54 protein-coding genes and 2 pseudogenes (1 of these 56 cut by a window edge) are annotated in these 55,937 nt (G+C 65.6%); 24 read left to right on the top strand and 32 right to left on the bottom strand.

The features are described 5' to 3' along the window. Window positions 1-74: 74 nt before the first annotated feature. Both ACLMAJ_RS12515 and ACLMAJ_RS12510 read left to right on the top strand, forming a co-directional pair. A complete protein-coding gene (locus tag ACLMAJ_RS12515) occupies window positions 75-1,355 on the top strand; it encodes an MFS transporter (protein WP_412013789.1) in 1,281 nt (426 codons plus the stop codon). After that, complete coding sequence (locus ACLMAJ_RS12510) at window positions 1,352-2,506, top strand: hypothetical protein (RefSeq protein ID WP_412013788.1); 1,155 nt, start codon at window positions 1,352-1,354, stop codon at window positions 2,504-2,506. Before ACLMAJ_RS12515 ends, ACLMAJ_RS12510 begins: the two co-directional genes overlap by 4 nt. Window positions 2,507-2,711: 205 nt before the next feature. Here ACLMAJ_RS12510 and ACLMAJ_RS12505 read toward each other — a convergent pair whose 3' ends face one another. Further along, a complete protein-coding gene (locus tag ACLMAJ_RS12505; protein ID WP_412013787.1) occupies window positions 2,712-3,380 on the bottom strand; it encodes a DUF8020 domain-containing protein in 669 nt (222 codons plus the stop codon). 205 nt (window positions 3,381-3,585) lie between these two features. Further along, complete coding sequence (locus ACLMAJ_RS12500) at window positions 3,586-4,782, bottom strand: acyl-CoA dehydrogenase family protein (RefSeq protein ID WP_412013786.1); 1,197 nt, start codon at window positions 4,780-4,782, stop codon at window positions 3,586-3,588. Window positions 4,783-4,908: 126 nt separating this feature from the next. Between ACLMAJ_RS12500 and ACLMAJ_RS12495 the strand changes: the two genes are divergently transcribed. Both ACLMAJ_RS12495 and ACLMAJ_RS12490 read left to right on the top strand, forming a co-directional pair. Further along, window positions 4,909-6,705: a CoA transferase gene (locus tag ACLMAJ_RS12495; RefSeq protein WP_412013785.1), complete on the top strand. Its 1,797-nt coding sequence runs from the start codon at window positions 4,909-4,911 to the stop codon at window positions 6,703-6,705. Next, window positions 6,702-8,339 carry a class I adenylate-forming enzyme family protein gene (locus tag ACLMAJ_RS12490; protein WP_412013784.1) on the top strand — a complete coding sequence of 546 codons (1,638 nt, stop codon included), beginning with the start codon at window positions 6,702-6,704 and terminating at the stop codon, window positions 8,337-8,339. The genes ACLMAJ_RS12495 and ACLMAJ_RS12490 overlap by 4 nt, the downstream gene beginning before the upstream one ends. 149 nt (window positions 8,340-8,488) lie before the next feature. Here ACLMAJ_RS12490 and ACLMAJ_RS12485 read toward each other — a convergent pair whose 3' ends face one another. The 9 genes and pseudogenes from ACLMAJ_RS12485 to ACLMAJ_RS12445 form a co-directional block, all read right to left on the bottom strand. Beyond that, window positions 8,489-9,283 (bottom strand): metal ABC transporter solute-binding protein, Zn/Mn family, encoded by a 795-nt coding sequence (locus ACLMAJ_RS12485; RefSeq protein WP_412013783.1) that lies wholly within the window; start codon window positions 9,281-9,283, stop codon window positions 8,489-8,491. Further along, on the bottom strand, window positions 9,262-10,104 hold the full coding sequence (locus ACLMAJ_RS12480; RefSeq protein ID WP_412013782.1) for a metal ABC transporter permease: 843 nt from the start codon (window positions 10,102-10,104) through the stop codon (window positions 9,262-9,264). Before ACLMAJ_RS12480 ends, ACLMAJ_RS12485 begins: the two co-directional genes overlap by 22 nt. Further along, complete coding sequence (locus ACLMAJ_RS12475; protein ID WP_412013781.1) at window positions 10,101-10,736, bottom strand: ABC transporter ATP-binding protein; 636 nt, start codon at window positions 10,734-10,736, stop codon at window positions 10,101-10,103. The genes ACLMAJ_RS12480 and ACLMAJ_RS12475 overlap by 4 nt, the downstream gene beginning before the upstream one ends. Next, window positions 10,736-11,401 carry a sigma-70 family RNA polymerase sigma factor gene (locus ACLMAJ_RS12470; RefSeq protein ID WP_412013780.1) on the bottom strand — a complete coding sequence of 222 codons (666 nt, stop codon included), beginning with the start codon at window positions 11,399-11,401 and terminating at the stop codon, window positions 10,736-10,738. The genes ACLMAJ_RS12475 and ACLMAJ_RS12470 overlap by 1 nt, the downstream gene beginning before the upstream one ends. 395 nt (window positions 11,402-11,796) lie before the next feature. Beyond that, window positions 11,797-12,381, bottom strand: a complete 585-nt coding sequence (locus ACLMAJ_RS12465) for a hypothetical protein (protein ID WP_412013779.1) — start codon at window positions 12,379-12,381, stop codon at window positions 11,797-11,799. A gap of 321 nt (window positions 12,382-12,702) precedes the next feature. Then, a complete protein-coding gene (locus ACLMAJ_RS12460; RefSeq protein WP_412013778.1) occupies window positions 12,703-12,906 on the bottom strand; it encodes a hypothetical protein in 204 nt (67 codons plus the stop codon). 45 nt (window positions 12,907-12,951) lie between these two features. After that, window positions 12,952-13,005: pseudogene (locus tag ACLMAJ_RS12455) on the bottom strand (hypothetical protein); the annotation flags it as partial. Window positions 13,006-13,110: 105 nt separating this feature from the next. After that, window positions 13,111-13,803, bottom strand: coding sequence for an ABC transporter permease subunit (locus ACLMAJ_RS12450; protein WP_412013777.1), 693 nt, complete (start codon window positions 13,801-13,803; stop codon window positions 13,111-13,113). 101 nt (window positions 13,804-13,904) lie between these two features. Next, window positions 13,905-14,105, bottom strand: coding sequence for a zinc transporter Slc39a7 (locus ACLMAJ_RS12445; protein ID WP_412013776.1), 201 nt, complete (start codon window positions 14,103-14,105; stop codon window positions 13,905-13,907). Between the two features lie 330 nt (window positions 14,106-14,435). Between ACLMAJ_RS12445 and ACLMAJ_RS12440 the strand changes: the two genes are divergently transcribed. The 4 genes from ACLMAJ_RS12440 to ACLMAJ_RS12425 all read left to right on the top strand — a co-directional run bounded on the left by ACLMAJ_RS12440 (window position 14,436) and on the right by ACLMAJ_RS12425 (window position 17,692). Beyond that, entirely contained in the window at window positions 14,436-14,819 is a 384-nt protein-coding gene (locus ACLMAJ_RS12440) for a Fur family transcriptional regulator (protein WP_412013775.1), read from the top strand. Between the two features lie 27 nt (window positions 14,820-14,846). After that, window positions 14,847-15,119 carry a terpene synthase family protein gene (locus tag ACLMAJ_RS12435; RefSeq protein WP_412013774.1) on the top strand — a complete coding sequence of 91 codons (273 nt, stop codon included), beginning with the start codon at window positions 14,847-14,849 and terminating at the stop codon, window positions 15,117-15,119. 400 nt (window positions 15,120-15,519) lie between these two features. After that, window positions 15,520-17,004: an alpha/beta fold hydrolase gene (locus tag ACLMAJ_RS12430; protein ID WP_412013773.1), complete on the top strand. Its 1,485-nt coding sequence runs from the start codon at window positions 15,520-15,522 to the stop codon at window positions 17,002-17,004. A 148-nt stretch (window positions 17,005-17,152) separates the two neighbouring features. Beyond that, entirely contained in the window at window positions 17,153-17,692 is a 540-nt protein-coding gene (locus ACLMAJ_RS12425; protein WP_412013772.1) for a MarR family winged helix-turn-helix transcriptional regulator, read from the top strand. A gap of 48 nt (window positions 17,693-17,740) precedes the next feature. On the opposite strand, the pseudogene ACLMAJ_RS12420 reads toward ACLMAJ_RS12425, so the two are convergent. Then, a pseudogene (locus ACLMAJ_RS12420) lies at window positions 17,741-17,854 on the bottom strand (phosphoribosyltransferase); the annotation flags it as partial. Further along, a complete protein-coding gene (locus ACLMAJ_RS12415; protein WP_412013771.1) occupies window positions 17,836-18,201 on the bottom strand; it encodes a hypothetical protein in 366 nt (121 codons plus the stop codon). The pseudogene ACLMAJ_RS12420 and the gene ACLMAJ_RS12415, both read right to left, overlap by 19 nt. A gap of 39 nt (window positions 18,202-18,240) precedes the next feature. Between ACLMAJ_RS12415 and ACLMAJ_RS12410 the strand changes: the two genes are divergently transcribed. After that, window positions 18,241-19,017 (top strand): SDR family NAD(P)-dependent oxidoreductase, encoded by a 777-nt coding sequence (locus ACLMAJ_RS12410; RefSeq protein WP_412014068.1) that lies wholly within the window; start codon window positions 18,241-18,243, stop codon window positions 19,015-19,017. Between the two features lie 391 nt (window positions 19,018-19,408). Here ACLMAJ_RS12410 and ACLMAJ_RS12405 read toward each other — a convergent pair whose 3' ends face one another. Continuing rightward, a complete protein-coding gene (locus tag ACLMAJ_RS12405) occupies window positions 19,409-20,341 on the bottom strand; it encodes a zinc-binding dehydrogenase (RefSeq protein ID WP_412013770.1) in 933 nt (310 codons plus the stop codon). A 93-nt stretch (window positions 20,342-20,434) separates the two neighbouring features. Here ACLMAJ_RS12405 and ACLMAJ_RS12400 point away from each other — a divergent pair, with 93 nt between their 5' ends. Further along, a complete protein-coding gene (locus ACLMAJ_RS12400) occupies window positions 20,435-21,127 on the top strand; it encodes a TetR family transcriptional regulator (RefSeq protein ID WP_479725031.1) in 693 nt (230 codons plus the stop codon). A gap of 50 nt (window positions 21,128-21,177) precedes the next feature. Next, complete coding sequence (locus tag ACLMAJ_RS12395; RefSeq protein ID WP_412013769.1) at window positions 21,178-21,846, top strand: class I SAM-dependent methyltransferase; 669 nt, start codon at window positions 21,178-21,180, stop codon at window positions 21,844-21,846. Between the two features lie 1,153 nt (window positions 21,847-22,999). On the opposite strand, the gene ACLMAJ_RS12390 is transcribed toward ACLMAJ_RS12395, so the two are convergent. Next, window positions 23,000-23,155: a DUF6131 family protein gene (locus tag ACLMAJ_RS12390; RefSeq protein WP_412013768.1), complete on the bottom strand. Its 156-nt coding sequence runs from the start codon at window positions 23,153-23,155 to the stop codon at window positions 23,000-23,002. 477 nt (window positions 23,156-23,632) lie between these two features. Between ACLMAJ_RS12390 and ACLMAJ_RS12385 the strand changes: the two genes are divergently transcribed. Next, entirely contained in the window at window positions 23,633-24,841 is a 1,209-nt protein-coding gene (locus ACLMAJ_RS12385) for an AI-2E family transporter (RefSeq protein WP_412013767.1), read from the top strand. Window positions 24,842-25,056: 215 nt separating this feature from the next. Here ACLMAJ_RS12385 and ACLMAJ_RS12380 read toward each other — a convergent pair whose 3' ends face one another. From ACLMAJ_RS12380 to ACLMAJ_RS38070, 4 genes are all read right to left on the bottom strand, one after another. Then, window positions 25,057-25,623 (bottom strand): cytochrome b, encoded by a 567-nt coding sequence (locus ACLMAJ_RS12380; RefSeq protein WP_412013766.1) that lies wholly within the window; start codon window positions 25,621-25,623, stop codon window positions 25,057-25,059. Next, entirely contained in the window at window positions 25,613-26,647 is a 1,035-nt protein-coding gene (locus ACLMAJ_RS12375) for a catalase family peroxidase (RefSeq protein WP_412014067.1), read from the bottom strand. The genes ACLMAJ_RS12380 and ACLMAJ_RS12375 overlap by 11 nt, the downstream gene beginning before the upstream one ends. A 246-nt stretch (window positions 26,648-26,893) precedes the next feature. Further along, window positions 26,894-28,366, bottom strand: a complete 1,473-nt coding sequence (locus ACLMAJ_RS12370; RefSeq protein ID WP_412013765.1) for a catalase — start codon at window positions 28,364-28,366, stop codon at window positions 26,894-26,896. A gap of 423 nt (window positions 28,367-28,789) precedes the next feature. Next, entirely contained in the window at window positions 28,790-29,062 is a 273-nt protein-coding gene (locus ACLMAJ_RS38070; protein WP_479725030.1) for a hypothetical protein, read from the bottom strand. Window positions 29,063-29,210: 148 nt separating this feature from the next. Between ACLMAJ_RS38070 and ACLMAJ_RS12360 the strand changes: the two genes are divergently transcribed. Next, window positions 29,211-29,789, top strand: coding sequence for an NAD(P)H-binding protein (locus ACLMAJ_RS12360; RefSeq protein ID WP_412013764.1), 579 nt, complete (start codon window positions 29,211-29,213; stop codon window positions 29,787-29,789). Window position 29,790: 1 nt separating this feature from the next. Here ACLMAJ_RS12360 and ACLMAJ_RS12355 read toward each other — a convergent pair whose 3' ends face one another. Further along, window positions 29,791-30,597, bottom strand: coding sequence for an LLM class flavin-dependent oxidoreductase (locus ACLMAJ_RS12355; protein ID WP_412013763.1), 807 nt, complete (start codon window positions 30,595-30,597; stop codon window positions 29,791-29,793). A 213-nt stretch (window positions 30,598-30,810) separates the two neighbouring features. Here ACLMAJ_RS12355 and ACLMAJ_RS12350 point away from each other — a divergent pair, with 213 nt between their 5' ends. Continuing rightward, the gene (locus tag ACLMAJ_RS12350; RefSeq protein WP_412013762.1) at window positions 30,811-31,164 is read left to right on the top strand and encodes a hypothetical protein; all 354 of its coding nucleotides are present in this window, start codon (window positions 30,811-30,813) and stop codon (window positions 31,162-31,164) included. 6 nt (window positions 31,165-31,170) lie between these two features. Here ACLMAJ_RS12350 and ACLMAJ_RS12345 read toward each other — a convergent pair whose 3' ends face one another. Further along, on the bottom strand, window positions 31,171-32,526 hold the full coding sequence (locus tag ACLMAJ_RS12345) for a cytochrome P450 (RefSeq protein ID WP_412013761.1): 1,356 nt from the start codon (window positions 32,524-32,526) through the stop codon (window positions 31,171-31,173). Window positions 32,527-32,621: 95 nt separating this feature from the next. Between ACLMAJ_RS12345 and ACLMAJ_RS12340 the strand changes: the two genes are divergently transcribed. After that, window positions 32,622-33,263, top strand: coding sequence for a TetR/AcrR family transcriptional regulator (locus tag ACLMAJ_RS12340; protein WP_412013760.1), 642 nt, complete (start codon window positions 32,622-32,624; stop codon window positions 33,261-33,263). A gap of 83 nt (window positions 33,264-33,346) precedes the next feature. Here the strand turns inward: ACLMAJ_RS12340 and ACLMAJ_RS12335 are convergent, their stop codons facing one another. The 6 genes from ACLMAJ_RS12335 to ACLMAJ_RS12310 form a co-directional block, all read right to left on the bottom strand. Then, window positions 33,347-36,055 (bottom strand): fumarate reductase/succinate dehydrogenase flavoprotein subunit, encoded by a 2,709-nt coding sequence (locus ACLMAJ_RS12335; protein WP_412013759.1) that lies wholly within the window; start codon window positions 36,053-36,055, stop codon window positions 33,347-33,349. After that, the gene (locus tag ACLMAJ_RS12330; protein ID WP_412014065.1) at window positions 36,052-36,765 is read right to left on the bottom strand and encodes an ABC transporter ATP-binding protein; all 714 of its coding nucleotides are present in this window, start codon (window positions 36,763-36,765) and stop codon (window positions 36,052-36,054) included. The genes ACLMAJ_RS12335 and ACLMAJ_RS12330 overlap by 4 nt, the downstream gene beginning before the upstream one ends. Before the next feature lie 155 nt (window positions 36,766-36,920). Further along, a complete protein-coding gene (locus ACLMAJ_RS12325) occupies window positions 36,921-37,763 on the bottom strand; it encodes an ABC transporter permease (RefSeq protein WP_412013758.1) in 843 nt (280 codons plus the stop codon). A gap of 46 nt (window positions 37,764-37,809) precedes the next feature. Further along, window positions 37,810-39,237: an ABC transporter substrate-binding protein gene (locus ACLMAJ_RS12320; RefSeq protein ID WP_412013757.1), complete on the bottom strand. Its 1,428-nt coding sequence runs from the start codon at window positions 39,235-39,237 to the stop codon at window positions 37,810-37,812. Between the two features lie 30 nt (window positions 39,238-39,267). After that, window positions 39,268-39,495 carry a 4Fe-4S dicluster domain-containing protein gene (locus ACLMAJ_RS12315; protein WP_040689749.1) on the bottom strand — a complete coding sequence of 76 codons (228 nt, stop codon included), beginning with the start codon at window positions 39,493-39,495 and terminating at the stop codon, window positions 39,268-39,270. Next, window positions 39,495-40,280 carry a GntR family transcriptional regulator gene (locus tag ACLMAJ_RS12310; RefSeq protein WP_412013756.1) on the bottom strand — a complete coding sequence of 262 codons (786 nt, stop codon included), beginning with the start codon at window positions 40,278-40,280 and terminating at the stop codon, window positions 39,495-39,497. Before ACLMAJ_RS12310 ends, ACLMAJ_RS12315 begins: the two co-directional genes overlap by 1 nt. 249 nt (window positions 40,281-40,529) lie before the next feature. On the opposite strand from ACLMAJ_RS12310, the gene ACLMAJ_RS12305 reads away from it, so the two are divergent. The 4 genes from ACLMAJ_RS12305 (at window position 40,530) to ACLMAJ_RS12290 (ending at window position 43,347) form a co-directional block, all read left to right on the top strand. Continuing rightward, on the top strand, window positions 40,530-40,988 hold the full coding sequence (locus tag ACLMAJ_RS12305) for an SRPBCC family protein (protein ID WP_412013755.1): 459 nt from the start codon (window positions 40,530-40,532) through the stop codon (window positions 40,986-40,988). Window positions 40,989-41,111: 123 nt separating this feature from the next. Then, window positions 41,112-41,594 (top strand): adenosine-specific kinase, encoded by a 483-nt coding sequence (locus tag ACLMAJ_RS12300; protein WP_412013754.1) that lies wholly within the window; start codon window positions 41,112-41,114, stop codon window positions 41,592-41,594. A 107-nt stretch (window positions 41,595-41,701) separates the two neighbouring features. Further along, window positions 41,702-42,325: a hypothetical protein gene (locus ACLMAJ_RS12295; RefSeq protein ID WP_412013752.1), complete on the top strand. Its 624-nt coding sequence runs from the start codon at window positions 41,702-41,704 to the stop codon at window positions 42,323-42,325. 314 nt (window positions 42,326-42,639) lie between these two features. Next, window positions 42,640-43,347 carry a 2'-5' RNA ligase family protein gene (locus ACLMAJ_RS12290; RefSeq protein WP_412013751.1) on the top strand — a complete coding sequence of 236 codons (708 nt, stop codon included), beginning with the start codon at window positions 42,640-42,642 and terminating at the stop codon, window positions 43,345-43,347. A gap of 108 nt (window positions 43,348-43,455) precedes the next feature. Here the strand turns inward: ACLMAJ_RS12290 and ACLMAJ_RS12285 are convergent, their stop codons facing one another. Further along, the gene (locus tag ACLMAJ_RS12285) at window positions 43,456-44,613 is read right to left on the bottom strand and encodes a helix-turn-helix domain-containing protein (RefSeq protein WP_412013750.1); all 1,158 of its coding nucleotides are present in this window, start codon (window positions 44,611-44,613) and stop codon (window positions 43,456-43,458) included. 274 nt (window positions 44,614-44,887) lie between these two features. Here ACLMAJ_RS12285 and ACLMAJ_RS12280 point away from each other — a divergent pair, with 274 nt between their 5' ends. After that, window positions 44,888-45,220, top strand: coding sequence for a hypothetical protein (locus tag ACLMAJ_RS12280; protein WP_412013749.1), 333 nt, complete (start codon window positions 44,888-44,890; stop codon window positions 45,218-45,220). Between the two features lie 232 nt (window positions 45,221-45,452). Next, complete coding sequence (locus tag ACLMAJ_RS12275; RefSeq protein ID WP_412013748.1) at window positions 45,453-45,755, top strand: hypothetical protein; 303 nt, start codon at window positions 45,453-45,455, stop codon at window positions 45,753-45,755. A 191-nt stretch (window positions 45,756-45,946) separates the two neighbouring features. On the opposite strand, the gene ACLMAJ_RS12270 is transcribed toward ACLMAJ_RS12275, so the two are convergent. Next, window positions 45,947-47,743 carry an acyl-CoA dehydrogenase gene (locus ACLMAJ_RS12270; protein WP_412013747.1) on the bottom strand — a complete coding sequence of 599 codons (1,797 nt, stop codon included), beginning with the start codon at window positions 47,741-47,743 and terminating at the stop codon, window positions 45,947-45,949. Window positions 47,744-47,853: 110 nt separating this feature from the next. Here ACLMAJ_RS12270 and ACLMAJ_RS12265 point away from each other — a divergent pair, with 110 nt between their 5' ends. Then, the gene (locus ACLMAJ_RS12265) at window positions 47,854-48,456 is read left to right on the top strand and encodes a TetR/AcrR family transcriptional regulator (protein WP_412013746.1); all 603 of its coding nucleotides are present in this window, start codon (window positions 47,854-47,856) and stop codon (window positions 48,454-48,456) included. Here ACLMAJ_RS12265 and ACLMAJ_RS12260 read toward each other — a convergent pair. Together ACLMAJ_RS12260 and ACLMAJ_RS12255 are read right to left on the bottom strand one after the other, a co-directional pair. Continuing rightward, complete coding sequence (locus ACLMAJ_RS12260; protein ID WP_412013745.1) at window positions 48,347-49,483, bottom strand: 1-aminocyclopropane-1-carboxylate deaminase/D-cysteine desulfhydrase; 1,137 nt, start codon at window positions 49,481-49,483, stop codon at window positions 48,347-48,349. The two genes, ACLMAJ_RS12265 and ACLMAJ_RS12260, sit on opposite strands and share 110 nt — an antisense overlap. Window positions 49,484-49,698: 215 nt before the next feature. Next, window positions 49,699-52,536 (bottom strand): ATP-binding protein, encoded by a 2,838-nt coding sequence (locus ACLMAJ_RS12255; RefSeq protein WP_412013744.1) that lies wholly within the window; start codon window positions 52,534-52,536, stop codon window positions 49,699-49,701. 150 nt (window positions 52,537-52,686) lie between these two features. Between ACLMAJ_RS12255 and ACLMAJ_RS12250 the strand changes: the two genes are divergently transcribed. Together ACLMAJ_RS12250 and ACLMAJ_RS12245 are read left to right on the top strand one after the other, a co-directional pair. Further along, window positions 52,687-53,847 carry an epoxide hydrolase family protein gene (locus tag ACLMAJ_RS12250; RefSeq protein WP_412013743.1) on the top strand — a complete coding sequence of 387 codons (1,161 nt, stop codon included), beginning with the start codon at window positions 52,687-52,689 and terminating at the stop codon, window positions 53,845-53,847. Between the two features lie 199 nt (window positions 53,848-54,046). Then, on the top strand, window positions 54,047-55,597 hold the full coding sequence (locus tag ACLMAJ_RS12245; RefSeq protein ID WP_412013742.1) for an amino acid permease: 1,551 nt from the start codon (window positions 54,047-54,049) through the stop codon (window positions 55,595-55,597). 81 nt (window positions 55,598-55,678) lie between these two features. On the opposite strand, the gene cysC is transcribed toward ACLMAJ_RS12245, so the two are convergent. Further along, window positions 55,679-55,937 carry the 3' portion of an adenylyl-sulfate kinase gene (gene cysC / locus ACLMAJ_RS12240; protein WP_412013741.1) on the bottom strand. It continues 1,580 nt past the right edge of the window, so 259 of the gene's 1,839 nt are visible here — the last part of the coding sequence; its start codon lies beyond the right edge, outside the window; its stop codon occupies window positions 55,679-55,681.

The following is a 55,937-nucleotide window of genomic DNA, read 5'->3' as shown; positions in this document are numbered from 1 at the left end:
ACTGAAGCTACCTCACATCCGACCAATGGGGTTCGGGGTCGTCGATGGGGCGGCGCGCGCGGGAGGAGAACGTAGTGCGGATACACCCGCAGGTCGGTGCCGACAACGCGGCGGTGGCGTCGGTGACCGCTGCGCTGACCGCGGTCATGGCGTTTTCCATGCTGCAGTTGTTCCTGCTCGGTGCGCTGGGACCGAGGATTGTGCCGGATTTGGGGATGTCACCGGCGATGCTCGGGTTTACGACGACGGTTGGGTTCGGGACCGCCGCGGTGTTGTCGCCGGCAGCGGGGTGGGTGGTGGATGTGCTGGGGCCACGGCGGTGTCTGGTCGGGTCGCTGTCGCTGGTCGGGTGCGTGCTTGCCGTGATCGCGGTTGCGCCGGGGTATGTGGTGTTGATGGTTGCCGTCGGTCTCGGCGGTGCGCCGCAGGCGTTGGCCAATCCGGCGACCAATAAGGCGATCTTGGCGGCCGTGCCGACGATGCGGCGTGCGGGGGTGACGGGCACGAAACAGTCCGGCGTGCAGCTGGGTGCGATCGCCGCCGGACTACCGTTGACGGCCCTGGCGGCTGTTGCCGGTTGGCGGGGCTCGGTGGGGGTGGCGGCGGGGATCGCCGTGTTGGCCGCGTTCTGGGTCTGGCGGGCATTGCCTGCCGATCCGGACCGAAACGACCAGGGTGGCAACGGTATCGGCGTCACCACTGAGCGTTCGATTGTGGTGGGCTGGCTTGCCGTTTACTCGTTGTTTCTCGGTGCGGGGATGGCCTCGATCAACACCTATCTTGCGTTGTTCGCAGAGCGGCGGCTCGAGTTCGGTGCGGCCACTGCGGGGATGCTGGTCGCGGTGCTGGGTGTGGCGGGGATCGCGGGCCGGATCGGTTGGGCGAAGGTGGCGGGTAGACCGCGTGTGGCGGTGGTGTTGCCTGCGGGTTTGGCGTGCGGGTCGGCGATCGCGGCGTTGCTGCTGGCCGCTGCTGAGCTAGTGGATGGGCTGGTGTGGGTGGCGGTGATCGCGGTCGGTGCGTTCGGGATGGCGGGCAATGCCGTGTCGATGGTGTTGGTGATTCAGCGGGCCGCGCCTGGCCGGGCGGGGCGGGATTCGGCGCTGGTGTCGGCTGGTTTCTTCGCGGGGTTCGCAGTGGGCCCACCGTTTTTCGGTGCTCGGCTACCCGCGATCGGATATAGCAACGGGTGGTTGATGGTCGCCGCGGAATTCACGACCGCCGCGGCGGTGGCCGCGGTGTGGGTCCTGCGCGATCGCGCGTTGCGCCATCCGACAGGGGGAGCAGCGAGCGAATCAGGTGCCCACGCGCATCGCCGCATGCCGGGGCCGAACGTCGGCCAGGAGCAGGCGTGAGCAAGCGCAGCGAGCGAACAATGAACACGGCCGAGACCACATCCGATCCGTTGGACCGCGCGGCGAAATCCGGCTCCGCTGGTACCCGCAGTGCGGCAACGTCGCCCGATTGGGCCGAGGTGGCCCTAGGTGCGGTGTTGGATCGCGCGGCGGTCACCTATGCGGCGGTCGGCGAACGGTTTCCGCTCTACGCGGACGGTCCGTCGGGCGTGTGGACGACGACATCGAAAGGATCCTGGACCGGCGGCTTCTGGGCAGGTCTTCTATGGTTGCGGGCCGGGTATACCGGTTCGGCGGCGGACCGCTCGGCCGCAGCGGCGGTGACCGGCCGGTTGGCGTGCTGGGTCGAGGCCGACACCTCGACGCGTGGGTTGATTCTTTGGTACGGCACAGCCGTGGCGGCAGCCAGTGGCGAGGTCGGCGCGACGCGACTGCGGGGCGAGGCCGCGCGAGCCTGCCTGGCGGGGTTCGACCACGAATTAGGTGTGCTGCCATGGGGTTCGGTATTCGGCGGCGAACGACTATCGGCTCGCGTGGATGGAGTCCCCGGTGTAGTGCCGCTGTTGGGATCGATGGCCGACGCGGGCCGGGTGGCGGCTCGCAGCCATATGGACACCCAGTTGCGGCTGTGGCAGACCGAGCCCGTGGGTGCTCCAGCGTGGAGGCGGGCGAATGGCGAATGGACGCCAGGGCTCTCGCCTCGGGCGGGCTGGAGCCGGGGCCGGGCCTGGTTGTTACTGGCGCTGGCCGACGCGGCATGGCACCTCGACATGGGCTATGCGGCGGTCGCCGAGCAAATGGTGGACACCGGGTTGCCGTTGGTTCCGAGTGCCGAAGCCGTGCCGGGATGTGGGGCGTTGGATACCTCGGCGGCGGCGATCGAGGCGGTGGCATTGTTCAAGCTCGCTGCTGTGCAAGAGTTTCCAGAGCATGCGGCCTGTCTGCGAGGCAGGGCTGTCGAAATCGTACGGTGTTTGGTGGAGACGTATTTGAGCGGCCCTGGTGGTGCCCGTCCGCCGGGCATGTTGCTGAATGGTTGTTACGACCTCGATCGCGGACTGGCCACCAGCCACGAACTCATCTGGGGTAACTACTTTCTCACGCTCGCCCTGGCTATCCACACCGGCTCGGTCGCGCCGTTCGACACCTGATCGAACAATGGGCCGAGTACGTCGCGATTCCGGTCGAGTCGGCTCACCGCTCGCCTACGAACCGCCTGGTGGCAGCCGCGCCGTGCAGCTGTGCGGAGCAGGGTGGCCAGCGCGGTGCCGGGCGCTGGACGGGTGCGAGTCGTGCTCGCAATGTCGTGGCGCGGGCCAAGAGTCCAGGCCACGACTCTGCGGTCCTATCGAGTGCTCAGTGAGTGTCGTTCCAAAATTGGGTCCCCGCCGCGATCAGCGCGGGTACACCGACGATGACCGTGCCGGCGACAGCCCCGATGCCGGCCAGTGCAGCGCCGGTGATGAGGCAGCCGCCGATGGCGGCCGGAATCGCGAGCAGGCCGATCGACACCACGCCACCGGTGGCTCCACCGACGATTCCGCCTGCGACACAGCCGATGCCACCACCGATCGCGCTACCCAGCAGGCTGCCGACGGTCGCGGCCGCCATCATCGACATGCTGAAGTTGCCGAGGGCCGCGTTGTAATTCGGGTGTGAGAGTGCGTCGATCTCCTGGGCGGTCGACGCGCTGATGGTGCGTGCATCGGCGGGATCGGTGCTCGGGGTCAGGGTGACGGTGTCGCCGGCGAGTCGCGCTGCGATTGGCATCGCCGCGCCATCGCGGACGTAGGCCAGCGGCAGGGTCGCGACGGACACACCGCTGCGGTCGATGAATCGCAGGTGCCCGTCACCGACCGCCAGAGTCCCGGCGTCCATGGTGAGGACAACCGATTGGTCGATCGCTTCAGCCTGAAAATGAATATCCGGAGTCTGCTGGCCAGGCTCCGCCGCAGCAGTTCCCGCCGAGATACCCAAAGCCGAAATAGCCATGGCGGCTACTGCGGCACCCTTACGGAACATCATTGTTGTCTCACTTCCGATTTCGTTGCGGCAACGTGGACTCGTTGCCGCCAACATGTCGGTGGGCCGTTCGAATAAGTTCCCAAATCCTTTGTGACACAGGACACGCCAATTCCGTGTGGGGGTCCGCTGGAACTGAACGAAGACCATTGTCGGCAACTGGAGCGCTGCAGCGGCGCGAGGAGGACGTCGGCCCGGCGCAGTCAACTCACCGTCGTCGGCGCAGTACCCGTCGGGCGACTGCTTCGATGTGCAGCTCGTCGGGTCCGTCCAGAATGCGTGCCAACCGGCCGGTGCGCAGTAGTGCGGGTAGGGCGGTGTCGGGGCCGAGTCCGGCGGCGCCATAGATCTGGATCGCGGCGTCGGCGACCTGCTGCAGGGTGCGAGCCGCGGCGACCTTGGCGAGGCCGGCTTCCACGGCGGCGTCATGGCCCGCGTCGATCAGTGCCGCGGCCTTGTGGACGAGCGGCCTAGTGCTGCGAATCGCCAGCAGTGACTCGAAGACGTGCTGCTGCACGAGTTGGCGTTCGGCCAGCGGGCCGCGCGATTGGCTCCGGGTGCGGGCACGGTCACACATCAGCGCAAACGCTCGTTCGGCTTGCCCGAGCCAGCGCAGACAGCGCAGGGTGCGCCCGAGTTGCAGCCGTTCACCGGCAATTGCCAGGGCCCGGCCAGGTTCGCCGATCAGATGGTCACCGGGGACGTGTACTCGGTCCAGGGCGATCTCCCATTGGCCGCCGACACCGAGTACCGGTAGTTCCCGGATGATTCGCACACCGAGGGTGTCCGTGGGTACCAGCAGCAAGGACAGACCGTCGCGGCTCGGCTCGGTGCCGTGGGTACGGGCAAGCACGGTGATGAGGTCGGCGTCGGCGGCCCCGCTGACGAACCATTTGCGGCCGGTCACCACCCAGGAGCCGTCCGGTTCGGCCTCGGCTCGGCTGGCAGTCATGGAGGGGTCTGTGCCGGGGCCGCCGGGTTCGGTCATCGCGTACGCGGCGCGCAGTTCCCCCGATACCAGCTGTTCGAGGTAACTGTCACGGACGGCCTGGGACGAGTGGCGTTGCAGCATGCGCACATCCAGCAGCGACGCGGATCCGAGGACTGCGGGCCCGTGATCGCTGGCCCCCTCGGCTTCGGCCAACCGCACATAGTCGGCGAAGGGCAGACCATGCCCACCCAGTTCAACCGGCAGCGGCAGAGCCCACAGTCCTGAATCGCGTGCGGTCGACTGTAGGTCTCTCAACACGGCCGACGCCGCCGATCCACCCGCGTCGAGTCGGGTTTCGTTCGGCACGACGTGTTCATCGATGAATGCCGCGACTCGGTCACGCAACAGCGCAACGCCATTGGTCGGCGGTGCGTCGACTATCGGTGTCGCGCTCTGGGGTGGGAACGGGGTCATGAACTGCTCCTGCGTGGTGAACGGGAACTGGAAGGCTCGCTGCTGCGACTGCTGTGTGACGAGAACTGGTCGGTGGCGGGCGTCGCCGAGTTCCCGTGCAGGCGTAACCCCTTCAAAAGGAGAGCCATGACATCCGGCACCGTGCGGATATCCAGCACCGGCAATCGATCGCTACCGCTGCAGGGCATGCGGTTGCGCACCGCAGGTCCGCCGGGTCCGGTCGCCACGGCCGTCGAGCATGTGCGATTGCTCGGTGCTGATCTGGTGCCCGGTGACAGCAACGGTCTGGCGCTCACCGGCGCCGACGGCATGTCGGTCGAGGCCGGGGTGTCCTGGGCAGCGCCGGGCAGCGAGGTCGTGGACGAGGCGACCGCGCAGGCTGCGGCCGGGTTGATGCTCGTGCACGGCCGCCGCGACGGGGCACCGCGCGGTCTGGCCGTCGATTACACCGCGACTGCAACCGGAATTCTCACGGTGCATGGCCTGCTGGCCACGCTCATCGCACGGACGCGCGGCAGTACCGCGACCGTGGCCGATGTGGCGGTCGATCGAGTGGCCCTGCTCACGGTGTCTCAGTATCTTGCCGCGGCCTGTGCCGATGACGAGGAAGCGGCGCCGCTGGGCCAGGGCGGGCCACCGTTCACCACCGCCGACGGCGTCCTGTTCGAGGTGGAGGCGCTCGACGTCGGCGTATGGGCGGACTTCTGGCGGGAGTTGGACGCACCGGCACAGGCATTGCGGAAAGGGTGGCGGCCCTTCCAATTCCGTTACGCGACAGCGTGTGCGCCGATTCCGACAGAATTGCATGCCACCACAGCGCGACGCACCTGGGGCCAGATTCGGGTAGCCGCGGCAGCTGCCGGCGCCGATGTGTGCCGCCTGCATACGTTGGGCGAGCGGGCCGAAGAAATACGCGCCGGCCGCGAGGATTCAGTGCCGTGGGAGCTGACCCTCGGCGTGGAAAATCGCAGTGCCGGTGGCAGTTCCATGTCGAGCGTCGACAAACCGCTCGCGGGCATGACCGTGCTGGAGGCCGGGCGACGAGTACAGGCGCCGCTGGCGGCCCATCTGCTCGGATTGCTCGGTGCCGAGGTCGTGCGCATCGAACCACCAGGCGGGGATCCGTTACGGGGAATGCCACCTACCTGCTCTGGAATATCCGCGCGTTGGCTGGCCCTGAATCGGGGCAAGGGCGCGGTGGAGATCGACATCAAGTCCGCGGACGATCGACACCGGTTGTGCGCGTTGGCCGCCGAGGCCGATGTGTTCCTGCACAACTGGGCACCGGGCAAGGCCGAGCAGTTCGGCCTCGGCGCCGATGATCTGTGGGCTGCGAACCCTGGCCTGGTCTACGCCTACACCAGCGGCTGGGCCGGTCGTCTCGACGATGCGCCGATGGGTACCGACTTCATGGTGCAGGCTCGCACCGGGGTCGGCGCGGCTGCCCGGCCCGCCGACGAAGCGCCGGTGCCCTCGTTGATGACGTTGCTGGACGTGCTGGGCGGCATGCTCGGCACCGAGGCGATCCTGGCCGGACTGTTGACTCGGGAGCAGACCGGGCGCGGTGTTCGCGTCGAATCCGCACTTCTCGGAGCCGCGAATCTGCTGACCGCGCCCGCGCTCGATCGGCTCAGGGCCGGCGTGGAACCGCGCCGGCCGGCCGGTTTCCGCCGCCCCTTGCCGACCGCCGACGGGCTGCTCGCCCCGGCCGACAACGACGCCGCGGCCGCCACCGCTCACCTCGATCGAATCCAGCAGCTGCCGACCGGTGACGCACTTGCCATGTTGCGTGACAACGGCATTCGAGCGACGGCCGTCACCACTGATCTGGCCGCGTTGCCCACCGATCCCCGTTTCGCCGGTTCCATGCACACGGATGCACACGGGGCTCTCGCTATTTCGTCTCCCTGGAGTCTCCGATGACTGTCTCCATGCACGATCTGGTCCCGCACCGACTACGCCGGGCCTGGGCGGCTGCGGGGGAATGTCCCGATCTCGACCTGTACTCGCTGTTCCGGGCACAGCGATGTATGGACCCGCACCGCACCGCCGTTCTCGATGACGCGGGCAAGCTCTGCTACACCCAGCTCGACCGCATGGTCCGACGCACCGCAGCAGGACTGAGGGATGCCGGCGTTCACGCCGGAGACGTTGTGGGGGTGCAACTTCCGAATTGCCGCGAGGCCGTCGTCGCCGATCTGGCCATCGCCGCGATCGGTGCGGTGGCGTTACCCTTCCCGGCCGGACGTGGCATTCGGGAGGCCGAATCACTGTTGCGCCGCGCCGAGGCCGTCGCGGTAGTGGCCGCGACCGACTTCCGGGGCCGGGCCCACGCGGCGGATCTGGCCGGACTGCTCGACCGGTTGCCCGCCCTGCGAATCGTCGCCGCTGTCGGCACACAATCGGTACCCGAGCGCTGCCTGGCCTGGCGCGACCTGCTGCGTGCGGACGGAGACACTTTTGTCCCGGCCCGCCCCGATCCTGATTCTGCGGCACGCATCCTGGTCTCTTCCGGTTCGGAAGCCGAGCCGAAAATGGTGGCCTACTCCCACAACGCACTGGCCGGCGGCCGTGGCAACTTCATGGCCTCGCTGCTGACCGACCGCGAACCGCCGCGCAACCTCTTTCTCGTCCCGCTGGCTTCGGCGTTCGGCAGCAATGGCACCGCCGTCACGCTGGCCCGTCACGGCGGCACTCTCATACTGCTCGAACACTTCAGTCCCGAGGCCGCGATTGCCACGATCGAACAGCATCGCCCGACTCATGTCCTCGGCGTGCCGACCATGGTCCGAATGATGCTCGAGCACAATGTGTCCGGCAGCGACACTCGCTCGATGCGGGCATTAGTGCTCGGCGGCGAGCCCCTGGATCGAGTGACCGCCGAAGAGGCCGAACGGGCCTTCGGGTGTGCGGTCGTCAACCTCTACGGCTCCGCCGACGGGGTGAACTGCCATACCGATCTCAGCGAAACCGGCACGGCCACCGAGGGTCCCGGCATTATCGTGGGCTGCCCGGATCCCCGCGTCGCCGATATCCGCATCGCCGACGTCGATACCGGAACGATCGCGCCGCCGGGCGAAACCGGGGAGATCGTGGCCCGCGGACCAATGACTCCTTTGTGCTATGTCGGTGACCCCGAACTCGACGCTCGCTATCGCACCGCCGACGGCTGGGTCCGCACCGGCGATCTCGGAGTGTTCGACCCGGCCGGTCGTCTGCATGTCGTCGGCCGGCTCAAGGATATCGTCATCCGTGGTGGCGCGAATATCAGTGTCGCCGAGGTCGAACAGCTGCTCGCCGAGCATCCGGATATCCGGGATGTGGTGTGCGTCGGTGTGCCACACGCCGCGCTCGGTGAGTGCTTGGCAGTCTGTGTCGTACCTCGACTGGGTGCCGTACCGGATTTGGCGAGCCTGGGCACGCATTTGCTCGCACGGGGCCTGGAACGTGCGAAGCATCCGGAATCACTGCTACTGCTCGACACGCTGCCGCTGACCCCGGCGGGCAAACCGGACCGTGCCGCGATCCGACGGCTTCTGGCGGCTGTTGTGACCTGAATCCCGCACGGCCGCACGTCATTTCAGCGACAGGTGGTGAGAAGGATCAGCGGCACCTGGCAGCGTTCGAGTAGCCAGTGCAACCAATGGTAAGCGTCGGAGAGTCAGCGCAACCAGGTGCCATGATCTTGTGGCGGTGGGGTCGACCGTCAGCTGCCCGACATCGCCTTCTTCAATGTGGCGGCCGCGTCACGGTAGACCGCGAGCAGTTCCTGGTCCTGCCCTGGGTAATTCACGATCGACACCTGCTTGCCGCCCGAATCCGGCAGCACCGTCCCGGTCGACATATGCGCATTGTCCAGAACGAAATCAGGCTTCTTCGCCGCAAGGGTCGCCAGCTGCCCCGCCGTCACCGCCTCCGGCCCGTAGGTGCCGACGATATCCGCGCCCGCCAACTGCGCGGCCCAGGTCGAAAAGACCTGCGCCACCACGGACGGCTGCTTACCGCCGGGCCACGCCGCCCGAATATCCTTGCCCAGCTTGTCGTATTCAGCGGTGAACGCCGTGGTCCAGGCATCGGCGGCAGTGGCCGTGCCGAATTCGTTTCCCAGCGCCTTGACCTGTGCCGTCGCTTTGTCGGAGGAGTTGTCGAGGTTCACCTCGATCAGCTTGGCCTTCGAACCGGCCGCTTCCTTGATCTTGGCCGCGAACGGCTCGAATGGTGCGTACAAGACGAAATCGGCCTCGGCGACGGCGGCCAGATCGGATGGTTTGGGGTCGTAGTCGGGTGCGTGGTGCACCGACGCGGGCACGATGACTTCGACGTCCTCGGCACCGGCGGCTTTGGCGAACGCCGCTTCCCAGGCGGTGGTGGCGACGATCTTCGGATGATCGTGCCCTCCCTGGTGTTCGTGGCTGTTACCGGAGCTGGAGCAGCCGCTGAGCAGCGCGCTCGTGGCCACAGCGAGGGTGAGGCCGACGGTTAGTGGATGGAAACGTGCCATGAGTTGTATCTCCGTTCGGGAATCATGTGAGCAACGAGAGCGACTGCCCCCGCGGTGAGTACGAGGACCGGGCCCGGTGGCAGGTCCAAAGCGAGAGCCAGCAGGAAGCCGACCGAATTGACGATGACGCCGATGCCGATGGCCCAGAAGATGATCGAGGTCAGCGAGTGCCCCAATCGGCGCGCGGCCAACGCGGGCAACAGGGTGAGCGCGTCGACGAGCAACGCCCCGGTTAGCCGTATCGCGCCCGCCACCGCGACCGCGACGAGTACCAGCAAGACCAGGGTGAGCCGTTGCACCGCGACGCCGGAGACCAGCGCCAATTCCCGATCGTGTAGCAGCAGCGCCAGGTCACGCCGCCGCCACCAGAACAGCGCTGGTACCACAACGGCAAGTGCCGCAAGCACGATCACGTCCTGAGTGCGCACCGAGAGGATGGAGCCCCACAGCAGTGAGAAGGCCGAGGAGGCGTTGACCCCGGCAATCGCGAGTACCAGCAATGCCACCGCGATGGCCAGGCTCATCAGCAAACCCATTGCGCCGGAGAGGCTTTCCGGTGAGCGCGCCAACGGACTTATTCCGGCCCCCGCGACCGCGCACGCCACAAGGCCGCACAGCGCGGGGTCGAGTCCGGTCAACATCCCGACCGCGGCGCCGAGCAACGCGACGTGCATCATCGCGAACCGCACCGGGATGATGTCGAGCCCGACGATCACCACGCCGATCACCGGCAACCCGACCGACCCGAGCAGTAAAGCCACCCCGGCACGCCGCACCGGCACCAGCCCGAGCAACTCGGCCAATTCCGTTGGCCCGTTCACGCCGCCTCCCGCAACCGGCCCGCGGCCATCTCCAGGACCCGGTCGCAGCGCCGCGCCAGCGCACGGTCGTGGGTGACCACGATAAGCGTCACTCCCAGCCCGACGAGTACCTCGGCGGCTTCCTCCTGACCGGCGAAATCCAGTGCGGCGGTGGGTTCGTCGGCAAGTACGATGCCCGCACCCGCCGCCACACAGCCCACCGCGCGCGATAAGTGCATGCGTTGCAGCTGCCCGCCTGAGAGGGTGTCGAGCGGACGATCGACCAGCGCGCCGACGCCGAGCCGTGCCGCCATGGCCTCGGCTTGCGCCTGATCTCCGGAACTGGCCAGCAGCTCACCAGCCAGCAGCGGGAACCGACCAGCGGCGGGCCGCTGCGGGATCCACGCACAGACCCTGCGCCGCCACGCCTGGTCGGCCGCCTTACTGCCACTGCGTCCGCCCACGATGATCTCGCCTCGCACGTTGCGGTGCAGGCCGAGCACCGCACGCAGCAGCGTCGTTTTGCCCGAACCGTTGGTGCCGGTCAACGCGATCCGCTCGCCCGCGTATACGGCCAGATCAACATCGCTGACCACCTCGACGCGACCGTGCCGACACGACACACCTGCCAGTCGCAGGTCGAGCCTGCCCATCACACCACCTCCGCTATACCCGGCCCGGTCTCCTCGACCGTGCCGTGCGCACGTGCACGAGGCAGTAGTCGGACCCGGGCGCCGATCGGTTCCTTGTTGACCTCGCGCTCAGGCGCCGGGGCTGGTTGGTCCACCGCTGCCAGTTGGGCGATCACGGTTTCGCGTGCGCGAGCGACCCGCGAGCGAATAGTCCCTACCGGGCAGCCCACCGTCCGCGCTGCCTCGGCATACGACAGACCGAGCACCTGGGTGAGTACCAAAGCCTCCCGGCGCTCGTCGGGCAGGCCGCGCAGGAGATCGGCGATGGCCAATTCCTCAGGGAAGTCCGGTTTCGGGCGATCGCGGTGCTGATCCGCGATCAGCTGCCAGTCTTCCAACTGCGCGTTCCTCGGCCGTGCCGCCGCACTGCGGTACCGGTCCACAACCACCCGCCGTGCGATCGACAGCAACCAGGTTCGGGCTGTGGATCGCCCGGCGAAACGCGGCAGGCTGCCCATGGCCCGCAGGAAGGTCTCCTGAGTGAGATCATCGGCGGACTGGACGTCGGTGAGGTGGGCGATGAAGCGCCACACGTCACGCTGGGTGGACCGGATGAATTCCTCCAACGCGTCCCGGTCTCCCGCCCCGGCCGCCATTGCCAGCGGGGTCAGTGGGTCGTCGGGCATGATCGGGATCCACATAGACACACCTGACCGGTCGGAGAATGTACGGCAGACGAGAAAACATGCAGGAATAGCGAATTGCCGCTGCACAGCGGCAGCGACAGGGATATCGAAGACATTTCGCAAAGTTTCGTTCGGCGACATCGTTGGGCGATGTCGAAGCAACCGGCTGTCCAGCTGACTTCAACGCACCGATTCGGCGCGCTGGGCGGCGGGCGACAGCCGCTGGGCGTCGAGGCACACCGTCGGCGGCACCCATATGGATGCCGCCGGATATGGCGGCTACGTCCACCACTGACAGGTGCAGGACCGTATGACGTCCTGCCTCACGGAGGCGACGTGCGTGTGCGGTCCCGCCCCATGGCACTGGGACCATCCCGGCTACGGGTGGCGGACTCTCAGCAGGAGATCGCGTCGACAGGCGGCCCGCGCTGGGCCATCACATAGCGCAACAGAAGGTCGTGTAGCGGCGACACTCGACGGTCGACGACCACCGAAAGACAGGTTCCGATGTCGATCACCACAGGGTGGATCAACGCCAGCAAGAGCGGCGCCACTGTCCGTGTGTAGAGCGTCGACAACAGCGCGAACAACGCGCGCTCGCCAACCCAGAGCCACAGCGCGCAGGCCAGCGCGGCCGAGCAGTGTCCGGCGATCATGGCAGGCGTAGCCGCTGATTCCGCCGCCGTCGCGGCGGCATGAGATGAACCGTGCCCGCCCGACATCGACGACACACCGAACCACATGTGCAGGGCTGCTTGCATTGTCAGCAGACCGCCACCGATAGCGAGGATTCCGCGTTGCCGATCGGCCAGTGCCCACGCCAGCGCCCCGGTCGCGGCGAACGCCAGAACCAAAGCCGACAAGGGCACGGCGTGTTCGGAAATCTCCGCATGCCCGATGGTCGACAGTAGTACGGCGATCGCGGCGAACATCAGCGCGCGTGCCATCCGCACATCGGGCGACACGGGCGAACGGTTCATAGCACCGCTCATGGTCGCATTCGTCCATTGGTCGGTATCGGCCGGTCTATGACCGCCACCGCGAACTCCTCAAAACGACGCGGATCGAACATCATTCGAAGTGTCGCAGTGGGCATCGATAAAGTTTGAGACAATCCGTCTCTTGGCCTCGAGCCTAACCGAGCCACGCAGCCGTGACGCCGAACGCATCGAGACACGTTGAACCTATCTGCCGTACGGTGCCGACTGCGGTCATGCCGCAGCGGTGGCATGCCCAGACCGAGTTTTGTCTCGCGTCGATGGCGCGACCGAGTGAGGTCGGTGCGCTGACCGTAGGTGATATCAATCGGGATTCTGGCTACGCGCGCCCTTCGATCGGCCTGCGTGGATGCCGGTGGCCGACAGGTGCAGGACCTGGTCTGCCCAGCGGTTCAATAGGACGGTGTCGTGGGAGATAGCGAGGACACCGGCACACACGCGGTCTTGGTAGGTGCGGATGACGACGACAAGCATGGCGGTGGTCGCGGCATCGAGCATGGTGGTCATTTCATCGCAGATCAGGTAACTCGGATTCAACGCCAACGCTCGGGCCAGACAGGCGCGTTGTAGTTGGCCGTCGCTAACCTCGTGGGCTCTGCGTTCCAGTAGATCGGGTGTCAGGCCCGACGAGCTCGGTCAGTTCGAGCACGCGGGCCCCTACGGGGCGAATGTGGTTGGCGCGCAATGGTTCAGCAATGGCGTTGCTCAGTGTCAACCTCGGATCGATGGACAGTCGGGGTTGCTGGAACAGCACGCCGATGCGGGTGCGGTAATCCGGCGTGCCCGATGTCGATGGCCGGTAACGGCGTGATCATCCACGAATACCGTGCCGTCGAAAGGCTTGTGCAGCAACGAGAGAACGCGCGCAAGGGTGGACTTTCCGCTGCCGCTGGGACCGGCGAGGCCCACGGTCTGGCCGGCTTCCACCCGTAGGTCGATCCCGGTGATTACCGGGCAGTCGACATCGAGCGCGGCGTCGACTGTGGCCTTGGCGATGCCCGGCCACGAGAACACGGTTTCCACCAGCAGCGCGCCGGTGATCAGCTCTGGTAGCCGGGTACCGAGCAGCGTGAGGAAGGACAGCAGCGAGGTGCGCAGTGCGTGCCCGAGCACGACTGCCCGATCTGGCAGTCCTCTTGCGCGGGCGCCGATCACGTAGTCCTGCGTCAACGCCTCCAACAAGTTCCGCCGGACGAACAGCACGAACCACGGTGTCTGGGAGATCCCCAGCACCACCGCAGGCAGCAGCAGATGCCGAGCCAGTTGGGTGACGGTCAGCGCTTGGTCGGCCTCGGTGAGCCCGCCGCCGGGCAGCCACCGCAGCTGTTGCGCGAACACATACAGCGCGGCCAGCCCCAGCCAGAACACCGGTGCCGCCTCGAGCACGTAGCAACCGGAGGTCACGCACGATCCAGCCAACCACCCCGCCTCCACGCCGCCGCAGTGCCCAGCACCAGGCGCACACCCGATTGCCGGTCGAGCAGCGCCGATGACCGTCCTGCGCCTCAGTCGTGGGTGTGTGAGTGATCGTCGGGCATATCGGTTTGATGCACATGGCGATGCGAATGCTCGACTCCGTCATGGGTATGGGTGTGCTCGTGTTCGAGGTGGTCGTGTTCGTGTGCGCTATGGGCGTGGTTATGTGTCAGTGTGCCGTGACTGTGTGCGTGGGCATGGGGCTCGACGTGGGAGTGTTCGTCGGTCATATCCCGGTTCCTTGTCTGTGTCGAGTGGGTTCTACGGCACTGCATGCTTACCAGCACGCCGCGGTGATTTGCGGGAATGCCGGACCGGCATGTTCGGCACGGAGATCGCGTCGAGTACCGGTCGACGCACGTGGGACGTTTCGGACCGGCAGACTCTGAGTTCCCTCGTGGTGGGTGCGCACGGGTCGTGTCACTCGCAGTTTCGCCTGCCTTCGACGCACCGAGGGTGTCGGCTCACCGACAGGTCGGCGAGATCGTTCAGCGATCGGATACGTCCAGCAACCCGGCGGTCGAGCATGCACGATCGATCCTGCGTAGTCACGGGTTACGGTGCACCGCACCGCGTTTGGCGGTGATGTCGGTGCTGACCAGCGATCCCTCCGGGGGCACCTCAATGCTCAGGAGATCGTCGCACGACTCGCCGAGCGACGGGAACTCGTCGACCTGACCACGGTGTATCGCACGCTTGCGCGGATGGTCGAGATCGGCGCCCTACACGTGCTCGTCGTTGGGGAAAGGGCGGCGAGCTACGGACTGACCATGCGGCCCCACCACCATGCTGTCTGCACGCGGTGCGCGGCGGTGATCGAAGTCCCCGCCGAGCGACTGGCAACCGCGCTGGACCACGCCAGCCGCGGCAGCCGGTTCGAACTCGCTACTACCGCCGGACTGACCCTGCATGGACTGTGCCCCGCCTGCCAAAAGGTCGCGTGATAGCCGAACCAGTAGGCCATATCGCCGGTGTCAGTGTCCTTCGCTATTCGGGAGCGCTTCCTCGACAGCCTCGAGGAGTGGTTCGAAGCCTGCGAGCGCGAAGCCCACCATCGCATCAACGGCTACATCTCGGCCTCGGCCGACTACCTGCCGCTGCCGATGTCGACCGGTGGGTCCGAGGTCACTTTCGCGGCGGTGTACGAGCAGCTGACCAACGGGGTGCTCTGGGCGAATCAGAGCGATCGGCACACGCAAACCTCCACTTCGGCAGCGCCGGACTTGGAAACGCTTGCGCGGTGAGATCTACTACCGGGCCGACGAACCGGCTCCTACCGCGGTGTAGCCCCCTCAGCCGGCACTGCAAGGTGTGGCCCGCGCGACCCACCGTGGCCGGTTGTGCGGATCGCGTCGGGGCCGGGCGGCGAGGTCCCGGGATGCGGCTCCACCTCGTGGGGTGAATAGGCCGATTGGGACAGGGACCCGGCGGAGTTGCGCGAGCGGAAGTTCCACTACGGGTTTGGACCGCGTGCTCGGCGGACTCGATGCGCGCCGAAATGCTTGACTCATCCTGAGTGGGTGTGGGTTACCACCACCGAACCCATGTATCGACTACGGTTCACGTCGCACCAACCTCCGTGATCCTCATGTCGAGAGGCGAAGTCTGTTGTCGGTGAACCTGTTCTGGCGTTCGATGTCTGTAGTGGGGGTGTCCCTGCTGATTGCTGTGCCGGCGAACAGCCATGCGGACCCGGTCGACGACGCGCGCCCGATCGGGTTGGACCGGTTCTATCACCAGCGGCTCGAGTGGAAGCCTTGCGGCGTCGAGAATGTCGACAAGGCCGGTGGCGAGTGCGCGGATGTACTGGTGCCGCTCGATTACGGGAATCCCGACGATCGCACGATGACCGTGGCGATTTCGCGGGTGAAGGCCGGCGATCCGATGCAGCGGCGGGGAATTCTGCTGTCCAATCCGGGCGGCCCCGGTGGGGAAGGTCTGGACAGTCTGGATCTGCTCGGTGATGTGCTCTCGCCGGAGGTCTTGGCGAGTTACGACCTGATCGGCATGGATCCGCGCGGGGTCGGCGAATCCGGTCGGAGTCCGCGGTGCGGGTGGCCGGTAGGCGAGATGATTCGGTCGGCGGGTCTGGATCCGCTGGGATTCGTGCACGACACTGTTCAGTCCGCCGGGATGGCCGCGACCTGCCTGATTCGTGATCCGAACAAGCTGAGGCAATTCACCACTCGCAACACCGCGCGTGACATTGACATTGTGCGAGGCGCCCTGGGTGAGGAGAAGGCGAACTTCTATGGCGTTTCCTACGGCACCTACCTCGGTGCCGTGTTCACGCAGATGTTCCCCGAGAGCAGTGACCGCGTCGTGCTCGATAGCACGATCGACCCAGACCGGTACTGGGAGGGCTTGGTTCAGGATTGGGGTCCGGCAGATGAGATCGCGCTGGACGACTGGGCCGGCTGGGTTTCCGGTCGGGATGACGAGTTCCGGCTCGGAACGACTCCGCAGCAGGTGCGAGCGAAGATCGAGGAGCTCGTTCGTGTCGCCGCACGCCAACCGATTGTCATCGACGGGTTTGCCATTGACGATCACTGGCTTCCGTTCATCATGCACGGATTGCTGATGAACTTTCGGCTGAACGAAGCGATGGCCGCCACTGTGCGGGAGATCGCCGATGCCGCGGGCGGTCCGCCCACCGCATCACAAACACCCCGGCTTCGCGCCATCGTGGAGGCGCTGCGCGACAACGAGAATTCGGTGCTCGCGCAGATCGCCTGCGGTGATGTCGGGGCACCGATCGATCCGACCTGGTACTGGCGCAACATCGAAGCGACCCGTGCCACACAGCCGGTGTTCGGCGCGCTGGCGAACAACATCCAGCCGTGCGCTTTCTGGCCTCGCCCGGTCGAGCCTCCGACTGTCGTCCGGAATTCGGTGCCCGCGCTCATCCTGCAGGCGACGGGAGATCCACGGACGCCTTATGCCCACGGCGTCCGACTGCATCAGGACATGTCCGAGTCGCGGATGGTGACGCTGCAGGATGTCCGTATCCACATGACATTCCGGCCCGAACTCAGCGACTGCGTGAACCACGCGATCAACACATACTTCAGCGTGGGAGCCATGCCGGATACCGACATCACCTGCTACGCGGATCATTCCACGCCTTAGCCCGCACCGCTTCCCCCGGATGATCGAAGAGAAGTGCCGCCGACAGGGGGTGTCGAAAAACAGGTGTCAGCGCATCCGTCCACTTCCCGCGCCGTCACGCCGTAACAGCACGTCTACAGGGGCGAATTCGCTGCTATAGAGTGTTCTAATGCCCGATCAAGCGCATCCCACATCCGTGGTGCGTGTCGAAGCGGCCGAATCCGCCGGAACTGCTACCGCAACTTCCGGGGGAACAGACCACGACCTGCTCTCGCTCGCCGCCCAACTGTGCTTTGCCCTGTACTCCACGTCCCGATCGATGACCGCGGCCTATCGGCCCTTCCTCGACGCGATGGGGGTGACCTACCCGCAGTATCTCGCGCTACTGGCGCTATGGGAGCGACCCGCCATCACGATGAAGGAATTGGGCGAACAACTACGCCTCGACTACGGCACTGTCTCGCCGCTCATTCAGCGGCTACAGGCGCACGGCCTGGTCGAGAGCATCCGCAGCACCCACGACCGTCGTGCCGTGGAGCTACGCGCCACCGATGCGGGACGGGCCCTGCAACACCAGGCTCGCGAAATGATCGAATCGGTGCTGAACGCCGTCGACTATCCGCTCGAGACCGTCATCGCGCTGCGCGACCAGGTCAACGCGCTCGGCGAGCGACTGGACACCGTCGTCGCAGAGCGCGCGCTGCGGTAGCAGCCGTGCGTCCGCCCAGGTGTCGAGGACCTGTGCCTTGCGGTGGACCACCGGAGGCTCGGTAGACCAGGGGAAGTTGATCCAGCGGTCGGTGCGACGCCACACATTTTCGGAGTCGATCTATGAGTGCGGCTTCTGGTAAATCACCGCGCAGCGAACCTCGGCACGTTTCGACAGAATCTGGCGACCGCGAGTGCCAGTAGGTGGTCCCCGGGCGCGGCGGGCGACACAGTCGGATGCAGCGGCGAGTGTGGCATCGTCGGTGTACGCCGCGCCGCGTTTTCGTGTTCCTTCGCGTCGGCCAGGCGCTGCTCGGCGTGAAATACCATGCGACGGTATTCATTGGGGTCGATCACACTGCCGCGTAACTCGGCGGCATCGTCGGCCAACTCGTCGATTAACTGCTCGCGGAGCTCTCGGGTATAGACCGCCGAGTAGGCGCCGTGCGCTGGGTCGACCCCGCGCGTGCGCCGCCGGTCTGATGGGCCACCATGATCAAGGCTGCTCATCGGGCCGCGAACTGCGGCCGGGCCTCCGGAAGGCACACCATGGAATTCATCGGCAAGACCGCCCTGATCACCGGTTCGACCACGGGCATCGGACGTGCGACAGCCCAGCTGATGGCCGCAGAAGGCGCACAGGTGATCATCACCGGCCGCGATGTCGAACGCGGGGAGGCCACGGTCCGGGCGATTGTCGCAGACGGTGCGAACGCACGGTTTATAGCCGCCGATCTCGCTGATCCGGAGTCGGTGCGCAGACTGGCCGACGCTGCGGGCGAGGTCGATATTCTTGTGAACAATGCCGCTTATCTTCCGACCGGCCTGACGACCGTCCAGGACCTGGAATCCTTCGACATCGCGTTGGCGACCAACCTGCGCGCACCCTATTTCCTCGCAGCGGCGCTGGTCCCCGCAATGATCGCCAACGGCTCGGGCTGCATCGTGAACGTCAGCACGATGGGCGCCAGGATCGGTATGCCCGGCGTCTCGGCCTACAGCGCGACCAAAGCGGCGTTGGAGTCGTTGACGCGCACGTGGGCGGCCGAATTCGGCCCGGCGGGCATTCGGGTGAACGCCGTCGCACCCGGTCCAACTCGCACCGAGATGGTGCTGGCCGCGATCGGCGTGGAAGTAGCGGCGCAACTGGATGCGGGCACCCCGCTGGAACGGCTCGCGGCCCCCGAGGACATCGCCGAGACGATCGGCTTCCTCGCCTCCGACCGGGCACGCAACGTCAGCGGCGTGACTATCGCGGTGGACGCGGGCCGAACGGCGGTCTACCGCAACCAGAGTGGGGACCGGCTGCATAGCCGAGAGGCATAAACCGTTGCCTCGCAACCGATTCTGCTCCCTTAGGCAGGTCAGCGGTCGGAGAGACGTACTGAACTCGGCAATATATCCAGTGAACCCGGCGACCCCCTTGAAAGCCGCCTCGAGGTGTCCGACAAGTCGTGGTGACTGATTGTTGGACAGCCGCCCTGGGGCGATGCCCGCTCATCGGCAAAACCGGACGTTCCAGTGCTGCACCGTGCCTCGCCCGCCGGTCGCGCGCCCGGCGGCTAGTTGAAGGGCAGCCGGACCGCCACGCTTCGAGTCGATCGTCAGAAGGAATGCCGACGAACGGCCAGGGCAGTCGGCGGAGGTTACTTCGATCGCCGCACCAGCCGAGCATGCCAATGTGCCAGCACAGTACGGAATCTCAGGAGAGGCCGGCTCAGTTGACGTCGAGTACCGCTTTGCCGTGTAGGCGGCGGTCGAGCAGGGCTTGGGCTGCTTCGTCGTAGCGGGTCCACGGGCCACGCAAGCTGATGCCGGTGTCGAGGCGGCCGGCGGCCACCTCGACGGCCAGCCAGGTCAGGTCGGCGGAGAAGTCGGTGGCGGGGTCACCGAACAGGTAGAACGTGCGGATCGACCGGTCATGTCGTCCTTCGGTGGCCAGCAAGGCCTCGGGCGGGAGGACGGCGTCCGCCCCCGACGACCGGCCCACGCTCACCAACACGCCACCGGCCTGCACGGCGGCGAAGGCGTCCACGAGTTGCTGGCCGCCGACATTGTCCAGCACCGCGAACACGGGCCGGTCGACCTTGGCCGGATCGGCGTACACCTGATGCGCGCCCAACGCCCGCAGGCTGTGTTCCTGGGCCGGATTCCCGCTGATCGCGACGACCTCAGCACCTGCGCGGGCGGCGAGCTGTACCGCGTAGCGGCCGACACCACCGGAAGCGCCGGTGATCATCACCCGTCGCCCGAGGAGTTGCCCCATGCTGCGCAGCACACGCAGAGCGCTCAGGCCGGCGACCGGAATCGTGCTGACCGCACCGAGGTCGGCGCCATCCGGCACGACGCCGAGCAGCGTGGCCGGGACCGCACGCAGCTCGGCCCAGCCGGCCTCACCCAGCGTGACTACCGGGGTTCCCTCACCAGGGCCTGATCCATCGGCCGCCGCCCGGACCACCACGCCCGCCGCGTCCCAGCCGATCATGGCGCCGTCCGGCGCATCCGGATCGGTGGCGCCCTTGACCTCGCCGTAGTTGAGCGAAACCGCTTCGACTCGCACCAGCGCCTCGCCGGGCGCGGGTACCGGGTCGGCCACCTCGGCCAACGAGAGATGTGCCGTCGCAGTGTGATCGACAACTAGTGCACGCATAGTCAGGTCTCCTTTAGATCAATGTGCCACAGTATGGCATTTGCTCTATTAGAGCATAGGCTCAAGGAGTGCGTATTCGCTAGACTGCTGTCTATGACGACCTCCGAGCAGCCCGCCACACTGCGCGAACGCAAGAAGATGCGCACCCGCCAGGCTCTGGTGGAAACGGCGATCTCGATGTTCAGCGAGCGCGGATTCGACACCACGCCGCTCGACGCACTGCTCGATGCGGTGGAGGTGTCGAGACGGACCTTCTTCCGCAATTTCCGCTCGAAGGAAGACATCGCGCTCACCGCCGTCAAACAACTCTGGAGCACTTACCTCGACGTGCTGGACGAGACCGAGAAGTCCGGGTCGCTCGTCGACGTTTTCCGCGACGCGATGCTGGCCACCCTCGACCGCATGGACGAGGACTGGTACCGGCGCTTCCGCGCCACGCTCAGGTTGATCGAGCAGTCGCCATCATTGAACGGGCATTCCCTACGGCACTGCGCGGAGATTCAGGAAGAGATCGCACGCCGGCTCGGCGACCCGCGCCGCCTCGAACTGCGGCTGCTCATCGAGTTCTGCGTGGCTACCTGGCGCTGCGCGCTGGACGAGTGGCTACCCGCCTGCGTCTCCGGCGAACTGCCCGAGTGCATGCTGCGCGCCTTCGCCACCATGGAAGACAGCATGCGCTTGGAGGCGTACCCCACGATCGGAGCCTCCCGCTGCGCCACGATCCGGCCCACGGACCTGTCGAAGTCGGCGAACAACAAACGGGCAAGCTCCAGCCGCGACTCATAGACGGTCGAACCCCCGCAGCGGGTACAGGACACCGGCGTACCGTTGAGTCTGTGAGCAGTGGCGCCATGCCGGCGGCAGCGGTGGACGGATCGGGCTTGTGGGCCCGGGCGTTCGCGGCGCTCTACGACCCTCTGCTGTGGGTGGGCGAGAGGGCGGGTATGGGCGCTCGTCGGCGAAATTTGGTCGGCCGTGCGAGGGGGCGGACTGTCGAGCTCGGCAGCGGTACCGGTCTTAACCTGGAGTACTACCCTGACGGCCTTGACGAGCTGATCTTGACCGAACCGGAGGCCGCGATGCGTACTCGGTTGACGCGAAGGCTGCGTCGCAGTCTACGTCGGGCACGTGTGGTCGACGCATCGGCGGAACAACTGCCGTTCGCGGACGAAACCGTGGATACGGTCGTCTCAACGCTCGTGTTGTGCACTGTCGATGACGCTGATCCGGTGTTGCGGGAGATCGGGCGCGTGTTGCGCCCCGGCGGCCAGTTGCTGTTTCTCGAGCATGTACGTTCCGAGTCGCCGCGACTTGCCGCTTGGCAAGACCGCCTCGCCGGCCCGTGGCGCCGGTTCGCAGAGGGCTGCCACTGCAACCGTGCAACCCTCGAGCTGATCCGGGCCTGCGGGCTGGAACTCAAAGACGTACAGGAAACGTCTTGGCGGGCAATGCCCCCGATTGTTCGACCGCTGATCACGGGTGCGGCCACCAAAAGCGAAATCTGACTGAAGCTGCGCCTCACTCGGCCGCGTACCGACGAACTGCCTCAACGGCCTGCCGGTGCTGTGTCGTCTACAGACAGGCAAGCCGATGACGTGGCAGGGGTCACGCATCGAGGCGTCGATGCTCTACTCCCGGTCGTTTACCGGTGAGGAGTTGAGCAGAGGGGCTCGCCGTCGTCGAACCCCGCGGTGTTACTGCGGTCGGGATTCGCGGGGCTGGTCCTCGGCTCTGCGTACACCGCCGTGATGGCCACCTTCGACACCCTCGTCGGTGGCTTCGGTTTCCGAGGCCTGCGATGCGGGTTGCTCGTCGGCTGGGGACGTGGTGGCGCCCCCGGAAGTGTCTTCGGGGGCAGGTGCTTTGAACTTCGAGTCGGTCACCGGGTGTACAGCGCCTGCGGTGTTGGCGCCGGTCCCTTCGCCCGCACTGGTGCCCGTAATGCCGCCTTCGGCACTTGTTCGGCGCCCTTCATAGGGAGGTATGGCCGGTTCCGCGTCTCCTGGAGGGGCGGTCCCGGTCGTGCCGATGTTTTCCTCCGCCGGGTTGTGGTCGCGAGTCGAGGTGACTTCTTCTTGATCGAACGTGCCGACTGGGCGGTCGGCCGTTCCGCCGCCGGGCTTATCCGACCCTGTGTCTCGTGAGCCTTTGGCTCCTCGTTCCGATTGGGGCTCTTCAGATAGATGTTTGCTGGACATAGGCTCCATCGTCTCCTCTAATAGAGCGCTGGATTATCGTCTCTGCATTTCAAGAGTGATGCTCGATTCAACCGCAGTCAAGCCATCGTGATGACGATATGACGACCAGATCGAGTCAGCGTGAACGACACGGCGGGGTGTTCGCTCGACGTCGTACTCAGTAATACATCTAGTACATTCATCAATGATTTTATGGCGGCAGGCGCAAGGTGATCCCATTCCGCCTCCGGCGACCTCGTCCGGCGGGGTATTGGCGGGGAGCCCGCCGTTTAGGGGCAGTCGATCATCATCACCTTGGGGACGTCGACCAGCCATTTCGACCAGCCAAGGCAGGCGACGAGAACGGTTTCACCTACGGCCTGCTGTACGCGAAGGAGAATGCACGCCACCGAGCACGCGCCAGAGTGTCGCGGCAGTTGCCGCCGGCGAATAGGTACGGGCCGCCGTCGGCGCCTCCTGGTCAGTAGTAATGGCGTCGGCCTCCGACGGCGCGTCCCATGGATCCCATCAGCAGTAGCACGAGCCCGACGACGAGCACCACGATTCCGATGGTCCAGAGGATCGGGATACCGAATATGAACCCAACGACAAGAAGGATGACTCCGAGAACGATCATGGCCAGCTACCTGGTTTCTCTTTATTCGAGGGGCCCGAGAACCCCCAGTGCTCCTATCCGATCGTGTGCGCAATGTCAGCACCAGTCACTGCGCGCACCCAACCACGACCACGGGAAGAACAAAGCCATGATGATCAACCCGATGTCCTGCATATTCCAGTAGACGCCTCAGGCCCATAGATGTACACCCCTGTTTTATCGAAGTCGCAGCTCAACAGTATTGCGACGATGTTTTCGGGTTCGGCTCCATTGGGCACACAGATCGGCCCGCTATGCGTGCACGGTATGCTCAGTGTGGCTCAATAGTCGGCTTCGCAGCCTGCTCGTCGAGCCTGCTTATCACTAGATCGCCGATGGCAGCGCTCAGGCATCGGTGTGGGTGTCGATGCGTTTCGACTGAACAGCGACCGTAGATCCCCGGCCGGTTTACCGACACGATTCCTCCGCCGCAGTCGCATATCCCCCGCGGACCAATTTATGAACGAAGACCCCGACCCAGGCCCAAGTGAGGCCCCCCGCACCGCCGACGAGGCGGAGCAGGCCCACAGCGACCTGGTCGCGCAACCCCACACCACCGACGAAGGCGGGCCCATCATTGCCGCGGAAGCTGCGGCGGTGCAGGCAAGTACGACGCAGAATCCGCTGGGGAAGCCGGGGCGTCGATTCGATCGGCGATCGCCGTTCATGGTCGGTTTGGCAGGCGCGGCGGGAGTGGCGGTCACCTACGGCGCGATCCAGGCGGTACTCGCCGCGAGTCAAGTGCTGGTACTGATCAGCATCGCGTTGTTTCTGGCGATAGGTCTCGAACCTGTCGTGTCGTGGCTGGTTCGACCATGGTTCCCGCGCTGGGCCGCGGTTACCGCGGTATTCGTGGTGGCGCTCGGCATGCTGGCAGGGTTCCTCGCGGCCGCGATACCTCCCTTGGTCACCCAAACCAGCGCGCTGATCGACAACGCTCCGGACTACGTCAACCATCTTGCGCAACGATATCCACTCATCGACACCCTCGACACTCGCTTCCATCTCCAGGACCGACTCCAGGAAGGGCTCGGGTCCGATCCTTCGAAGCTGGCGGGGGGTTTCCTCGGCGCGGGTCGGATCGTCTTCGGCATTGTCAGCGGCACAGTGATCGTCGCCGTGTTGACCGGCTATTTCATGGCCAATTTCGCGCAGGTTCGCGCGTCGATCTATCGGCTGTTTCCGCGCTCCCGCCGCCCACGGGCGATCTTGATCGGCGATGAGATCTTCGTGAAGGTCGGCGGCTACATCTTAGGGAATTTGGTCATTTCGGTGATCACCGCGGTGCTGACCTTCATTTGGCTGATGATCTTCGATGTGCCGTACCCGCTGCTACTGGCCGTCCTGGTCGCTGTCCTCGACTTGATCCCGGTGGTGGGCTCTACCCTGGCGGGGATCATCGTTGCCCTGGTCGCGCTCACCGTGTCGGTGCCCGTCACCGTGGCTACCGTCATTTTCTTCATCTTCCTGCGGTTGTTCGAGGACTACGCACTCGTGCCCAGAATTATCGGCAGAGCGGTGCGGGTGCCTCCGATCGTGACCGTGGTGTCGGTTCTGGTCGGTGGCGCATTGCTCGGGGTTGTCGGTGCGCTGCTCGCCATCCCGGTGGCTGCCGCTGTGCTGCTGATCGTCGATGAAACGGTGTTGCCGTCTTTGGACGAGCACTAGCATCAGCACGAAATATGCTGGCGGACAACGGGAATCGGCGCGCGTCGCCCTGGTCGTGCGCGTCGCGCTCGAGCGATGGCAGAAAAGCCATGCCGCGTCTACGACGAAACCATCGATCCGCGCCGCCCTTGATTTGGCCGCCGACGCTGCCGCGAGAGCGGCCGGATCGCAGCAGTGGACACCGAAGCCGTCGGCGCCTCGTGATCCTGCCCAGCTCAGGCCTGGTGATCCGCTGCGGCGGCAGACTTGGTCGGCCACAGCGCCATACGGTCGATGAGCCGGTCGCGCAGCACGAGGGTATGAAACAGGACTGCACTCATGTGAGCGGTGAAGGTCAAGAAGAGCACGAACGCGAGAATTGAGTGGCTGATTCGCAGCACGGCGTACAGGGTGATGTTGTGCGGTGCGATACCGGGAAGGTGGAGCGGCCCGAAGAGGATGATCGGGTAGCGGGCCGCCGCGAGCATTGCCCAGCCGATCAGGGGTTGCGCGAGCAGTAGCGCGTACAGCAGATATTCCGACCACGTCGCGATCTTGCGTTCCCGGCGGCCCATCGTGGCCAGGAATGGCGGCGGCCGATGCGTGAGTCGATTCACCAACCGCACTACCGCGAAAACGAGGATCGTGATGCCGAGCGGTCGGTGGATGGCCAGCAGCAGGGGGTAGTAGCTCAGCGACGCCACCATGGTGACGCCGAGGAGCAGTTGGGCGATGACCATTGCCGCCATCGACCAGTGCAACAGTCTCGAAGGAAGGGTGAAGCGGCCGGGCTTATCGCTCATCGCGCACCTGGACGATGTTGACCTCGCTGGGTCGCTTGGGCTCAGCGGCGCGGCGGGTGAATGAGCGGGCGTAGACGGCAGAGCGCGCGCTCAGCAGCGGATCGTCGGATACCGCGATGCCGTCGGGTAATACGGTCGGGTCGAAGTTGATGTCGCGTGCGTTTCCTGCGGCCTCGGTCTGGACTGCGTTGATCGTGATGGTGCCGGCGTCGATCGTGGGCCGTGAATCCGGCCACCGCTTGGTGGCATCGTTGGTCGGGTCCTCGGGGCCGCCGATGGTCAGGATCAACCGCCAGCTCAGCGGGCCGCGCGCCACCGCGTCGATCAGGGCTTCGAACAGGTAGTCGTTCTGTGCCGACGGCGGGGTACCGGTGGGCTGACCGTTTTGTAGCGGGACTGCCACCCAGCGGACGGGAGCGGTGGCGCCCGTGTCGTTGGTGAAATGAAACGCGTTGAGCCCGTGAAAGGTGCTGTTGGCGAACCCCGAGCTGGGCGAGGACTGGTTGATAATCTTCATGGCGGCGGCGGACTCGGGGTGGCGGGCCAAAAACGCGGCCATCAGCTGCGGGTCGGGCTTGCCGGTTGCCGGCACCGGCTTGGCGGCGAGTAGTCGTTCGTAGAATCCCTGCGGTGTGCTGTCGACGAAGACCGGGATATTTACCATCGCGGTGCGCCACTGTCGGCCACCTGGCAGCAAGAACAGCAGTGCCAGGCCGCGAACTATGTCCGGTTTGTCGGGCTGATCGGGCAGTCCGCCGGAAAGCGAAAACCGGCCGATCACCGGAAACGTCCCGGCTTTGAACACCGTCGCCTTGCACACCGCGGTACCGGCACCGTTGCTTTGGAAGGTCCCGCTGGCGCTGAGGCCCTTGGCATGGTTGCGCCGGAAACCGTCGTGATGCCCGTACACATGTTCGAACCGGTCCACGAACCGCGCAGGTGTCAGCGCGTCGGGCCGCAGCCAGCCGCCCGCGAAGGCAAATGCACCGACGTCCACCGCGGCGACACCGGCCACCGCCGTCATCCCCAACAGCGCACTTCGCCGGGTGAGCGTGGCCCTGTTCAGCCACCGATCCGGTGCGGGATCCGCACCGGGGTCGGGCTGCGCGTCCGACTCGTCCCGCTGGCCGGAATCATTGCTGCCCTGCACTCGCCACCTTGCCTTTCCATCGCCTGCGCCACTGGTATCGACACCCGAGCGGTTCACCCGTCGCGGGCGATCGTCCGGCGCTCGTTGCCAGCGGCGCGCCTCAGGTTGACGCGGCTGTGATCAGGACCTGGCCGCGTGGACACCTTTGTGTGCGTGAACGTCGTGTTCGACTCGGTCACCCAGGCTGGTGTCGACGTTGCGCAGGTATTCGAAGACACGTTTCAGGACCGGCTCGGTCACGCCGGCCAGCAGGTGGCTCACGATGTTGTCGACGAGGCGATCGCGTGCTGCAGCATCCATCACGGTGCGGACGAGGGTTCCCGCTTGGCCCCAATCGTCGTCTTCGCTGTGTCGTTCATAGGCGGTACGCATGATGTCGCCGTCTGTGTACCAACTGGGGGGCGGGTAGTGCTCGCTGTCGGCGCGCGGTCCGCCCTTGGAATTGGGTGCGTAGACCGGGTCGGTGCGGTTCTGGATCCGCATCACCCCGTCTTTGCTGTAGGTGTGCACGGGCACGACCGGTGCGTTGACGGGGATCTGCTCGTAGTTCACGCCCAGCCGGGCTCGGTGTGCGTCGGCGTAGGAGAACAGGCGCGCCAGCAGCATCCGGTCCGGGCTCGGCCCGATACCCGGGACCAGATTGTTGGGCTGGAAGGCAGCCTGCTCGATCTGCGTGTGATTGTCGACCGGGTTGCGGTCCAGGGTCAGCCGTCCGACCTCGATGAGTGGGTAGTCGCCGTGCGGCCACACCTTGGTCAGGTCGAACGGGTTGAACCGATAGCCTGCGGCATCATCGAAGGGCATGATCTGCACAAACAGCGTCCAGCTCGGGTGCTCGCCGCGCTCGATTGCCTCGTACAAATCACGGGTGTGGTAATCGGGGTCGGTCCCGGCAAGCAGGTCGGCCTCGGTCTGGGTGTAGCACTGGATGCCCTGATCCGTCTTGAATTGATACTTCACCCAGAACCGCTCGCCCGTGGCGTTGATCCACATGTAGGCATGCGAGCTGTAGCCGTTCATGTGCCGCCACGTGCGCGGTATCCCGCGGTCGCCCATCAGCCAGATCACCTGGTGCGCGGTTTCGGGCAGCAGCGTCCAGAAGTCCCACTGCATGTCGTTATCGCGCAGGTTGTTGTCGGCACGGCGCTTCTGCGAACGGATGAAATGCTGGAAGTGCAGCGGGTCCTTCACGAAGAAGATCGGCGTGGCGTTGCCGACCATGTCGTAGTTGCCTTCGCTGGTGTAGAACTTCAGCGCGAACCCGCGCAGGTCCCGCACTGTGTCGGGGTATCCGCGCTCCCCGGCCACTTGTGAGAATCTGGCCACCGATCTGGTCGAGGTGCCCGGCTGGAACACCGCCGCTTTGGTATATGCACTGAGGTCACGGGTGACCTCGAACCGGCCGAACGCGCCGCTGCCCTTGGCATGGGGCTGACGCTCTGTGATCCGCTCCCGATTGAATTGAGCCATCTGCTCGATCAGATAGGCATCCTGCAGCAGAATCGGGCCTCCGGGACCGACCGTCAGCGAGAACTCGTCGCTTTCAACCGGAATACCCGAATCCGTTGTCAGTTTCGACTGTGAGGTATTCATCTCCCTACCTCCGATGTGTGTGGAAATCCGGGGCAGTGACCGAGCGCGGCGAACCTGCAGCTCACAAATCGACACACCGTCGAGGCATCACGCCGCGCAACGTATAAATCGCCGATCATCCCCAGTGCTTCGAGCGCCGAAAACACCGTTACACCCGCACCGCTCTGCGGAAAAAATCCTACTCTTCCGCCAATCAGACCGAGGGCTCGTCAGTGAGATCACCGCGGTAGCGGGTCGCGGGTGGCCGGCGGCCATCGGGCGTCGCCGACTGGAAGCGACACCGTCCGGTGTCGATGCGTGATCGGGCCTGGCCGATCGAAACACTTTCCGCCGCCACAAGCCGCCGCTGCGTTGACCGCTACCGCACCCCTGGAACGAGCCGCCGAACCACCACCGGCACCAAACCAGCACGCGACACAGTCGTCACACACTGTCTTCGGCACCCTCCGCCCATGTCACGGCACTTCGGACTTGCTCGTCTAGGCGGAACTCATGCGAACGAGAATGCATGGACGGGTCGGTGTCAGGGCGCTGTTCTAGCACCTTGGAGGGGGTGAGCTCGCCCGCGACGAACAGGCCGCCACGGGCAATCGAGAGGACCAGGTCGGGCTCGAATCCGTCGTCGGCGATCTCGGTCGCCGGCTCCCGACTCGCCGACCCGAACAATTCCCAGGTCAGCACTTCCCGATCCGCCATTGGATGCTCCATCTCGATCGATCCGCTGTGCAACGAGCATATGAGCGGCTGATCGTGCCCGGGCTGCCTTTGCCCGGGTGGTGCGGGTCGCGGGTCGCGGGTCGGTCCGATCTCACGAAGCCTCGGCTGAGGTGGATAGTGTGGGTGGATGCGGATCTTTCTGGCGGGCGCGACCGGTGTCATCGGAGTTCGACTGCTGCCGTTGCTGGTCGCGGCGGGACATGAGGTAGCCGGCATGACTCGATCGGAGTCGAAGGCCGATCAGGTGCGCGCGGCGGGTGGGCAGCCGGTGGTCTGCGATGTCTACGATTCGGCCGAGTTGACCGCCGCGGTAGTCGAGTTCGGTCCGGACCTGGTGATGCATCAGCTCACCGATCTGCCCGACGATGCCGCACTGCTGCCGGAGCTGGCGGGCGCGAATGCGCGGATCCGCACCGAGGGGACACGGAATCTGGTAGCCGCGGCGCGAGACGCGGGCGCGAGACGTTTTCTCGCACAGAGCATTGCGTGGGAGCCCACCGCCGGGCGCGGCGAAGTGATCCGCGATCACGAGGCCGCGGTGCTCGCTGCCGACGGTGTGGTCGTCGAGTACGGCCAGTTCTATGGCCCTGGAACGTATTACGAGACCGAAGTACCCGCCGGGCCCCGGGTGCATATCGACACCGCCGCCGCGCGCACGGTGGAGCTGCTCGAGGCGGACAGCGGCGTCGTTGTGGTTGTCGACTGACCTATTGCGTGGCGGCCAGTTTCGCGGCGAACTCGTAGTCGCGTTGCCAGTCGGGCCCGGTCGGGGCGAAGATCAGTCGTTCGACTCCGGCCCGCCCATACTGCGCCACCTGCTCGGCGGCCTGCCCGAAATCGGCCGACAACGACGGTGCGACAACGGTTACCGCGGGAGTGGGTCGGCCGTGTGGTGCGGTGAGCTCCCGGAGTTCGGCGATCTCCCCGACGATCTGATCCGGTTCGGTTTGCAGGGTGATCCATCCGTCGCCATAGGCCGCGGCGCGACGTCGCGCTCGATTGCTGTTGCCCGCCACCAATACCGGCGGCATTGCCGATCCCGGCGTCAGCGTGACCTCGAGGCCGTCGGGCAAGGTCGTCGGCTCACCGGCGACCAGACTCGGCAGCACCCGCAATGCCTCGTCGGTCCGCCGCCCTCGATCCTCGAACGACAGACCGGCCGCGCGCCATCCGATGTCGCCGTGTGCCGGATTGCCGGTGCCGACGCCGAGCATGAGTCGATTGCCCGACACATATTGCAACGAGCTGATCTGCTTGGCCGCCCATGCCGTCGGGCGCAACGCGAGGAGTAGGACGTTGTATCCGATCAGAATCCGATCGGTCACCGCGGCCGCGGTCGCCAATGTCACGGTGCTGTCCAGCATTGCCGCGCTCGCGATGAGATGGTCTGTGGACCACACTGATTCGAGCCCGACCTCTTCGGCGAATCGCGCGCTTGCCCGCACATCACCCAGGATCGGGTGTCGTGGATCGGGGGTAGAAGTAGGCAGGATCACGCCAACAGCAACGGTCATATTGTTCATCCATCCGTTCTCGTTTGTCTGCCTCCAACGCTAAGGGCCGCGGGTGAGTGTTCCAATGGCTGGAAGGCTCAGCGTTATGCCTGAGACGCTCACCTTCGGGCACATTCGCGTGCGCGGCTGGCGCGGATCGCCCTGATCAGCGCCTATATTGACGCATGGGGCGACGGGCGCCCTCATCGACCGGAGGAGATCAGGGTGCGCAGGATGGTTTTCGTTGGGTCAGTCGTCGCGACGCTCGCGGCGGTGTCGGGGGGCGCGACGTCGGCGGCTCGAGTTCCTGACGAGGGTGCGGTGACGGTGCAAGCGGTTACCGGTTTGGATCGAATTCCAGTGACCGGGGTGGTGACGGGCGTGACGAGCTGCGCCGCAGGGCCGGTGCTCGCCACGCTGACCACCGGCGGCGACGGCACCGTGACCAGCAGCTTTCCCGATGGGTGCTATCAAGTCGAGGTCACGGCGGTTCCGTCGGGCTGTCAGCTTGCCAGCGACGCCTACGCGCAGGTGACCGTCGCCCCTGACGTCACTCCGGTCGCCGAATTTTGGTTCCGCTGCGCATGAGCTGGATCATCGTCGTTGCAGCATGATGTGCAGTCCGTCTTTCGGACGAGGGAGAGATGTTCTGTCCCAATGTAATTCATAGTTCGGCGGAACGGTCCATTCGAACTGTCGCAGTAGTTGATGCATGAAGGCCTTGACCTGCATGCCGCCGAAGTACTGACCGATGCATTTGTGGGCGCCCGCGCCGAAGGGCACCCAGGCGTGCTTGTGGATCTTGTCCTCACGGCGTTCGTCGGAGAATCGTCCTGGGTCGAAGCGTTCCGGATCGGGCCAGTATTCGTGCATGTGATGGGTGAACTGGGGCATCACCGTGACGAACGTGCCCGCGGGAATGAAGTGGCCGAGTACTTCGGTGTCGGTCACCGCGGAGCGCGGGATGCTGGGCAGGGGAGCGAGCAGACGCAGCGATTCCTTCATGACGAGGTCGAGTGAAGTGAGCTGTTCCTGGCCGTTGTAGTCGAGCACCTCGGTGCCGAGCGCCGCGCTCTCGGCACGGCAACGTTGCTGCCACTCAGGATGTTTGGCGAGATAGTACATCATCGTGGACATGGTGATGGTTGTGGTGTCGTGTGCGGCCATCAGCAGGAAGATCATGTGGTTGACCACGTCGTCATCGGTGAAGCTCTGCCCGTCGTCGGAGCGCGCGTGACACAGAGCGCTGAACAGATCGTCGCCACCGGCCGCACGCTTGGCGGGCAACTGCTTTCGCAGTAGCCGCTCGAGTACCTTCCTGCCGTGCAACCCGCGCGACCACCGTAGCCCTGGCACCGGGAAGCGAAGGTAGGCGGTGCCGCCGCGGACACAGTCGATGAAAGCCTGATTCACCGTGTCGGACTCGTCGCCGAGTGCCGCGCCCATGAAAGTTCGTGTCGCGATATCGAGGGTGACCTGTTTGATGGCCGGATAGCCGCGGAACGAGCTCGAGGCGGCCCAGTCTGCCAAGCCTCGCTCGATGATCGGGTTCATGGCGTCGAGATAGCCCGTCAAGCGGGAGCGGGTGAAGGCCTGCATCATGATCCGCTTGTGGTGCAGGTGTTCCTCGAAATCGAGCAGCATGATGCCGCGCCGGAAGAACGGCCCGATCAGGTAATCCCATGCTGGTCCGCTGCCGAATGCCTTGTCCCGGTTGGTCATCGGAATATCCCAGGCGTCCGGCCCGAGCAGGACGACGACCTGTCTGCCGAAACCCGTTGTCCACGACACCGGCCCGTAACGGGTGTAGCGTTCGCGTGCCCACTGCTCCGGGTGATGCAGCATCGCATAGCTTTCACCGATGATCGGCATACCGCGCGATCCGGCGATGGCCTTCAGGCCGCTGCTGCTCGGTGGCGCGGTCGGCGGGCTGATCAAGAAGGTCGACATCGTTCCTCCACGGCGAGGGGCGAAAGCTGACTGTGATCCATGTCAACTTTGGTTAAAGTGTGAACTTGACATGACTGTGTGTCAAGATTGCGGGCGTGACGTCGGTTGTCCGCCCCTTCAGGGGAGTCAGCGCCGAGGATCGGCTGGCGCAACGCCGGGCCGACCTCATCGAAGCGGGCTTCGACGAGGTCGGCGCGCACGGCGTCGTGAAGCTGACGATGACGTCGGTGTGTGAGCGAGCCGGACTGACCCAGCGCTATTTCTACGAGCAGTTCAACAGCAAGGAAGACTTACTCGTCGCGCTGTTCGACACCATGTTCGAGGAGTTCTTCGCGCTGGCGCGCACCGCGGTCGAAGCGCAGCCGCAGGATCTGTTCCTGCGGGCCCGTGCCGCGATGGAGGTCTTCGTCGACTATTTCACCGACGACAAGCGCAGGGCCCGACTGTTCACCGAGGCCATCGGCAATGAGGTCGCCGCGCCACGCAAGGCCGAGTCCGTCCGCCTGTTCGCCGAATACACCGCCGAACAGGCGGAGATTGTGCACGGCCCCTTCACCGGCCGCAAACGCACCCGCCTATTGCTCGCCGCGCACATCATCGTCGGCGGCCAGGCGGACGCGGCAGCGCAATGGCTCAGTGGCGCAATAGATCTCCCGCGTGAGGAATACATCGAAGAGCTCGCGCACCTGTTCGTCGCCGCGGTTGACGCCGCACGCAACGACGCAGGCCACCCCTAGAAACTCCCCGCGCTATCGCGACGACGCCGGTCGCCGCGGCGTGCGCGCGCCCAGGTTTCGATCGCCGGTGGTCGATCGCATCGTTATCGTGCGAGCGCGCGGCGAGCGTAGGCGCGGACGTCGGCGTCGGTGTCGTCGACGGCCTGTTTCAAGGCGTCGTGTGCGGATCCGTTATCGGGCCAGGTGGTCAGCGACAGCACGGCCGCCTTGCGGACATCGAGGTGCGGGTCGAGCAGTGCTTCGGTGAGCGTGGGCACCGCGGTGGCGGGGTCGGCGCCCGCCAGTCCACGGGCCGCGCCTACCCGGACCTGCCATGCGGACTGCCCGAGTGCTCCGGCGAGGATCGGGGTGTCGTCGTGGGAGACGCCGAGGCTCGCGAACGCCGCCAATGCGGCGGCGCGCACCAGGGGATCGTGGTCCGAGGTCAGCGCACGCACGGTGTCGGAGCCTTCCGCGGCGATGGCCGCGATACCGTGTGCCACGGCGATGCGGACTTCGCGGTTCTCGTCGGCGGCGGCCGAGGCGACGCCGTGCCAGTCGTCGAGCGATACCAGCGCCCGAACTGCCTCGATCCGCACCCGATGGTCGGTATCGGTCAGTGCCGCAGCGAATTGCGGGGCGGAACCGGAGCGAAGGGCGCGCAGCAGGTCGATGACGGTCGCGCGCACGACGGGATCGGGCGAATCGAGCCGATCGGACAATCCGTCCGCCGCGGGTAGTACCTCGACGAGTTCACGCAAGCTGTCGGTCGCCGCGCGTCGCACCGATGCCGCCGCGTCGTCGAGCGCGTCGATCAGTATCGCGGCGAAACCGTCGGGGGTATTCTCCGTCAGTACAGCCAGCGCGGCCACTCGGACACCCGCGTCCTCGTCGGACAGGTAGGACGAGAGTTCCCGCACCGTAGGCGAATCCAAGGCGAGCAGCGTCACGAGCCGAGGCGATGGCGGTTCGACCGATTCGCGGACCGTGCGCGGGCTCTCGGCGGGTGCTCGGCCACCGACGAGCTCCGGCTGCTGCACCGGAACAATGGTGGTGTCGGTCGAGGGGAGGTCGTCGAAACCGGGCACCGGAACCAGGTACGGCGCGACAGGGCGCTTCAGGAATTCCATCGCGCCGTCAGCATTCTTACGCAGGTTGAGGTGATAGCGCCACTCGGTGTCGTCGCGTTCGGGGAGGTCGGCCCGTTCGTGGTAGAGGCCCCACCGTGATTCGGTGCGGGTGAGCGAACTGCGTGCCGCCATTTCGGCGCAGTCGCGGATGAACGACACCTCCACCGCGCGCATCAGTTCGTGCGCCGAGCGTGCGCCGATGTCGGCGATCTCGCCGCGCATCCGCTCGAAGGTCTCCACGGCGATGGAGAGTTTCGCCGCCGTCTTCGGTGGGGCCACATAGTCGTTCACGAAGCGGCGCAGTTTGTATTCGACCTGCGGCTGCGGTGGGCCGTCCGGTTGGCGCAGCGGGCGGTAGACGAGCTCGTGGGCCTCGGCGAGCTGGGATTCGGGGAGTTCCTCGGGCGCTGCGACCTCGGGGAGGGTCGAGGCGGCGTGCGCGCCTGCCAGATCACCGAAGACAAACGCGCCGATCATGTAGTTGTGTGGCACGCAGGCCAGGTCACCCGCCGCGTAGAGGCCGGGGACCGTGGTCCTCGCATGCTCGTCCACCCAGACGCCGGAGGCGGAATGTCCACCGCACAAGCCGATTTCGGAGATGTGCATTTCGATGTCGTGGGTGCGGTAGTCATGGCCGCGGTTGGCGTGGAAGGTGCCGCGGGTGGGGCGTTCGGTGGTGTGCAGGATGCCTTCGAGGGTGGAAAGGGTCTCATCGGGCAGGTGCGAAACCTTCAGATAGATGGGCCCGCGCGCGGATTCGATCTCGCGTTTCACCTCGGACATCATCTGGCCCGACCAATAGTCGGAGTCGACGAAACGTTCACCCGCGGCGTTCACCTGGTAGCCGCCGAACGGGTTGGCGACGTACGCGCAGGCGGGACCGTTGTAATCCTTGATCAGCGGGTTGATCTGGAAGCATTCGATGCCGCTGAGCTCGGCGCCCGCGTGGTAGGCCATCGAGTATCCGTCGCCCGCGTTCGTCGGGTTCTCGTAGGTGCCGTACAGGTAGCCGGAGGCAGGCAGGCCCAACCGGCCCGACGGACCGGTCGCCAGAATGACCGCTTTGGCGGCGACCGCGACGAATTCGCCGGTGCGCGTGTTCAATGCGGCGGCGCCGACCGCGCGGCCCTGCGAGGTGAGCACCCGGACCGGCATCAGCCGATTCTCGATCCGGATCTTTTCGCGCATCTTGCGCTGGCGCAGCACGCGATACAGCGCCTTCTTCACGTCCTTGCCCTCGGGCATCGGCAGCACATAGGAGCCGGACCGGTGCACGCGTCGTACCGCGTACTCGCCGTACTCGTCCTTCTCGAACTTCACGCCGTAGCGTTCGAGCCGCTGCACCATCGCGAAACCGCGGGTCGCGGTCTGATAGATGGTGCGCTGGTTGACGATTCCGTCATTGGCCCTGGTGATCTCGGCGACGTAGTCCTCCGGTTCGGCCTTGCCGGGGATGACCGCGTTGTTCACCCCGTCCATGCCCATCGCCAAGGCGCCCGAGTGTCGCACGTGCGCCTTCTCGAGCAGTAGTACATTCGCGCCCTGCTCCGCGGCGGTCAGTGCGGCCATCGTTCCGGCGGTGCCGCCGCCGATGACCAGCACGTCGCAGTCCAGCCGGATTCGATCCGACAGCTCTGGGACCTGTAGCGGTGCTAGCGGATTCGCGGCGTCTGCAAGGCTCACAATGTCTCCAGGATTTCGGCCTTCACGGACCTGCGGTCCACGGCTTCGCGCGGGTCGGGCACCTCGACGACTGCGCGCAGCGCACCGTCGCCGAGGACCGCGATGCGGTCGCCGAGCAGCAGTGCCTCGTCGAGGTCGTGGGTGACGAACACGATGGTGGTCGGATGGGCGCGCCAGGTGTCGATCAGTAAGCGCTGCATGGTGGTTCGGGTCTGGGTGTCCAGCGCGCCGAAGGGCTCGTCCATCAGGACCGAGCGTGGCTCGCCCGCGAGGCTGCGCGCCAACTGGACTCGCTGGCGCATGCCGCCGGACAGGTCGCGGGGGAGGTAGTCGGCGTAGCCGGTGAGCCCGATTTCCTCGACCCACCGCTGCGCGGTCGCCTTGCGTTCGCCGCGAGGAACCTTCCGCAATTGCAATGCCAGTTCGATGTTCTGGCGTGCGGTGCGCCACGGCAGCAGTGCGTCGTCCTGGAATACCAGGGCGCGATCGGCCGACGGCGTGGTAACTGTCGCGCCGTCGGCCAGGATGGCTCCGGCCTCCGGCGTACGCAGTCCAGCGATGGCGCGCAGCAATGTCGACTTGCCGCAGCCGGATTTGCCGACCACGACCAGGATTTCGCCGGAGGCGATGGTGAGATCGAGGTGCTCGATCACCGTCTTGCTGCCATAACTGATCCGAATACCGTCCAGGGCCAGACGCATTCCGGTCACGGCTGCCGTGGGCTGTGTGGCGGAAGGTGTTGTGGTGGTTGTCATCGGGAGTGTGGCGCGGATACTCCCCGGTTCACGGGGAGAGGAAGCGCCATCCTCCTTTCAGGGGTGGGGTCGCGGAAATGTGTCAGTGGTTCCGGCAAGTAGGAGAAGCGTTAATTGGATACCTCCCGTGGCAGCCAGCGGGTGATTCTGCGTCCTGCGAGTTCGACGATGCCGGAGGTGCAGAAGCCGAGGATGCCGATGGTGATCATGCCGACGAACACCGCCGGGTAGTCGACGATGGTGTACGCCTGCCAGGTTCGGTAGCCGATGCCGAGCCGCCCGGAAATCATTTCGGCGGAGATGAGGCAGATCCACGCCACCCCCATGCCGACCGACAAACCGCTGAACACCCCGGGCAGGATGCCGGGAAAGACAACGCGCACAAGGACATCGGTGCGTGAAGCGCCGAGGGTGCGCAGTGCGTCCTCCCAGATGGTCGGCAGCGCGCGCACCGCGTGCCTGGTGCTGACCAGCACGGGGAACAGGGACGCGGTGAAGGTGATGAAGACGATCCCGGACTCGTCGCTGGGGAACAGCAGGATCGCCACCGGTACCAGCGCGATCGCCGGGATCGGGCGGGCCAGTTCGGTGAGCGGTCCGAAGATCGCGGCGAGCAGCCCGGAGCGTCCGAGTCCGATGCCCGCGATGACGCCGATCACGGCCGCGAGACCGAATCCGGTCAGAATTCTGATCAGCGACTGTGCGATATCCACGAAGTACTGGTTCTTCTGGAACTGCCGACCGAACTCGGCGACGATGTCGGTGACGGTGGGCAGCACGTCGAAGCGCAGCCAGAGCCGCACGTTGTTGGCGGTGAGTAGTTGCCACAGTCCGATCGCGACCGCGACCGATACCACCTGGATCAGGCGGATGCGCCATGCGGAGTTCCTCGGCGGCTTGGCGGTTTCACCTTTTTCGGCCGTGGCGGGTCCGACAAGGGCCGCGGTGCTCATGGCCGCGCCTCGCTCGGTTTCGACTCCATCCTGGGGCACAGAACACTCATCCGCGGACCTCCGTGACGGCCTGGTCGTAGGCGACCGGCACTGCGGTGGTGTGCGCATGTCGGTAGCGCTGTGCGGCGGCGGATGTGGTGAACGGCAGGAACTTATCGCCCTCGCGCAACCAGACCGCCTTGTCGGCAAACCATCTCGTGCCGAGTTCGGCATCTGGGACGTACGCCGCGCGGATCACCTTGCCCTGCGCCTTCGCGACCTGGACCGCGCGCAGCAGGCAGGTCGGGTCGGCGGCGGGTTGCGGACGGTCGGCGCCCTCGACCCACAGTTCACCCGCCTGCGGCGAATCTTCCACGGCGCGAGCGCAGATCGGGTCGGTGCCGGTGACTCGGGTCGGGTTGGCGGTGGCGGCGAGCGCCTGGTCGTAGTCGCCCTGGCCGGTCTCGGCGAACGCTTTGCGCAGTGGTGCGGGATCGACGAACCTGTCGATATCGAGTTCGGCGAAGTCGCCGATCGACTTCAGGTACTGCACATCGCCTTTCAGCGCATCGACAAGGCTCGGCTTGATCGTGGTGTCGAAAGATGTACCGCCGGGGCCGTTGTAGAGGTACACGACCTCCTGTGGCAGCCCGGAGCCGTCGGCGACGATCCCGGCGGCATCGAAGGGCTTCTCGCGAAGGAACGTGGTCGCGTCGAGCTGTGCGGCGAGGAATGCTTGCAGGACCTCAGGGTGGTCGGCGGTATACGTGCGCCGTGCGACTACGCCGTGAAAGGTGGGTACGCCGAGTTCCGCACCGTCGTAGAGCAATTTGGCCTTATTCTGGAATACCAGCAGTCCCGGCCATGCCACGAACTGCGCGAGCGCGCCGACCTGGTGCGATTCCAGCGAGGTCGCACCGATCTGGGGCTGCTGGTTGAGCACCTCCACACCCTTGGCCGGGTCGACGCCCGCGCGCGACAGTGCCTGTACCAGGGTGCCGTGGCCGGCGGAACCGACACTCGCCGAAACCTTCTGCCCGGCCAGGTCCGCGATGCTCGCGGCCGTCGAATCTTGGGGCACCACAACCATATTGAGTGAACCCTTGGGCTGGTACCCGGTTACCGACACCAGCGCGGTCTTCGCTCGCTCGTTGGCCTGTGTTCGAGATCCGTTGATCAGCAACGGATAGTCGCCCATCGAGCCGATATCGATCTTCTCGGCGAGCATCTGCGCGGTGATGGGCGCACCGGTGTCGTAGTCCTGCCACTCCACCTGATACTTGGCGCCGCCATTATCGGTGATCTTCTGTAGTCGCTGCTCGAGGTAGCCCTGAGCTTTCAGCAGGGTGCCCGCGGTGACGGTGTTGATGGTCTTGGACTGGTAGCCGACCACGACCTTGACGGTCCCGGCTGCGGTGTTGTCCGAGTTTTGCAGTGAGCAGCCCGCGGCGGCGAGCACGAGGGCAAGGACGAGGGGAGCGAGGCGTTTCGTCATGGGAACTTCCGGATTCGGCGCGAGAGCGGTTCAGCGAAGCAGGTAGGGCATATTGACGGTGACGGCCCCGGTGGGGCATCGCGCCGCGCACGGGCCGCAGTACCAGCACTCGTCCACATGCATGAAGGCCTTGCCGTTTTCGGGATTGATCGCCAACGAATCGAGCGGGCAGATCTCCACGCACAGCGTGCAGCCCTGGATGCACAGCGACTCATCGATGGTGACCGGGATATCGGTGCGCTGATTCGCGAGTGCCATCAGATGACCTTCCATTCTGGGGTGCTACGGATTAGGCTGCCGCGCATAGTGATTCGGTCCCCGCGCATCCGGATGTACTCCAGATCGACGGGTCGACCGTCCTCGAGGCGGGTCAGCCGTTCGAGCATCAGCAGTGCCGCGCCCTCAGGGGCTTCGAGCGTCGCCGCGGTGTGTGAGTCGGCGGTGATGGCCTCGAGTGCGAGATCGGCCGAGCCGAGCGGACCACCGCTGATCTGTTCGATGAGAACGAAAATATCGTTGGTCTCCAGGTCGTGACCGAGGACCTCGGTCCCGATATCCGGCGCGAGATAGGTCAGATCGAGGCTCAGCGGCAGGTCAGCCAGATACCGCAGCCGCTCGATGTAGACAACGCGCTCACCGGGGTCCAGGCGCAGCTTCCGTGCGACCGCGGGCGGTGCGGTGACGTGCATCGCCGCGCGCACCTCGTTACGCACCGTGCCGTGCCCCTTGAGCGTCTCCTGCAACCCGAGCAGCGCATCGAGCCCGTGGTCGTATTTGCGGTTGGTCACCCGGGTGCCGACCTTCGGCACCCGATCGATCAGCCCCTCGTCCTTGAGTAACGCCAACGCCTCGCGCACCGTATTTCGTGAGGCATCGAATTCCGCGACGAGCTGCTGCTCACTCGGCAGCACCTCATCGAACGCGGCCGAGTGAATCTGGTGACGCAGCACATCGGCCACCCGGCGCGCCTGGTCGGCACGCAACCGTCGCACCGGTATCGGTTCGGCTCCCACCTCCGCCACCTTTCTATCGCTGACCTGCATAGACAGCGACGATAGTTGGCGGGCGCTCGCTCGGATCCCGCCGCGAATCCAGCGCAATTCAGGGGATGTTATTTCGCCGCCGATCCCCGGCTGTGACCTGGGGAAACAGGTCATTCTGCAGTCATTACGCCACCTCGGTCGACGGCCGCGGGTTCCGATCACGCAGATTCGAATGCCGAGCATCGGGGCTGATTTCAGCGGAAGCACGTGGGGGAGGTGGCGTGACGGCGGGTGTGCTTCGATCGGGTGATGACGGACAACACCGAGACACAGCGCGTCGTGACCGCAAGCCGGGAAATCGCCGTCGGGGCGGAACAAGTCTTCGAGCTGGTAGCCGACCCCTCGCAGCAGCCTCGATGGGATGGGAACGACAATTTGGCACAGGCCCCGACCGGACAACGCGTGCACGGCGTGGGCGATGTGTTCACCATGACCATCACCAACGGCGCGGTTCGAGACAATCATGTGGTGGAGTTCGTAGAGGGTCGCCGTATCGCGTGGCTGCCCGCGGAGCCGGGCCAGGAACCGCCGGGGCATCTGTGGCGCTGGGAGTTGGATGCGTTGGGCGAGAACAGGACTCGGGTCACCCACACCTACGAATGGTCACGGTTGACCGACGAGAAGCGCTTGCCACGCGCACGGGCGACGACCGCTGACAAGCTCCAGGCTTCTCTCGACAGACTGGCTGACCTCGCTGAGCGCTCCTGACCCGGACTGCCCCGCCTGGTGCGGCCCCGCATTGCGCACCTCGCCTTCGCTCAGCTACCGAGATACCGGCAAATCGGTGCCGAAATGCTGTGAATCCGCGTCGGTGAGGCGCAGTATGTCTCTGTGGAGTTGACAGCCGTGCGTATCGAAAAACCGGACGATCTCAACGTCATCATCGGACAGGCCCACTTCATCAAAACCGTCGAGGACCTGCACGAGGCGCTGGTCGGGATCGGTCCCCACCTGCGGTTCGGGGTGGCATTCTGCGAGGCATCCGGGCCGCGCCTTGTCCGCCACTCGGGCAACGACGATGATCTGGTCGAGCTCGCCACGAAGAACGCGGTCGCAGTCGGGGCGGGACACTCGTTCATCGTCTTCTTACGTGAGGGATACCCGGTAAATGTGCTCAATGCGGTCAAGCATGTTCCGGAAGTCTGCGGAATCTTCTGTGCCACAGCGAATCCCGTGGAAGTGTTGATTGCCGAGACCGAGCTGGGTAGGGGAATCGTCGGAGTGGTCGATGGGCCAGCGCCGCTGGGCATAGAAAACGCCGACGATGAGGCAGACCGCAGACAGCTACTCCGTCAGATCGGCTACAAGTTGTAGAAGCCCGTCCGGTGCGGCTCCGCATTGCGCGCACGCGCAGAGTGGAGGAGGGTAGGGAGTCCGGTGGCGCCACCGGTGCGCCGCCCTGACCAGGGCAGGAGTGGCCCATGTACGCACGTTCAAGCACAATTGCGGCCCGGCTGTCGTCGATCGACAGCGGGATCGCATACCTCCGTGATGAAGTGATGCCGAGTATGTCCGAGATCGAGGGCTGGGTCGGTATGTCGTTGATGGCCGAGCGAACATCAGGGCGCTGCATCGCCGCAACCGCGTGGGAAACCGAGGCTGCGATGCAGGCCAGCAGAGGGCGGGTCCAATCACTGCGTGGTGATTTGGCCCAGGCCCTCGGCGGCCAGGTCGAGTTGGTCGAAGAATGGGAAATCGCGGTCATGCACCGCGACCACCCCGCCGACTTCGGCGCGTGCGCACGATGCACATGGGTGCAGAGCGATCCAGGCAAGATCGACCGGCTGATCGACACCTTCAAGATGGGAGTGCTGCCGGAAGCCGAGATGATCAACGGTTTTTGCAGCGCCAGTCTGTTCATCGACCGCGCGACCAGCCGAGCCGTGGCCTCGACCGTCTGGGCAAGCCCCGAAGCGATGGACAACAGCCGCGAACAGACCGATCGCCTCAGAAAAGCGGCAACCGGCCGGGCGGGCGCCAACGTGCTCGAGGTGGCGGAGTTCGAGCTCGCCTTCGCTCATCTGCGCGTGCCCGAGATGGCCTGACGCAGCGCTCGACCGTCTGAACGGTGAACGCGGCATCGGCTGGGTATGCCGATGCCGCGTTCACCGATGCCGTCGTGGACCACCTTCGCCCTAGGTTCGCCGCCGCTCCGCTGCCGGAGGACCACCCGTCCATTTGGCATCGTCAAATCCGTTGCGCAATGACTGCGGAGAGCGTCGCCGCGCCGGAGACCGTCGAGGTGGCGGAGGTCGACATGACACGTTCGCTGAGCAGCTGCGGACCCGACGAAGGATGCACGCAAGAACGTAGACTCTCCGAGGTCAGTTCGTCTCGAGCCGAGGAGCATGGCAGCTACATGAGCGCCACTTCCAAAAGCCCATTCCCCCTGCTCCAACCGGCATCCACCTTCGAAGCGGACGCGATCACCGGCAACGACTGGTCAGCATTCTGTAACCTGCCCACACTGCACGACCACTGGACCATGAAGCCGTGGTCTCCCGGGCAGGCGGGCTACTACTGGTACATCACCTTCGACGACCGGAGGCTGCGTGATCTGGTGGCGCAGTGTCAGGCCACGCTCGCACACGACGGCATCGACCCCGTGCCGCTGGATGGTTTGCACCTGACACTCCTCAATGTGGGCAAGGTAGACAAGGTCTCGGCCGACCAGCTGTCGGGTGTCGTCACCGCGGTGCGCGCCAGCATGGCCGAAGTGAAACCGTTCGACCTCAGCGTTGGTCCGTTGGCCGGATCCCGGAGTGCGGTGCGGTTTTCCGTCACACCGTGGGACGCGCTGCTCGATGTCCACCAGCGGGTGCGGGAAGCAACCGCCGCCTATCAGCCGTCGAGCCGACTCGCGCAAACCTCCGAGTTCCGGCCGCACCTTGGCGTCGGCTATATCAACCGGACACAGGGCGCTGCCCCGCTGATCGAAGACGTCGCGGCCCTGCGCGACCTTCCCGCGGCCGAGGTCCGCATCGACGCAATCCATCTGGTCGAGCTGCGCAGGCACGGTCGCCAATACCGTTGGGATGACCGCGCAGTCGTCGCGCTCGGCGGCTGATCTACAACTTCCTATTCGCTGAGCAACTGCGACGTACAGAGCCAGACGACGAATGAACGCAAAGAAGTCGCTCCCGAAAGATCAGGCGCGGCTTTTCTGGGATCTGACCTACGACGGAACGCCGAGCCAGCGACCGAACTCGGCCGTTGTGCCGGTACTCCGACGCTCCGACGCGGCGATCGCGGCGAACGTCTCGCGGACGCTCGGGTGCAACTTCGCCTGCTGGGGTGCAATACGACGGGCCACATTCAACGCCTTGATCGCCTGGTCCGTACGCCCCGTCAAGACCCAAGCTCGCGCGATGTCCTGCCACAGGTGCCCGGCACGGGTCTTCGCCATCGATTCGGGTAGCACGAGGGCCGAGCCTTCGCGCGCAGCCCTGCCTGGGTCTCCAGCTTCCAGTTCGACGCCCACGGAGTGAACCTCTGTGTTGGCGGGGCCGAACAACGTCTCGTACGCCCTGCTTTCGAACCCCAGCCTTGCACCGATCAGCCGAGCCTCTGCGATGTGGTCGCGCGCGATGTCGCGGCGTCGGCCGCGGGCAGCGGCCACAGCTCCCGCCAGATGCGCAGCACCCATTACGGACAGAGAGTCCTCTGTGTCGCCGTCCGCCTCCGCCAACGCCCGGTCGACAAGCATCAACGCGAGGTCGGTGCTGTCTTGGTAAACGAGTAGGCGCGTGCGCATGACCTTGCCCACGGCGATGGCTAGTCGATCACCGGAATGTATTGCCGCCCAGTCGTAACGGTCGATCGCAGGGATCGTCAGCGACATGAACCCGAAGCGCCTGCACATGCGGTCAACGGCGTTGTACGCGTTGCATAGTAGGTCGTACACCTCGGGGCTCGGGTTGTCCCGCAGCACTCCGTAGACCTGGCGAATCAGCGTCGGCAGGCTGGCCAGCGCGCGGCGGCTCTTACCTTTGCGGTCGTCGTCGTTGATCATCTGCATTCTCAACTGCAACTCGGCGAGCGGCAGCGGCTCCTCGCCGCGCACGTACTCGCCCTCGCACAGGATCGCCCGCAGTTCGGTAATGCCCACGAGCGGGCCCTCTTCTTCCAAGGTGTCCCGGTACGGCGTGCCTGTCAACACTTCTTGGTCGATGCATAGAGCCTTCGCTGCGGCCGCAAGGAATCCCGGCGCGGCCGGGTTGCCCTGCTCGACCTGGCTAACGCGGCCGACGCTGTAGTTCATCATCTTCGCGAGCTGGAGTTGGGTTTTGCCCGCCTTGATTCTCTCAGCTTTGACGCGCTCGCCAATGCTCATCGTGATGTCCCTCAGTTTGGATCCGCCCCCTCGCATCCACCAGGGTAGCGGTCCCAATCTGTCAATACCATTGCTAGTTCATTAGCAGCGTTAGTAGTTCGCTAGTAGTTCAGTCGTATGTCCGGTGCGAATCTGGATGCGGCACCGAAGCTCGGGGTGTATGGCACCGGAGTCCTGGCCATTGCATCCAACTTTGGACAGGGTCCCAGCCATCCCCGGACCTCGGTTGCCTCCAACTACTACCCGGAACACACACGCCGAGGGGTACCACCCAATGCCCGCAATCGTCATCGTCATCGCCGCATCGATCGTCGCCTTGGCAGCGGCCGCCTACTACGTGATGCGGGATCCCGCGTACCCGTCTGATGCTGAACCGGTCGCCCACATCCTCGACAGAGTCGCAGCCGAGGGCTCGCAGCGGCGAGATTCGTGGGAGCTCGAAACTGCCCACCGCGCACCTACTGTGGCCTACACCATCGAGCAGGCACACACCGCGATGCAGGACCACATCGAATGCCCTATCGACGTCTGCGCCGCCAAGCGTTCCGCACGGGCAAGTCTGGTTGAGGCCGGGAAGCTGCACGTCGACACTCGGGTGGGCCGATGATGATGCCCGCCGACTTCGACCGCGTGATGGACCGCTGCGATGTGGTCGCCAATCGCATGGACATCGAACGCGCACATGGGATCAGGGTGATCCACGTCGATAAGAAAGAGGTCCCCTGCACGCCGCAGGATTGCCCGCGCTTGAAAGCTGCCATGGATTTCATCGCACTCGCGGAGGGCCGCGACACAGAAATGTCATGGCTGGGTCAGGAACACGAGCGAACAGGAAATCCGTGCAACCCAAGGCAATTGGTCTGCTACTGCTCGAAATCACCGGATCGGATCGGCAGCGACACGAACAGGTAATCAAACAACTGGCACAGCGTCAGGGCTATGAGCTGGCTGGACTGCTCACCATCGGTACCGACACCTACATGCCGACGACGCTGGTAGTCGGGACCGTCTGTAAGGCAGGGGCTTCCGCGATTCTGGCTCCTGACCTCGCTCATTTCGGCGGGCACGCCAAGGCGGTCGCGCTGGCCTGTGATCTGGTGACCCCGGCCGGGATCGTGAGACGGTCTGGCGTAGAACGGTGACCGCAACGGATAGGCCCCGGAACTGGCTGGGGGCACCTGGTGATCACGTTCTTTTCCGACGCGCTCCGGCACTCATTCCAGAGGCCGGAGCGTTTCCCTACGAAGATCGGAGACCCGATTGAGCGTGGCGATGAGCGCCGACCGACGCTCGGTCACCGTCCTGTCGGGCTGGTCGTGTCGGGTGGGCAGTGTCAGAACCAGGTGTCTCGCATGTCGAGCGTGGTCCGGTCCGTGAGCTCCAGTAGGTCCAATTGTGGTCCGGTTCTTGGTAGTTCGTAGCGGAAGAAGTAGCGGGCTGCCGCGCGTTTGCCTTCGTAGAAGTCGCCCTCGTTGCCGTGGGCGGCGAGTGCCTGTTCCAGCCAGATCCAGGTGAGTACGACGTGGCCGAAGGCTTCCAGGTAGATGCTGGAATTCGCCATGGCGGCGGCGATGTCGCCGGCACCGAACATCCAGCCGGTGACGGTGAGCAGGCGCTGCCATGATGCGTCGAGCTGGCCGCCGAATTCCGCCCACTCGCCGCCCACTTCGGCTGCTGCCATCACGGTCTGTTCGATGCGCGCGGCGAGTAGCCGCAGGCTCGCGCCATCGTGCTGGATTACTTTGCGGCCCAACAGGTCTAGGCCCTGAATGCCGTGGGTGCCCTCGTGGATCGGGTTGAGGCGGTTGTCGCGGTAGTGCTGTTCGACGTCGTATTCGCGGGTGTAGCCGTAACCGCCGTGCACCTGGATGGCGAGGTTGTTGGCCTCCAGACACCACTGTGACGGCCAGCTTTTGGCAACTCCGGTCAGGATTTCCAGCAGCAGGGTGTTGTCGCGCTGTGTCTCGGGATCGGTGGCGGTGCGCCGCAGGTCGACGAGCTTGTTGCAGTACAGCAGCAGCGCGAGCGCGCCTTCGACATAGGCCTTCTGTGCCAACAGCATTCGACGGACATCGGCATGTTCGATGATCGGCACCTGGGGCGCGGCCGGGTCCTTGGCGGTGACGGCGCGGCCCTGCCTGCGTTCGCGGGCGTAGTCGAGGGATTTCAGATATCCGGTATAGCCGAGCGCCGTCGCGCCGAGACCGACGCCGAGGCGGGCCTCGTTCATCATGTGGAACATGTAGGACAGGCCGCGGTGCGGTTCGCCGATGAGGTAGCCCACCGCGCCGGGCGCATCATCCGGTGTGTGTTTGCCTTCGCCGAAATTCAGCACCGTATTGGTGGTGCCGCGATAGCCCATCTTGTGGTTCAGCCCGGCGAGCGCCACGTCATTGCGCGCGCCGATTGAGCCATCATCGTTGACGAGGAACTTGGGAACGATGAACAGCGAGATGCCCTTGGTACCTGCCTGGCCGCCGGGAATTTTGGCCAGCACCAGGTGCACGATGTTGTCGGTCAGCTCGTGGTCGCCGCCGGAGATCCACATCTTCGAGCCGAAAAGCCGGTAGCTGCCATCGGATCGGGGTTCCGCGCGAGTCACGATATCGGCGAGGGAGGAACCCGCCTGCGGCTCGGACAGGCACATGGTTCCGGTGAACCTGCCTTCGACCATCGGCTTGACGAAGCGGTCGATCTGGTCCGCGGTGCCGTGTGCGGCAAGAAGGTTGGCATTGCCGACGGTAAGGAACAGGTACCCGGCGGTGCCGACATTGGCCGCCTGGAACCAGCTGAATCCGGCCGCCTCGACGGTCGCGGGCAGTTGGAGACCGCCGATTTCCCCGTCCATCGCTGCGCCGATGAGGTTCGCCTTGGAGAACGCCTCGATCGCGGCCTTTACCTCGGGGATGATGGTGACCCGCTCGCCGTCGAAGGTCGGCTCGTTCGCGTCGGCGAGTTTGTTGTGCGGTGCGAAGTGCCGGGTCGCCAGGTCCTCGCATAGGTCGAGGAAGCCGTCGAAGGTGTCCTTGGAGTGCTCGGTGAAGCGCGGCAGCGCGGTGAGCTCTTCGACCCGCAGCCATTCATAGAGCAGGAAATCCAGATCCCTGCGGGAGATCAATGTCGAGCGCACGGGCACATCCTCTCGCGGTCGCACAGATGACGTCCGGGCGGTCGCGATGTGCGCCCGGGTCGATTTGGTACGTTACTACGCATGTGTCGCGAATTTGTGTGGGGGTTGCGTTGACCGCCACAGCAGGAGCCGCCCGGCCGGTTGGTCGGCCCGCGGCCGCGACCCAGCAGCAGGTGCTCGACGTAGCGAGCGCCCAGTTCCTGGCCTCCGAGCGCGTCGATGTGCAGGCGATCGCGGCCGAGCTCGGGCTGTCGCGGGCGACCATTTACCGCTGGTTCGGATCGCGGGACGGACTGCTCGGCGCGGTGATGGTCGCCGAGTTCAACCGCATGGTCGAAGCAGCAAGGACCCGCAGTGTCGGCACCGGTGCCGGCCGGGTGTTGTGGATGCTGGACCGGGTGGCCAGATGGCTCGCACGCAACGAACCGTATCGGTACTTCATCGCCACCGAGCAGGCCACCGCGGGCCGGATCATCACCGCTAGCGACGGCCCGGTGCAGCCGAGGGTGATCGCGACGGTCGCTGATCTGATCGAGGCCGCTGTCGCGGAAGGCTATGAGAATCGGCTGGACACAGCCACTTTCGCCTATGCGCTGGTCCGCCTCATCGAGGCGTTTCTGTATCAGGATGCGGTGACGGGTATTCGGGGCGATGTCGATCGGCTGCGTGAGGTGCTGGTGGTCGTCCTTGGTCTGGATCCGGAACCGCGCTGAGGCTCGCGACCGCCCGGCCACCGATGTCCGAAGGCCGCCTCGGCCCATAGGTATTGAGGAAGACGACCGGGCCCTCACCCAGCTCGCCGCGGGCATCGAGATCGGTGAGTGCCGCCAAAGCCTTTGCCGTGTAGACGGTTTCCAACTCCATGCCAGCGGCGGCACCGAGCTTCTTTGCCACGACCGCGGCGGCCGTCTCGTGGCCGTAGCCGGGGCCGATCCAATCGCGGACGATGGTGACATCGTCGGAATGCAACCCGACCGGGGCGTATCGCGCGCCGCGTGAACGGAGTATGCCCTCCGCTCGGATCGCCAATCCGATGATGTGCTCGGCGTCGAGGGGAAGTGTGTCGTTGACGACGACGCCGAGAACCCTGGTCCGCAATCCGGCGAGTCGGAGGCCGAGGACGAGCCCTGCTGCCGTTCCACCGGATCCGACGGCCGTCACCAGATGCGTCGGCTCCGGGAGCGCGCCCGCCGTGACCTGCTCGGCGATCTCGAGCGCGCACTCGACATAGCCGAGCGCCCCGATAGGCGACGACCCACCCGCTGGCAGCAGATACGGAAGGCTGCGGCCGTGGGTGTGCCGCAGGATCAACCAGGGAGCGCTCAGAATGGTGCGCCGCTTGGTGTGCGTGAAATGCAGGGTGGCGCCCGAGTCTTTGAGGCGTTGCAGTTGTTCGCGCACGTGATCGTCCTCCGGCTGATCGACCAGTGCAAGCGCGATATCGATGCCGTAGTCGCGCCCGTACAGAGCCGCGGCAAGACCCCAGTTGGTCCCCGTGCCGCCGACGGTGAGGATGGTACGAGCACCACGCAACCGTGCATCCGGCAGCAACCATTCCAGCTTGCGAATCTTGTTTCCGCCCCAGCCGCCGGATCCATACCTGCTCTCGTCCTTGCACCACACCCGGACCTGGGTGTTCAGATCCACCTCCCTGACCGGGGTGGGTGCCTCTCCGAGCCGCAGAAACGGCAGTGTCTGCGTTAGCTCGGGAAACCGCTGATGCAGCAACGAACCCGTCATGGCGCCCATTATCGGACTCACCGCCTCGTGGTCAGGTGCCTCTCCCGAGTAGTTGGTCCAGCCTGGTGGCGCAGACCTGGAGAGGTCGCGATGCCGAGGTAACTCGACATTCGCAGCAAAGGAACCGAACGTAGCACCCGAACCGCCGACGCCCTCCGGACCCTCATCCGAACCGGCGCCTGACCTTCCGGATTCGCGAGGGTAGGTGGTGCGGGTCAGGGTTCGTCGGTGGCGAAGAGGTGGCGGTGGTGAGCTGTGGCGGCGGCTTCGGTGCGGGTGGCGACGCCGAGTTTGGTCAGGATTCGGGAGACGTGTACGCCTGCGGTGTTGCCGCTGATGAAGAGTTCCGCGGCGATCTGTCTGTTGCTGAGGCCCTTGGCGACGAGGCGTAAGACGTCGAGTTCGCGGGGTGTGAGCCCGAAGGTGCTCGGCTGGGATGCGGCGGGAGCGGACGGGCGGCTCGGGTCGTCCACGGCGAGGCCGGCTCGCGCGGCCAACTCTCGGGCGGTGCCGGCCAGGGCTGGTGCTTCGAGTTGCACCGCGAGGTTCGTGGCTTCGCGCAACGCGGTGTCGGCGGTGGCGCGGTGTCCCGCTGCCAGGTCCGCTGCGGCGGAATCGAGCAGGCTGCGTGCGAGCTCGTAGGGCTGCCGCAGGGTTCGCCAGGCCGAGACCGCCTCGTCCCAGGCGCGTGGGTTGTTATCGGCGGTTGCGCTGACAACGGCGCGATAGGCGGAGTCGACCGCCGTCGTCATCGGGAGCGCGGCGGTCTGGGTCTCGAAATCTATTGCGATGTCGTCGATTCGGGTGGCGAGGGCGAGCAGTGCCCACACTTCGTGGTGGTGTGTCGCGATGTCGTCGGCTCGCAGTGCGGCAGCGACGATATCGGCCGCGCGGGCCGGTTGTCCGGTGCTGATCGCGATGTCGGCCCGCGTGATGTGCAGTTGGAGCTGGTATCGGCGTGCCCACGGTCGGTCACCCAGCAATCCGGCGGCGGTGTCTGTGCTACTCGCCGCCGCGGCCGAATCACCCCGTGCCAGTACGATTCTGGCGTGGCACAGCAGTAGTGCGGCCCTGCTCAGCGGTGGCAGTTGCCCGGTGAACGATTCGTCGATGAGGTCGAGGGCCTCGGTCCACCGGCCGAGCGCTGTGAGCGCCTGAGCCCACTTGACGAGCAGGATAGGCCCGGCTTCTACGAAGCGGAATGTTTCGTGCGCGGCCCGAAGGCCCTGCTGGATCGTGTCGATCGCCGCGATGTAGTCGCCCGCCGCGACGAGCGCCGCCGACTCCCATAGCACCACCGTGAGCAGCGTCTGCGCATCGGCCGCTGCCGTGGCGGCGGCATGGGCCCGCTCGAAATATGCGACGGCCGTGTCGGATCGAGCGACCGTGGCCAGTGCGAGGTAGGCGTAGCAGCGAGCCGCCAGCGACATGGCGCCGAGCTGTTCGGCCACCTCGACGGCCGCCCGAGCGTCACGCTCGGCGCCGTCGGAGTCGCCGCCGAATACGCGCGTGGCCGCGAGCTCCGCGAGCACCTCGCCACGCAAGGCGGTCGGTGGGTGCGCGGGTAACAGGGCAAGAGCCCTTGTCAGATCGTGCTCGCAACCCGTTCCGCTCTGATTCTTTACACCCGCCCGGTGGTAGTAGAGCCGTGCGGCGCGCAGTGGCGCGCTGTTGGTGTCGACCATGCCGAGCGCTTCGTCGGCGGCCTCGATGCCGCGTTCGACGATGCCGCCCAGATAACAGGCCTCGACTGCCTGTTCCAGCACGGTGAGCCGGTCGGCGTCGACAAGACCCGCCGCGTCCGGCACCCGATCCCAGAGTTCGAGGACCCGATCGAGGTGACGCAGCCGTTCGCTGTGCGCGTTCGTGGCCGCCGCGTTCGTGGCTGCGCCCCACGACGCTTCGATCGCGGTGGACAGGTCGTCTGCCAGGTAGGCGTGGTAGGCCAGTTCCCCGATTCGCCGGTCGTCGGTCGGCCCATCGCAGCGCGCGCGCAGCGCCTGGGATAGGCGCGCGTGCAGGCGCTTTCGCTCGATCGGCAGCAAATGGTCGTAGACGGCGTCCCGAATCAGGATGTGCCGGAACTCGTATCCGGTATCGGTGGCCGACAACAACTGCCGGTCGGTCAACTCGCGTACCGCGCGATCGAGGGCAGCCTCGTCGAGCTCGGTCGCGGATTCGAGTAAGGCGTGTTCGATGGGCGATCCGGCGACGGCGGCCAGCCGCAGTAGCGCCTCGGCATCCGGTGGCAGACCGGTCTGAAAGTCGAGCAGCAGGTCGGATAGATCGGCCGGGATGTCGTCGGTCGAGCGACTGAGTGCTTCGACGAACAGTGGAATCCCCTTGCTGCGCTCGAAGGCTCGCGCCACCGCACCCGGCTCGGGCTCGTGGCCGAGCAGCGCGGCGAGCTGCCTGCCCACCTCGTGTCGGGTCAGCGGCGCCGGATCGAGCAGGCGGACACCGGGATTGCGGCGCAGCCCGACGGCGAGCCTGCGCAGCGGTTCGGAGTCGGCGGGTCGATAGGTGCCGACCAGCAGTAGGTCGCGCTGCGCGAAATTGGCCAGCAGGAAGGACAGCAGCTCCCGAGTCGAATCGTCGGCCCAGTGCAGATCTTCCAGCACCACGACCACCGGCCTGGTCAGCGCCAGCTGCTCCAGCACGGTGAGTATCTCGCCGAACAACCGGATCCGATCGGAGTCGGTGTCGGCGAGTCCGGCCTTGGCGGCCAGTTCCGGCAGCCAGCGCGACAATGCGGGGCGAGCCACCGGCAGCAGCTCGGCCAGCCGTGCCGCACCGAGCTCACGCGCCAGGCTGCGCAGGACGGAGAGGAACGGGGCGTAGGGCAAACCGCCGAACTCGCAGCATCGGCCGACCAGCACGACCGCGTCCGCACCGAGCCGGCTGGTGAACTCGTTGACCAAGCGTGATTTGCCCAGACCCGCCTCACCGGCGATCAGCACTGTGTGGGTGGACGCGTCCGAATACGCGCTCCGCAACGCAGCTACTTCGGCGGCCCGCCCGATAAAGACGCCGCTGACGGGAACGCTCAGCACCCCGCGATCATGCACGGATCCCGAGGTCGGTGCCAACTTCGTATCCCAGGGGGTAAAGAGGTTCTCGCCATCGGCGTAAAGAGCCGACAGCGCGAAGATAACGAACGCTCGTGATTCGTGATCACCCTCGTTACCAGCAAAGTTGATGGCATGACAAACAACGACATCCGCTCCTTCCGCATCGAGATCCCGCAGGCCGACATCGACGACTTGCACGACCGGCTGGCTCGCACCCGCTGGACTGACGAACTGTCCGGCACCGGCTGGGAGCGCGGCGTGCCCACCTCCTACCTGAAGGAGCTGGCGGGCTACTGGGTGGAGAAGTTCGATTGGCGGGCGCAGGAGGCAGCGCTCAATGCCTACCCGCAGTTCATCACCACCATCGACGGGCAGAACGTGCACTTTCTGCACATCCGCTCAGCGGCGGAGAACGCCACGCCGCTGCTGCTGATCCACGGTTGGCCGAGCTCGGTGGCCGACTTCCTGGATCTGATCGGCCCGCTGACCGATCCGAAGGCGCACGGTGGCGATGACGCGCCCAGCTTCCACCTGGTCATCCCGTCGCTGCCGGGGCACGGCTTCTCCGGGCCGATCACCGAGGCCGGTTGGAACGACGGACGGATCGCGGCCGCGCTGGCCGAACTGATGGCCCGGCTGGGCTACGACCGCTATGGCGTACAGGGTGGCGACCACGGCGCTTTCATCGGCCCGCGGCTGGGCCGCGTCGACTCCGAGCATGTGCTCGGCGTGCACGCCAACGCGCTGGTCACCTTCCCGACCGGTGATCCGGCCGATATGGCAGCGCTCACCGCCGCGGAGAAGCAGCGGCTCGGGGCGATGCAGAAGTTCCAGGACGACGGCTCGGCGTACATGAAGCTGAAGGGCTCGCGCCCGAATACCATCGCGCAGCTGCTTGCCGATTCTCCGACAGGTCAGCTGGGCTGGATCATCGAGAAGTTCAAGGAGTGGATCGACCAGTCGCACGAGCTGCCCGAGCAGGCCATCGATCGCGACCGGCTGCTCACCGAGGTGAGCATCTACTGGTTCACCGACACCGCTCGCAGCGTCGCGAACCTCTACTACGAGCGTTTCCACGACGCCGCGATGTTCGCACCCAAGCCGAAGGGCACCGTGCCGACGGGAGTCGCGGTCTTCAAGGACGGCGACTACGCCATCCGCCGCTTCGCCGAGAAGGCACACAACATCACCCACTGGTCGGAGTTCTACGCCGGCGGCCACTTCCCTGCACTCGAAGTCCCAGACCTGCTTATCGGTGATATTCGCGAGTTCTTCGCGAGCGTGGCGCGCTGACGCTCAGTACGAAGAGGCCCGCAGCGTTCATGCTGCGGGCCTCGAACACTTACCGCTACAACGCTTTCGCTCGCCCGATGGGTCGGCAACACATGTAACGATGTCGTGAACTAACGGCGCATTATCCCGGCGCTTGAACGGCACGTTGAATAACGTTACATTTGTTCGCGGCATGATTTAAATCACAGGAGGCCCGGTCTTGATCGCAATACGGCGACCTGTGGAGCTATCCGCACTGTCGGAGGCACTACACGCGGAGGATGTCGGATACCGCAAATCGCTACACACGCGCCAGTTGCAGATGATCGCGATCGGCGGAGTCATCGGAACCGGACTATTCCTCGGCGCGGGCGGGCGCCTTGCTGCCGCCGGTCCAGGATTGTTCCTGGTCTACGCCGTGTGTGGCGTGTTCGTGTTCTTCATCCTGCGCGCCCTCGGCGAGTTGGTGCTGCATCGCCCGTCCTCCGGCTCGTTCGTCTCCCACGCCCGCGAGTTCTACGGGGAGAAGCTCGCTTTCGCCGTCGGGTGGACGTACTTCTTCCACTGGTGCATGACCGGCATCGTCGATGTCACCGCCATCGCGACCTATGTCCGCTACTGGGGCGCGTTCTCTGCCGTCCCGCAGTGGTTGATCGCGCTGATCGCCTTGATCGTGGTCGTGAGTACCAACCTGATCTCGGTGCGCTGGTTTGCGGAACTGGAATTCTGGGTGGCGCTGATCAAGGTCGTGGCGCTGGTCGGCTTCCTGGTTGTCGGCTCGGCACTGCTGGCTTCCCGCTTCACTATTCGGGGTGAAACCACCGGAGTCGGCGTGATCGCAGATAACGGCGGATTCTTCCCGACCGGCATCCTGCCGCTGGTGACGGTCACTACCGGTGTCGTATTCGCCTATGCCGCAGTCGAACTGGTGGGGATCGCGGCCGGTGAGGCGCGGGACCCGGCGGAGATCATGCCGCGGGCGATCAACTCCGTCATCGCCCGCATCGGAGTGTTCTACGTGGGCTCGCTGATTCTGCTCGGACTGCTGTTGCCCTACACGGCTTTCCGGCACGGAGAGAGTCCATTCGTCACATTCTTCTCGAGAATAGGCGTGCCCGCCGCCGGATCGATCATGAATTTGGTGGTACTCACCGCGGCCTTCTCCAGCCTCAACGCCGGGCTGTACTCGACCGGCCGGATCATGCGATCGATGTCGATGAACGGCAGTGCGCCTACCGCGGCGTCGCGAATGTCGCGCACCGGGGTGCCCTACATCGGCATTCTCGCCACCGGCGCGATCGCCTTGGTCGGCGTCGGCCTCGCCGCGGTGGTGCCGGACCAGGCATTCGAGATCGTGCTCAACGTCTCGGCATTGGGCACCATCGTGTCATGGACCACGATTCTGCTCTGCCAGCTGAAGCTTTGGCGGCAGTGGCACAGCGGGCTGGTGCGGCGTCCGGACTTCCGGTTGCCCGGCGCACCTTATACGAATGTGGCCACGCTGCTGTTCCTTGCGACAGTGGTAGTCCTGATGGCATGCAGTGACGATCCGGTACAGCGCATCGCGGTGATCGTGACGACGGTGGTCCTGGCACCGGCTCTGGTCGGCGGCTGGTTTCTGGCCCGCCGAAAAGTATTGCGAATATCGAAGATTCGCCACGGTCACACCGGGCAGTTCCCGGTCGTTGCCGAGCGACCGGGAAGCCCCGCCGATACCCTTGTCACCATCGAGGAGCCAGGAAAACGCCCCCCGCGCAGCGGCAACCGATAACCCCATCAGACTCGCGGCAGAACTGTATCGAGAGGCCACCGGACCGACCGGTGGCCTCTCGATTGTGCGGGATTACTGCCGTCAGTCCAGCTCCGCCAACTCGGCGAGAATGATTGCGGCCATGGCGGCGGGGTCGCCGTCGCCGGGGTGCAAGACCAGTTCTGGGTCGGAGGGGATTTCGTAGGGGGCGTCGATTCCGGTGAAGCCGCGGATCTCGCCTGCTCTGGCTTTCGCGTACATGCCCTTGGGGTCGCGTGATTCGCAGATTTCGAGGGGGGTGTCCACGAAGACCTCGACGAAGGCGATGCCTGCCGCGGCATGGGCGGCCCTGGCCTGCTCT

It is taken from the genome of Nocardia arseniciresistens (genome assembly GCF_046764875.1).
Taxonomy (GTDB): Bacteria; Actinomycetota; Actinomycetes; order Mycobacteriales; family Mycobacteriaceae; genus Nocardia; species Nocardia arseniciresistens.
The sequence above is the reverse complement of the archived record's forward strand: the minus strand, read 5'-3'. Positions and strand labels throughout refer to the sequence as shown.

Coding starts and splice junctions, on each gene's coding strand:
- ACLMAJ_RS12315 (WP_040689749.1), bottom strand. CDS start 39,495: ATGGCACTCGCGAATCAGCGCACCGATATCCCGGTCACCATCGATGAG.
- ACLMAJ_RS12505 (WP_412013787.1), bottom strand. CDS start 3,380: ATGATGTTCCGTAAGGGTGCCGCAGTAGCCGCCATGGCTATTTCGGCT.
- ACLMAJ_RS12475 (WP_412013781.1), bottom strand. CDS start 10,736: ATGGGCAGGCTCGACCTGCGACTGGCAGGTGTGTCGTGTCGGCACGGT.
- ACLMAJ_RS12470 (WP_412013780.1), bottom strand. CDS start 11,401: ATGCCCGACGACCCACTGACCCCGCTGGCAATGGCGGCCGGGGCGGGA.
- ACLMAJ_RS12445 (WP_412013776.1), bottom strand. CDS start 14,105: ATGACCGACGAACACTCCCACGTCGAGCCCCATGCCCACGCACACAGT.
- ACLMAJ_RS12490 (WP_412013784.1), top strand. CDS start 6,702: ATGACTGTCTCCATGCACGATCTGGTCCCGCACCGACTACGCCGGGCC.
- ACLMAJ_RS12495 (WP_412013785.1), top strand. CDS start 4,909: ATGACATCCGGCACCGTGCGGATATCCAGCACCGGCAATCGATCGCTA.
- ACLMAJ_RS12260 (WP_412013745.1), bottom strand. CDS start 49,483: ATGACGGGTTCGTTGCTGCATCAGCGGTTTCCCGAGCTAACGCAGACA.
- ACLMAJ_RS12415 (WP_412013771.1), bottom strand. CDS start 18,201: ATGAGCAGCCTTGATCATGGTGGCCCATCAGACCGGCGGCGCACGCGC.
- ACLMAJ_RS12465 (WP_412013779.1), bottom strand. CDS start 12,381: ATGAACCGTTCGCCCGTGTCGCCCGATGTGCGGATGGCACGCGCGCTG.
- ACLMAJ_RS12295 (WP_412013752.1), top strand. CDS start 41,702: ATGTACGCACGTTCAAGCACAATTGCGGCCCGGCTGTCGTCGATCGAC.
- ACLMAJ_RS38070 (WP_479725030.1), bottom strand. CDS start 29,062: ATGGCGGATCGGGAAGTGCTGACCTGGGAATTGTTCGGGTCGGCGAGT.
- ACLMAJ_RS12280 (WP_412013749.1), top strand. CDS start 44,888: ATGCCCGCAATCGTCATCGTCATCGCCGCATCGATCGTCGCCTTGGCA.
- ACLMAJ_RS12400 (WP_479725031.1), top strand. CDS start 20,435: ATGACGACCTCCGAGCAGCCCGCCACACTGCGCGAACGCAAGAAGATG.
- ACLMAJ_RS12375 (WP_412014067.1), bottom strand. CDS start 26,647: ATGACGGCGGTGGCCGGTGTCGCCGCGGTGGACGTCGGTGCATTTGCC.
- ACLMAJ_RS12385 (WP_412013767.1), top strand. CDS start 23,633: ATGAACGAAGACCCCGACCCAGGCCCAAGTGAGGCCCCCCGCACCGCC.
- ACLMAJ_RS12305 (WP_412013755.1), top strand. CDS start 40,530: ATGACGGACAACACCGAGACACAGCGCGTCGTGACCGCAAGCCGGGAA.
- ACLMAJ_RS12350 (WP_412013762.1), top strand. CDS start 30,811: ATGGTTTTCGTTGGGTCAGTCGTCGCGACGCTCGCGGCGGTGTCGGGG.
- ACLMAJ_RS12410 (WP_412014068.1), top strand. CDS start 18,241: ATGGAATTCATCGGCAAGACCGCCCTGATCACCGGTTCGACCACGGGC.
- ACLMAJ_RS12500 (WP_412013786.1), bottom strand. CDS start 4,782: ATGACCCCGTTCCCACCCCAGAGCGCGACACCGATAGTCGACGCACCG.
- ACLMAJ_RS12460 (WP_412013778.1), bottom strand. CDS start 12,906: ATGACCACCATGCTCGATGCCGCGACCACCGCCATGCTTGTCGTCGTC.
- ACLMAJ_RS12360 (WP_412013764.1), top strand. CDS start 29,211: ATGCGGATCTTTCTGGCGGGCGCGACCGGTGTCATCGGAGTTCGACTG.
- ACLMAJ_RS12320 (WP_412013757.1), bottom strand. CDS start 39,237: ATGACGAAACGCCTCGCTCCCCTCGTCCTTGCCCTCGTGCTCGCCGCC.
- ACLMAJ_RS12325 (WP_412013758.1), bottom strand. CDS start 37,763: ATGAGCACCGCGGCCCTTGTCGGACCCGCCACGGCCGAAAAAGGTGAA.
- ACLMAJ_RS12405 (WP_412013770.1), bottom strand. CDS start 20,341: ATGCGTGCACTAGTTGTCGATCACACTGCGACGGCACATCTCTCGTTG.
- ACLMAJ_RS12370 (WP_412013765.1), bottom strand. CDS start 28,366: ATGAATACCTCACAGTCGAAACTGACAACGGATTCGGGTATTCCGGTT.
- ACLMAJ_RS12380 (WP_412013766.1), bottom strand. CDS start 25,623: ATGAGCGATAAGCCCGGCCGCTTCACCCTTCCTTCGAGACTGTTGCAC.
- ACLMAJ_RS12250 (WP_412013743.1), top strand. CDS start 52,687: ATGACAAACAACGACATCCGCTCCTTCCGCATCGAGATCCCGCAGGCC.
- ACLMAJ_RS12390 (WP_412013768.1), bottom strand. CDS start 23,155: ATGATCGTTCTCGGAGTCATCCTTCTTGTCGTTGGGTTCATATTCGGT.
- ACLMAJ_RS12345 (WP_412013761.1), bottom strand. CDS start 32,526: ATGTCGACCTTCTTGATCAGCCCGCCGACCGCGCCACCGAGCAGCAGC.
- ACLMAJ_RS12485 (WP_412013783.1), bottom strand. CDS start 9,283: ATGGCACGTTTCCATCCACTAACCGTCGGCCTCACCCTCGCTGTGGCC.
- ACLMAJ_RS12425 (WP_412013772.1), top strand. CDS start 17,153: ATGCCCGATCAAGCGCATCCCACATCCGTGGTGCGTGTCGAAGCGGCC.
- ACLMAJ_RS12310 (WP_412013756.1), bottom strand. CDS start 40,280: ATGCAGGTCAGCGATAGAAAGGTGGCGGAGGTGGGAGCCGAACCGATA.
- ACLMAJ_RS12355 (WP_412013763.1), bottom strand. CDS start 30,597: ATGACCGTTGCTGTTGGCGTGATCCTGCCTACTTCTACCCCCGATCCA.
- ACLMAJ_RS12290 (WP_412013751.1), top strand. CDS start 42,640: ATGAGCGCCACTTCCAAAAGCCCATTCCCCCTGCTCCAACCGGCATCC.
- ACLMAJ_RS12285 (WP_412013750.1), bottom strand. CDS start 44,613: ATGAGCATTGGCGAGCGCGTCAAAGCTGAGAGAATCAAGGCGGGCAAA.